The organism is Kitasatospora sp. NPDC001175 (assembly GCF_053598215.1).
The window spans coordinates 1-41,165 of record NZ_JBSFJU010000070.1 but is presented as its reverse complement, the minus strand read 5'-3'; the positions used below and the strand labels follow the sequence as shown (position 1 = coordinate 41,165).

Below are 41,165 nucleotides of genomic sequence, written 5' to 3'. Positions count from 1 at the left end.
GAGCGGTGGGGGACCAGGTACACGGCTCGCGGCAAGGTCATCTGGTCCGAACAACCACTGACCGCGCCCGAGTTCCAGTTCGAGGCGATGCTGCTTTGACCATCGCCTGCCCGGCCGGTTCCGCGCGTACCCCGCCGCCGGCCGCACGCCGACCGAGGTCTGGCCGGACGACTCGGGACCCGGCCCCCGACGAGGCGGACGGTCACGCCAATCGGCCGGGAGCCGGCCGAGCGTTGCCGTCGCTCGACTCGCCCCACCATCAGGTGCGCCATAGCATGGCCGCTGTGAAGGTCGCGATTCTCGGCGACTACCAGAGTGCCGCTCTCGAGTGCGCTGACTGGTGCCGTTCCTGTACGGCCGTGCCGGGCTGAACGAGCTACCACAATGCCGGAGCAGCGACCGAGGTGATCTGGTCCCGTCGTCGTTCGGATCACGGTGAAATCGAGCGTATCGCCGTTCACTCCGAGACCGCTCGGGAGACAGTCATGAATCCGATGCCGACCCGGTGGAATGCCCGTCATCAGCGCTGGGACACGGCGGCCAGGGGCCGGGCCGTGCTGGCCGATCCCCGGCTGAACAAGGGCACCGCCTTCACCCGGGACGAACGGCAGGCGCTCGACCTCGTCGGCCTCCTCCCGCCGCAGGTGCTCACGATCGAGCAACAGTCCTCCCGCGCCTACGCGCAATTCCGGGCACAGCCCGACGACTTGGCCAAGCACGTCAACCTGACCGCCTTACACGACCGCAACGAGGTGCTGTTCTACCGGCTGGTCAGCGAGCACCTGGACGAGATGCTGCCGATCGTCTACACCCCGACCGTCGGCACCGCGATCGAGCGCTACAGCTCCCAGTACCGGAAACCCCGCGGGGTCTACCTGTCGGTCGACGCGCCCGAGGACGCCGAACGCTCGCTGCGGGCCACCGGACTGGGACCGGACGAGGTCGACCTGATCGTCGCCACCGACGGCGAAGCGATCCTGGGCATCGGCGACTGGGGGGTGGGCGGCATCAACATCTCGGTGGGCAAGCTCGCCGTGTACACCGCCGCGGGCGGCATCGATCCGGCCCGCACCCTCCCCGTCGTGCTCGACGTGGGCACCAACCGCAAGGAACTGCTGGACGACCCGCTCTACCTCGGCAACCGCCACCCCAGGGTCGACCGGGAGACCTACGACGCCTTCGTCCAGACCTACGTGGACACCGCGACCCGGCTCTTCCCCAGCGCCCTGCTGCACTGGGAGGACTTCGGGCCGGACAACGCGCGGCGCATCCTGGCGCGCTACCGCGACAAGATGCTCACCTTCAACGACGACGTCCAGGGCACGGGCGCGGTGAACCTGGCGGCGGTGCTCTCCGGCGTGCGGGCGAGCGGCACGTCGCTGCGGGAGCACCGGGTGGTGATCTTCGGCGCGGGCACGGCGGGTGTCGGCATCGCCGACCAACTGCGCGACGCGCTCATCACCGACGGCCTGACCCCGGGCGAGGCCACCCGTCGGATCTGGTGCCTCGCCCGGCACGGCCTGCTCACCGACGACACGACTGGCATGCGGGACTTCCAGGCCCCCTACGCGCGCACCGCGGACGAGGTGGCCGACTGGGCGCGCGACCCGAAAGTCGGCGGCATCGCACTGGCGGAGGTCGTGCACCGGGTCGAACCGACCATTCTCATCGGCACCTCCGGCCAAGGCAGCGCCTTCACCGGTCCCGTCGTCCGCGAGATGGCCGCATCCGCCCGACGTCCGATCATCCTGCCCATGTCCAACCCCACACCGCTCGCCGAGGCAACGCCCGCCGATCTGCTCGCCTGGACCGACGGCCGCGCCCTGGTAGCCACCGGCAGTCCCTTCGCACCAGTGAGTCACGATGGCACCACCCACCAGATCGGACAGGCCAACAACGCGCTGATCTTCCCCGGTCTCAGCCTGGGCGCCATCGTGGCCCGAGCCACCCGCATCACCGACGGCATGCTCACCGCCGCGGCCCACGCGGTCGCCGCACAGGTCGACCCGACCGACCCCGGTGCGCCGCTCCTACCACCCACCCGGCAGCTGAGGGAGACCTCAGCCGCCGTGGCCACGGCAGTCGCCCGCAGCGCCGCCCACGACGGGGTAGCTCGCGCCACCATCGGCGACGAAATCGAGAATCAGGTCCGCGCAGCCATGTGGCAGCCGAACTACCGACCCGTACAGGCGATCTGACCGCGGAAACCGGCCTCCGTGCGGGGCGGCCACGCTGGGCGGCGCGTCGCCGCCGCCCAGCGTGGCCCGCCGTCAGGTGTGCAGCAGGCTGTTCTGTCCGTCGTGGCCGTCTGCGCCCTCGTCGTCGAACCAGTAGTCGCCGTGCGCGAGGTAGCGGAACGAGATGTGCTCATGACGCGGCAGGGTCACCGTGACGGCTCGTGTGCCGTCCGGGCGGGGCCGAAGCGGGTGCCTGCCGGGCGTCCACCGGTTGAAGTCGCCGACCACGCTGGTCTCGCCAGCGGGGTGGTGAGCAGGCAGGACGAACGTGACGTCGATGGTCTTTCCGGACTTGGTGCGTTCCAGCATCGTCTTGGGCTCCTTGAGAAATGGGATCGGCAGATACGCCTGCGCCGATCATCACCCCGCCGTCCGCCGGCCAGCACTTGGCGATACGCCACCCGCGCGGGGCATTACCCCGCCCGGCGCACAGCTCTGGCGATGTCGTGGTGCCCTGCCCTGCCAGGAGCAGCCGGTCGTAGCGCACGGCGTGCTGCCGGTCCTCGCTATTCGTCCAGCTGACCTGCTGCCAGCGTGTTCTCGCCGGCCAGGTTCGGTGAATTCCAGGCGAGGCCCGCTTGGTCCGCTCGTCGGTTCTTCAGCAACTTGCCAAGCACTGCCATGGGTTTCTCCTCGTCGGGATGGTGCCGGGGCGGGCCACAGCCGCCGGGTGTCCGCGGGTGCGAGCAGGGGCTCGGCGAAGCGGCAGGTGGTCTCGGCCGCTCCGACCTCCGATCTTGGAGGTGGTCGTGGGGCGTCGTCCGGGAGTGTTCCTCCGGCCGGTGAGCACCGACGGTTGTAGCGGGCCGGGGGAGCTCGCGCTGCAGTTGTTCGTGGGGCCATCAGACCCCTGCAGCTCACCACTGATGTGCCGTGAAATCGATTGTTTGCGGCTGCAGTCGACGTGTGCGAGCGGTCAGCGCACGCAGCTGCTCGGCCATCTCCTCGGGCGCCAGGTGCTTGCGGTCGCCGTGCCCCGGCAGCACCCACTCGAAGCGCAGCAGGGGCGCGGTGCTGGCCAGGGAGGCGGCCAACGCCTCGATGGAGTACCAGGTGACGTGCTCCGCGACGGCCAGCGCGGCCTTGGTGCGCGACCAGTAGATGCTGTCGCCGCTGAAGCAGTACCGCTCGTCGGCGACGTAGAGGACGCTGCCCTCGGTGTGGCCCGGGAGCGGGTAGGCGATCACGCCGTCGGCGATCTCGGCGGGCCCGGTGCCGCGCAGCACGCGGTCGGCGTCGGGCGCGGCGGCCAGGTCGCCCTCGTGGATCCACAGTCGGGCACCGAACCGGTCCGCGTACTGGCCCCCGTGCGCAGCATGGTCCCGGTGGGTGAGGAGAACGTCGGTCACCCGCCCCAACGCCTCATAACGGGAGGCGAGTTCGCCCGACCAGCGAGGCGTGTCGACCATCATCAGGGTGCCGAACGGCCGTCGGAGGAGATAGGAGTTGGCGGCGGCGGTGTGCCGGGAGTTGTGGCCGCAGAGCAGCACGTTCTCGTCGAGTGCCAGCGGGAACGGGTCCACCTCGCCGTTGAGCGGGCCGGAGCGCCGGCGGATCGAGCGGGTGTGACAGGCGAATGCGGCGGCGTTCAGTCGGGCGAGGTCGGCGGCGTCACGCGGCTGGCGCACCATCTCGGAACGCCCGTCGACCTCCTTGATCAGTCCGGGCGCGAGCTGCCGCGCCGCATCGCAGTTGGTGCATCGGTCGTTCACGTACCAGTCGTCGCCCATGGCGGTGCCCCCGGGATTTTGGAGTGGGTCGGTGACGGGCCCGATGGGCCTCGTACTCCAGAAGTAGCCCGAGCCAGGGGGAAAGTGGAAGGGGGTTTGGATCTTGTAGTTCGGCGGGAGTGCTGCTCTGGCCGGGGCTCGCGTTGAGCGGTCTGCGAATGACGGTCCACCGGAAGCCGCCAGAGAGCGCGTCGACCGGGTTCAGGATCCGAGGCGTTGGCCGAGATCGTTCTCGCGAAACAGCGCTGTGGACCGGGGTGATGGCATCGGCTTTGTCGGGTGGGCTATGTTGTGCGGCATGACTACCGGGACGGCATTGCGCCACACACGGATTGGTGACCCGGTGCTCCTCTGAGTGCCGTACGGGCCGGTGCGGGCCCGCTGTTCGATCGAGGATCCGGCGCTGCTGCGCGGGCCCCGCCTCCGTCGTGTTGATCACAGGCTCGACACGTCAACCACGACAGGAGAATTCATGCCCACCAAGACGCTGCCGATCCCCACCGCGGACGGCCGGGCCGACGCTTTCGCCGCCTTCCCCGACCGTGGCGAGCGGCACCCGGGGGTGCTGCTGTACACGGACGCCTTCGGCGTGCGGACCGAGCTGGAGGAAAGGGCCCGCGAACTGGCCGAGCACGGGTACTACGTGCTCGTCCCCAACCTCTACTACCGGCACGGCCCAGCGCCGGTGATCGAACTTCCCGAGCACATCGGAGAAGCGATCCGACCCGCGGTCATCGCCCGGTTGATGCCCTTGATCGAGGCGCACACCACCGAACGGGTCCTGCGCGATGCCGACGCCTACCTCAGGTTCCTCACCACCCAGCCCGAGGTCAGCGCCGGACCGGTCGCCGTGATCGGCTACTGCATAGGCGCCGCCTTGGCGATGCGCACCGCGGCGGCCCACCCCGACCAGGTGGCCGCCGTCGCCGGATTCCACCCAGGCTTCTTGGTCACCGACGCGCCCGACAGCCCACACCGCCTCGTCTCCACGCTCACCGCGCGAGTCCACCTCGGCCTCGCTGAAGGCGACATGTCGGCCAAATCCATCAGCGAGCTCAACAGGGCCCTGGACGCCGCAGGCGTCGGCTACACCACCGAGATCTACCCCGGCACCATCCACGGCTACACCATGTCCGACACCGACGCCTTCAACCCCTCCGCACTGCAGCGCCACTGGGACCGTCTGCTCCCCCTCCTCGACCGCACCCTGGCCAACAGCTGAGGCTCCGGCCCGGAAACCGAACCTGAGGTACACGGCTCCGGAGTCCCAGGGGTGGTTCGAAGTCGGTGAGGGCGCAGCCCGCCCTCACCGACTCGGGAGCCATCGGAGAGCCTCTTGTCGGCTCACCCGATCCAGCGACAGCACCGCACCTGTTGCACACGGTAATATCCGGCCGCACTGACGCTGAGCTGCACAAAGCCGTCCCGACTCGCCTCGCGCCACGCCTCTGCTCCAGAGAACCGCTGTTCCGCGCTGCAGCTGGTCTCAACGGCCCTCAGCGGCCGGGTTGTCCGCCTGGTGGCGGGTCAGCCGCCAGATCTGGTCCTCGCCGGATTCGGCCGGAGCGAGACGCTCGGCGGGGCGGCGCAGGCGTTCGCTGAAGCCGAGGCGGGCCGGGACGGCGCCGCTGGCACGGTTGGCCGGGTCATGGACGACCTCGACGTAGTCGACGTCAGGGAGGCGGAAGGCTTGCGCGATCAGAGCGCGCACGGCCCGGGTGGCCACTCCCCGGCCGGTGGCGGCGGGGTGAAGCCAGTAGCCGATCTCGCGGCCGTTGTCCGGGGTGTCGTCACGCCGGAAGAGCTGGCAGGCGCCGACGATCGCGCCGTTCAGCACGATCGCGTAGGTGAACTCCTCACCACTCGCCCAGCCCTCCGCGCGGCGGGCCAGGAAGTCGGCGGTCTTGGCCAGGCTGTGCTCACCGACCCATGCCATCCACGGGCGCAGGTGCTCCAACGACTCTTCGATGACCCGGAAGAGTTCCGGAAGGTCTGCCTCGCCGTTGAAGCGGCGCAGCGTCAGGTCGTCCAGCTCGATCACCTGCTGTGGAAGGTCCATGCCAGGAGGATCGTATGCGGCCGCTGCCGTCGGCAACGTGATTTCGAACTCCGCAGCCCCATCGGTAATGGCGCCCGTCTCGAGGGTCGGCTGAGTACAGGATGGCCCCGGTTCCGCGACGTACAGTTCCCTGGGTACGTGGTCGTGGACCGAACTGGGTACTTTCACTTCCACGCGAACGCCGGCACCAGGCGGCCGACCTCACCGGGAAGGGTGCTTCCAACGGGAAGACGGAGCGGAAGTTCGACATGGTCGACGGCAACGCCCATGAGCGGCTGGCGATCTTCGCTATCCGTAAGAACGGCCTCGCGAGCCGGAACCGGACCGCTCGTCTCACCTGAGCGTGTTCTTTGACCTCTCGACCTTGATGCTCTGCCCGGTGGGGCGGCGGGTCACCGGGTTTCTCCATGGCCCCGGCTCGGCGGGGCGGAGTCGGCCAGGTCGAGGCGCCAGTCATTGCTGTGCATCAGAGTGCCGCTACCCACCGGGTATTCGAAGTCGCAGGCGCCGAGGAGGGTGAAGCCGAGGCGATTGCAGAGAGCGTTCGAAGGGGCGTTCTCGACCGAAGGGAAGGCGTGCAGGTGGCGGGGCCTGTCGGGTTGGCCTGCGGCCTCACGCACGACGGCGATCAGGGCGGTACCGGCTGCGGCAGCTATACCGCGGCCCTGGTAGGGCGGTAGGACGTTCCAGCCGGTTTCGTAGATCCGCTCTTCCTGCCAGTCTCGCTGGTGGTAGGCGATGCTGCCGACCATCTCGTCGCCGAGCAGGACGGCGAACATGCAGCCGCGCCCGGTTTCCGGCATGGCGAGGTAGCGGCGGTGCCGGGCGAGTAGCTCCTCCTCCGACTCGGGACCGCCGACGTAGTGGCGCATCCGTGGGGTGTTGATCCGCCGTAGGAGGCCGAGAGCCGATTCCGACCAAGGCTCGAGATGAACGTCCATGCAACGCAGCTTGGCAGGCCTCCGCGTCGTCGGGCATCTCATTTCCGCTCGGTGCGGGTACAGGGCGGCTTCGGCCTCCGGCCAGTCCGTCGAAAGGTTCCAAGTGGCCCGCCACGAAGCCGACGAGCCTGAGGACGAACACCGCGAGCGCGATGAGGCCCGACGGTCCAGGTGATCTCACTGCAGGAGAACGGCCAGGAGTTCGGCGAGATTGGGGCCGGCGTCCGCCGGATGGCGTAGTTGCTGGGCGGCCAGGACGTGGTAGTGGTTGCTGCGGCCGTCGCGTTCATGAGTCAGGTAGCCGGCCTCTTCGAGGTCGACGATGATCCGTTGGACGGCCCGCTCGGTCAGCAGGCAGCGCGCCGCGATGTCACGCACCCTGATCCCGGGATCGCGGGCAATCTGCACCAGCACGCGGGCGTGGTTCGTCAAGAAGGTCCACCGCCGCGCCGTCGAGGAGCGTTCCTCCATGGCTCCAGCTTACGACCACCGATTCACGAAGGCGTAAGCACGAAAAACAATCCGCGTAACCGTTGACATGTATCGATTGTGGGCGAATGGTTGAAGGGCAAGCAGGATCGCCTCGCGAACCGTGATCCCTGGCCACCGCGCGAAGAGGTCACCGTGGACATCCTCACCCGCGACAACCTGAAAGTCCTCACTGCCTTCCTTTCGCTGGGATGACCAGCCGATCGCTGCTCCGGCACCACCTGACCGCAGTACAGGGTGAGGAAAGCCGTGACCACCCCGCAGTGCCCGCCACCCGGTGGGCCTCACGCCTGAACCACGCCCCCGGACGACGCCCCGCCGCAGCGACGCCGACCCTCCGCCGCAGGGCATCTCCCGTCGGGTCGACCGGAAGGCGCACACCATGCCCAGCCCGGACCTGAAGACGTCCACCACCCGCATCGACGACGCCCTGGTCTGCTCCCTCGCAGGCTACGTCCACATGGACAACGAAGAGCACCTGCGCCACGAGCTGAGCCAGGCCCTCGCCCAGCACCCCGCAGTCCTCGCGATCGACCTGCACGCCGTCGACCTGTTCACCACCAATGCCCTCAACGCGCTGCTCACCACCCGCAGCGCCGCACTCGCCCTGGGAGTGCCTCTCGTCCTTGCCGCACCCAGCCCGCAGGCGCAACGGGTGCTGAAGATCACCCAGACCGATGCCGTGTTCCAGGTGCGCCCGACCTTGACCGAGGCCCTGCGCCACCGCGCGCCTTCAACGTCGGGCGCTCCGCACCCGGCCGCCAGTTCCTCCGGGTAGGGTCGTCCCGGTCCGGATGGAGCGCGTCGGACGGGTTGGCCGACACCACGCCGAGCCTCGCGGCGTAGGTGTGGAACGACCAGCTGTGGAGAGTGCCCTGGGCGAGGCCGGCCGGGGACGGCGGCGTGCCGGGGCGTGCCTACCGACACATGCCGCCTCATGCTGGCCCGGCTGTTCAGCCAGCGTCTGCCCACACCGGGACCGCGATCACGCGTATCCCCTGCTCGTTGAGGTCCTCTCCGCTGTCCGAGCCGAGCGGGAGCCGGCCGTGCGACAGCAGCTGAACGGTGACCGCCAGCTGGGCCACCACCGTCGGGTGGTATCGCATGGTCGGACAGGTCATATACGGCATCAGAGGTATCTGCCTGGTCGCCTGGGCCGCCGCAACCAGAATTGCCCAGGCTTTGGGCGAGTGGCCCGGTAAATCCAGCCAGGGATTTATCAATTGGTTGACACGATGTACCAGGCGCCCCGACGCTGATGGCGGCCGAGTACCATCAGTACCATCGGCCGCCATCAGTCCGATTGTGAGTCTGCCGGATCCGGTCCTGCTGGTGTTGGCTAATGCTTCAGGGCGTCCTTCATCTTCTGGCCGGCCTGCTCTACATCGCCTTTGATTTGCTCACCCTTGCCCTTGGCGACGAGACTCTCGTTGCCCACCGACTTGCCAGCCGCTTCCTTGACTTTGCCCTTGGCCGTTTCGGCGGCGTGCTTGATCTTCTTTCCTGTGCTCATGTTGTCCTCCTTTGTGGAGCCAGTCTCTCGCTTGCCCGTTTTTCGTGTAGCTAACCTACTTATGGAAAAATCGTTTCTGAATAGCAGAAAGCGGCTGTCGGTCCTGATCGGTTGGCAGGGAGGCATCGAGCCTTAACCGAGTCGTGGCACCGCCAGGCTGGTCCCGCTGAGCCTTCGACGTCGATGAGGATCGGTTCTTCCGTGCGCGGCACGGGGATCCGCTCCGCCATCATGTGGGGCGCCACTGGCAGTGACGGGGAGAGCTCAGCCCACACGGTCCTCCTCGTCTTCGCCGGACTCGTCCTCGCCGCTCTCCTCTCCGTCGCCGTACTCGTCTTCCGGTTCTTCCTCGTCGTACCTGTCCTCGCCGCTCTCCTCTTCGTCGCCGTACTCGTCCTCGGGTTCTTCCTCGTCGTACCTGTCCTCGCCGCTCTCCTCTTCGTCGCCGTACTCGTCCTCGGGTTCTTCCTCGTCGTACTCGCCCGTAGGCCGGCTGTCCCAGGCTTCCTCTTCCATGGCTTCTTCGTGGGTACGAACGACCTCGCCGTCGCGGATCTCACCGCGCCAGCCCTCGGCCTCGTCGGTGGCGAGGGAGACGTGCCGTTGGAAATTCTTGAAATCAAGGCGCAGCCGACGGCCCTGGGCCCGCCAGATGTTGCCGGTCTTCTCGAAGAACCCTGAGGGGTAGTACTCCACCACGAGGACTACGCGGGTCAGGGTCGGCGTCAGTTCGTGGAAGCTCACGGCTCCGCGAGTGGTGCCTTTGGCGCCTTCAGAAGTCCAGACGATGCGTTCGTCCGGGACCTGTTCCTGAACCGTTGCTTTCCAGCCCCGGGTTGAGGGTCCGACCTTCACCTTCCAGTTGGTGGACACCTCGTCGACCGGGGAGACGCTGCGTACGCCCTTGGTGAAGCCGCTGAAGTCCTCGTACTGGGTCCAGTGGTTGTACGCGGCCCGTACAGGCACACCGATGTCGAGGGCCTCCACGATGTTCATGACCTTTTTGCCGGCCTTACGGCCGGCCTTGCCCCTACCGAACGTCTCCTTGACCTTGTCAATGACGCTGTCCTTGATGCTCTTCGCCTTTTCGCCGAGGAAAGCCTTGACCGGTGAGTCGCCCTGTAGGACGCGGAGGCCCACCTTGGGCAGCACGCCTCCGTTCGCGGCGATATCCGTGAGGTGATCGGTAACGTCGGCGATCTTGTCTCCCGCCTTGTCGACCAGGTGCTCCAGCTGGGCACCGAGGTAGTTGACGACTTCTTCGCCGAGCCGGTCGATGTTCGGGAGCGAGGGAGGAGGCTCCTGTTGCGTCCTGGGCATGATCTACCTCCGCCGGGTGGATTGCTTGGATGCCTTGGCGGCGGTGTCCCTGCCTGCGGCGGTCTTCTTGGCCGGGGCTTTCTCCCTGCCCGCGGCGGTCTTCTTGGCCGGGGCGTTCGTCGTCGATGCGGTTGCCTTCCTGCCTGCGGCCTTGGAAGCCGTGGTTCTGGACGGCGTGGAGCGGGTCGGCGACCTCTTGGCGGGTGTCGTCTTCGCTGGTGCTTTCTTCGCTGCCGGAGCCGTCTTTTTTGGGGCGGCGGCCTTCTTCGGGGGCTTACGCGCGGCTGGGGCCTTGGACGTAGCGCTGACGGCTGCCCGCGAGGCGCGCGGGCGCTCGCGTTCCTCGGCCACAGGGGCAGTGCGACGGCGGCGCACGGGACGCTCCCGGCGCGGTTCTTCGGGCTCCTCCTCCTCTTCTTCCTCTTCTTCGAGCTCTTCTTCAGGCTCTTCTTCTTCAGGCTCCTCCTCTTCCTCTTCCGGCTCCTCGGCCTCGAGCTCCTCCTCGTAGGCCTCTTCTTCCTCTTCCGGCTCCTTGGCCTCGAGCTCCTCCTCGTAGGCCTCTTCTTCCTCTTCCGGCTCCTCCTCGGACTTCGGCTTGCCCAGGTTGAGGGTGCGTTCCCGCAGGGAGTCCGCGAGATCCCCGATACGGCGGTTGGCCACGGAGGCCACCGCGTGCTTCCCGGCTTCCAGTAGTTCTCCCCGGACCTGTTCGTTCAGCTCCGCCACCTGCGGTACCTCGCCAAGTCGTCGCAGTCCCTCGGTGGCGAGCTGCCGCGGATCGAGTCCGAACCGTCGGCCTGCAAGGTACGTCGCGGCGGCGAGTGCGAGCCGCCCTTTCTTCGCCCGGCCCAGCACGTACCCGCCGATGACCGCAGCCGCGAGGGCGATTTTGGTGGTGCCATTCATGGGGGTCATCCTTTCCGGCATTCGCCCCTTCTCGATTGGACCGGCACAGCGCCAGGGACTCAGTAATGCCTCAGTCCCAGGGTGCCGAGCCCGGAGGGTCGGCAGCAGTTCTGCAGTCAACGGAAGGTTTCCGACCTTCAGTTGCACAACTGTCCACGCATCACGTTGCGGCAGCCCGCAGCTCCATGAGGCCAAGGCGGCTGCGGTGGTTCAAGGACGCCCTTGTCGGCCCCGGTGGTTGATGTCCGCGGCCTTGGACTTCGGCGGTCCGGCGCCCTCAGACCCGATGTCCGCACCAGCGCGCGCTCCGTACTTTGAGTCTGGCCAGCCAACCCGGCGTGTACACGTGGGGAGCCAACACTGGTAGGCGGCAGCCACAAGCCGGATGTCTCACGATGAGTCGCATCTCAAGGCGCAGAGGTCTGTGGCGAGTTGGATCCCCGAGGACGGGTAGACGGTGGAGAGCAAGACGGCGGTTCCGCACGCGGGTGCGCTGCAGGGCTGGCCAGAGGAGGATGGCCATGAAATGGGTTGCCCGCAAGTGCAAGCCAGCACGGCGCAGAACGGCGTCTCAATTCCCGGAGAAGGAAAATGGCCCCAGACAAGGAGGATGGCGCCAGACCACGAAGGCCTGCCCACGCAGACCCGCCCGCTGGCCGCGCCGGTTCCAGTGGAACCCGCCGCGAGGCGGGGGAGACGAGACGACCTCCTCGACGCCGGGTCTCGGCGCCGCAGGCAATGCGCTACGCCGCGCAGCAGCTCACGGAACTGCTTGGGCGCCCCCCGGAATCCGTCTCGGCGCTCAAACCCATCGAGGACGGCTGGCAGGCCGACGTGGAGGTCGTGGAACTGGAACGCATCCCCGAGACGACCAGCGTGATCGCCAGCTACCGGGTGACGTTGGACCAGGAAGGCGAACTCATGGCGTACGAGCGGATCCGCCGCTACACCCGCGGACAGATCGACCGACCTACCTGAGATTCCCGCACGGGAGCAGGTGAGAGCCTCCCGCTGCAGCGGCAGGCACGGAAGGGAGGCACCATGACTGTGGTGCCGCAAAGCGCAAGCAGTGTTTCCAGAGGTGGAGGTGGTGGAGGTACCGCAAGTCTCTACGACATCCTCGAACTGATCCTGGACCGTGGGCTCGTCATCGACGTCTTCATACGCGTGTCCCTGGTCGGCATCGAAATTCTCAAGATCGACGTTCGGATCGTCGTCGCCAGCGTCGACACCTACCTGCGCTTCGCCGAAGCGTGCAACCGCCTGGACCTGGAGGCCGGCCGCAAAGCACCGACCCAGCTCACCGACGTCGTCGGAAAGATCACCGAAGGCGGAGCCCGCGGCAAGACCAAGGGCGCACTCACCGGAGCCGTCGAGGCCATCACCGATTCCCTCCGCCAGGAGAGCGACCGCGATGACGAAGAGCCCGAGCTCAGACGCGCAAGGCCCGTTCGCCGGCCCGCCAGACGGCGTGAGGAGTGAACATGGCCGTCTACGTGTACTCCATCACCGCCGCCACCCACCCCCAACACCTGGACGGCCTCACCGGTGTGGGAGACCCTCCCGCTCCGCTGCGCACCGTGCGCGCCGGACCGCTGTCCGCGATCGTGAGCGATGCCTCCGAGGACCTGCGACCCAAACGCCGCGACCTCTTGGCCCACCAGACCGTCCAGCAACGGCTGATGGCCGACGGTACCGTCCTTCCTCTGAGGTTCGGCCTCACCGCCGACGACGACAACGCCGTGCGGGAGGCGCTCGAACAACGCTGCGACGAGTACACGCAGCGACTGACGGCGTTGGAAGGCTGTGCCGAGTACCACCTCAAGGCAGCCATCGACGAAGACGTACTGCTGCGCCAGGTCCTCACGGAGTCCTCTGAGGCCAGACGCCTCAACGACGACATCAAAGCCGGTGACACCAACCCGGACCTGCCCCTGGCCCTCGGCGAGCTCGTCGTCCAGGAGGTCCAGACCCGCCACCAGGCCCTGGCCGCCGGAATCGCCGAGGCGCTACGCCCCTACACCCGCCAGGAACGAACCTCCGAACCGACGGGGGACGACTTCCTGAACATCTCCTTTCTGGTGGACCAGGAGAACCAGGAGCGGTTCCTCGCCGCCGAGAAGGGCCTCACCGAGGAACTCGGTGAGGATTTCGACTTCCGGATGTACGGTCCGCTGCCTGCTTACAGCTTCGTCTAGGAAGGACTCCCATGGGCCTGATCACGCAGATCCTCACCCTTCCACTCGCCCCCGTGCGCGGCACCGTGTGGGTACTGGAACGCGTTCTCGAGGCCGCCGAAGACAAGTACTACGACCCCGTGCCCGTCGAACAGGAGCTCGCCGCACTCGAAAAGGCACTCCTGGCAGGCGACATCGACGAGGAAACCTTCGACCGGCGCGAGGACGAACTCCTCGACCGCCTGGACGAAATCAGAGCCCACAAGCAGTACAGCGATACGTGACCACACCGCACGTACCGTCGGGGAAATGAGGTGGAGAGGCCGTGACAGAACCCATCGCCAGCCGTCTCAGCTCGCTTCCCTCCCGGGCCGCTCCACCCTACGGTCAGTCCTCGACCAACCTTGCCGACATCCTGGAACGAGTCCTCGACAAGGGCGTCGTCATCGCCGGCGATATCCAGATCAACCTCCTCGACATCGAACTGCTCACCATCAAGCTGCGCCTGCTGATCGCTTCGGTGGACAAGGCCAGGGAGATGGGCATCGACTGGTGGGAGCACGATCCCTCGCTGTCCTCCCGCGCCGGCGGCGGCTCCGCACTGGAGGACGAGAACCGGCGTCTGCGCGCGCAGATCGAGGCTCTGCGCAACGGAGGCGCCGCTGCTCTGCCGCCGGCGGAGGACGTCGATGAGCGACCTACGGTTACCAGCCGTCCCACCCGCGTGAAGCGAACGGAGCCCCGCTCCCGGCCCGGCAGAGGAGATGAGTCATGACCGCCGGGTCGCTCGCCTACACCTACGCCGTCGCACGGAACGCCGACGCCTTGCGGCAGACCGTGGACGGCTTGATCGGCGTCGGCGGCGCGCCAGTCCACCTCGTGCACACCACTCAAGGCGGCGACGTGGTGGCCGCCGTGAGCCACGTGCCCGAGGAAGACTTCGACGAGGCCGCACTCAGCCGCCATCTAGAGGACCTTGAGTGGCTGGAGGCACTCGCCCGTGCCCACCACCGCGTCATCGAGGCGATCGCGGCGTGCACCACTGTCCTCCCGCTGCGCCTGGCGACGGTGTACCTCGACGACAACCGGGTGCGGACCGTGCTCGACGACCGGCGGGACGTGTTCCTCGGCCGACTCCGCCGCCTGGCCGGTCACGTGGAGTGGGGCGTCAAGCTCTACGTCGACGCCCCGCCCATCGCACCCACGCCGAGCCCGGACCTCAGCCCTGGACGCGCCTATCTGCGCCGGCGCCGGGCCGAGCAGGACTCGCGACAGGATGCCTTCCGGGCGGCCGAGCGGGCCGCAGAGCGGATCGAGGCCGTGGCCCGTGTCTATGCCGTCGACCGAGTCCGCCACCGGCTCCAGGAAGGAGAACTGGCAGTCGGACCGGGTGTGAACGTCAGCAACGACGCCTACCTCGTACCGCTGGACCAGGCGGATCCGTTCCGGGCCGACATCCTGCGCTCGACCGACAGCCTGGCCGGAGTCCGCGTCGACATCACGGGGCCGTGGGCGCCCTACTCCTTCGCCACTCTGCAGGAGGAGGGCGCACCATGACGACGACCGGCCCCCTGCCCGCCCGACCCGAGGCGGCGGCCGTGCCGCAACGCCAGGTCGCGCTCATCGACCTGCTGGACCGGCTGCTCAGCGGCGGCGTGGTCCTCACCGGAGACCTCGTCCTGTCCATCGCGGACATCGATCTCGTCCGCGTCTCGCTGCGCGCACTGATCGTGTCCGTCAGCGAACAGAATCCCGCCCCCCAGGTGCTCAGCGCCCCGTCGCGGAGACGACAGCCATGACCGGCGACGCCCGCCAGCCCCCCGGTCGTTTCGACGAGGTGGCCCGAGCGGCCGAGCGCGCCTTCCGTCTCCTGCCGGCCACACCGCAGAACTCCCCGTCCACAGGCTCCGGAGCACCACACCGGCGGCCGCGCAGGGTCACCACCAACCCGGAAACGGTCGAACGGGACCTGATGAAACTCGTCCTCACCATCGTCGAACTCCTGCGCCAGCTCATGGAGCGCCAAGCCCTCCACCGCGTCGAGACCGGCGACCTCAGCGAGGAACAGGAGGAGACGCTCGGAGCCACCCTCATGGCCCTCCACGACCGCATGGCTGACCTCTGTGCGCGATACGGCCTGACCATGCAGGACCTCAACCTGGACCTGGGCCCCCTCGGAACCCTGCTGCCACCTCCTGACCAACAGTGACGGGCCCGTGCAGCCGTCGTCCTGATCGACAACCCGCCTTCCCCTCCCAGTTGTTGACATCCGGCACGGTCGATGTGGCGGAGGATCAGTGAGGTGGCCCCGCTGTCGAATCGGTGGCAGCGAGCGGAGGCGTAGCAGGTGCGGCTGGTTCGTCGAGTGGCTGCCGGTCCGCCTCGGCGCTGAAAGTCACCTCGACCGTCTCCTCCGGTCGGCGTTCCTCCACCTTCGCGAGCAGGGTGAACGCGTCCTTGTCCTGCGGTGTGAAAGGGGGTTGGGTCATGGAACGCGGCCACAGCCGGTACCGCAGGACGACGTTGATCTCCGCCGCGAGCAGGGTCAGTCGAGCTCCGGTGAACACCCAGGTCAGCAGGCCGATCACGATCGCGAAGAAGCCGTACACGTCGGCGGCGTGATTGATGACGTGGCGGACGTAGACATTCCCCACCGTCTGCAGCACTTCCCAGAACGCGGTCGCGATCACCACTCCGATGAGCACGTCCCGCACCCGTACGGTGGCGGCGGTGAGCATCGTGAAGGCGGCGAGGAAGACGCCGAAGTTGACGAGCGTCGACGCGACCCAGGTCCACGCCCCAGCCAGTGGCCCGAACCGGGGTGCGTAGCCGATCAGGGCGCTCGACAGCAGAACGCCGAGGACGTGGGGGTGTGAGTTGCGGGCCGTGCCGGTTCTTCCAGGCTCGGGAGGTGGGCGAGTGGAGCGTGTCGGCGGTGGTCGCTGGGCATGAGGACGAGCCGTTCTTCGCGCATCCGGTCGCTCCGATCGCCTCAGGCGATCGATTCCGAGCGGTCCGCAACCGGATATCGTCGAAGTCGCCCGGCACTACGGCACGACCAGCCGCACTCGCGTGCCGGCGGACCCGGGGACCCGGAGTTCGACCGAACACCGTGCCCGCTGGCGTTTCCGTCGGGAAGGACCGGGAAGCCGCCAATCGACAGGATCGCTCACGACCAGGGGTATGTCATGTCTACACAAGACCCTGATCCCTACCTGACACCGGGACTTGACAGCCACCGGACTCTGCCCGTAGGTGAGACCCCACCCGTAGAGGGCAGCATCTCCGGCATCTCCCGTCCGGAACCGCCTGAGGTTCGCAGGGCATGGGGGGTCTGGCTTGCGGTACTCATCGTGCTACTCGCCGTAACCGTCTCAGTCATGCTTATCGGGATGGTCATCGCGCTCAGCAGTTGAGCCCCGATCCGAGCCGTGGAGCGGCAGAGTGCCGTCACCTCGCCCTACGAGGACCGCGGCACAGTTGCCTCGCAGTCTTCCGCGACGAGCTGGTCACGCTGTTCCCGACGACCTGGCCGCCGCTCGCCTGGCGCGGCGCAGCGTCCGCTCGGCGACCTGCTGGCCGAGCGAGGCTATCGTCCGCCGCCCCTGCACGCCCGGGACGAGCGACCCTGCGTGCCCTGCTGCCGCTGCTCGCGCGCAACGACACGCGCTGCTGCCGGAGTGACTGCGTAGTGAACGACACGCGCCGGTACCGGAGTGACTGCGTAGTGGTGTGGATGGCGCCCCGGGTGCCGGGGAGGTTGGAGCCGGCGGCGAGGGGCACATCCTGACTCATGCGTGAACGACATCGGGCCCTGGCCCGTGACGGCTGAATAGCTTGTCGTGCGCGGCATGCCCGCCTCCGCCACACCCGCCGAGCTAGACGTCGGCAGGGTTTCCATTCGGTCGTGCCGGCGTGATCACGGCCGCGAAGCGTTCTGTGGAGCGAGCAGGTCTTGCGCGGCCGCCGCTATCGAGTCGGCGTCGATGCCGGCAGCGTGGAGTGAAGAGCGTGCCGTCAACGAGAACGGGCTGCCTCGCGAAGAACCGCTGTGTCCGCCTAAGACAGGTGAAGGCGGCACGAGGCTCATGCCGGAGGCGACGCCGCGAGTCGGTGGCGGTTTGCTCTTACCCTCGCTTCATGACCGAGAACGAGATCAAGCTCAAGGCTATTGCGGCGCTCACCGCCCTGCGCAGTGGTGCCGGAGCGGACTATGTCTCGGACCTGCTCGGCGACGTGATTCCTGACTACTTCATCGTTCCGGCCGACGCGGATCCGGAGGAGGCCGGACTCGCCGTGCTGAGCCAGCTGTCCCGGCCTCTCAGCGCGCTGATCACCGGATTCGTCCTGGCTTTCCAGTCCGTCGCAGACGTCTATGAACGAACCGAGCCCGAGATGTCGACGGAAGAGATCCTCCAGGCGCTCGCACTCGAGATCGCCGGAAGCCCCGAGTGATCAGGCTTCACACGTGGCCGAGACCGCGCACGGGGCAGTGACGCGGGGTGAGCTGATCGGCTGAGCCGACCTCGCCGTGCACGGCCACGCGCGCGGGACCAAGCGCAGCCTGACCGATGGTGGGGGGACCACCCGGCAGACGGTCCGACGCTGGCGCGCCCGGGCCCAGCTGTAGGGGACGGTACCCAAGCCGGAAGTCAGTCCCCGGGTGGAAGTTCGACGTTCTCGATGCGCACGACGCGCACGACGTGCTGGGCGGCGATTTCGCCGACCGACAGGTTGAGGTCGTCGCGTCGGCCGCTGTTCCTCTTCGCTGCCGGGCGGTCGCCGACCGTTCCGCGAGGGGCCTCCCCGGCGTGGCTCCTGGCCTTCTTCGCCGCGTACCGGACCTTGTCCGCGCTGTTCATGGCTGTCTCCTCGTTCTGCAACAGTTGTCAGGCGGGCGTCTGCCCAGGGCAACGTTGGCCACACGGAGACCCCGTGTCTCAGTACCGGAGTTGTCGGGACCGCACGTCGTGTCCGGCGGTGTGGTTCGGGACGAGTGAGCAGCCGACTACCAGGGGCGGGCGGAGATCCGGCCGTTGCCGAGGGCCATTCGCCAGCCGCCGCGCCGGGCCTTGTGGGATGGCTTCCCCGGCAGGTCCCGTTCAGACGTACGATTCGAGCCCGCCGCGGCGCCGGATGTCGAGTGTCGCGCAGTGAAATGATCCGCCGAACGGTGCGTAATGCAACAGGTCGCACGGGATGGGCTCGAAGCCCCACTTCTCAAGCGCCCGCAGCGTGTTCGTGTGATGGCGTTCGACGATCACGCGTTTCTCGTCGATCATGAGCGTGTTCATGTTCAACCACTTGCCGCACATTGACGTGATGTTGAGCAAGCGCTCGTTGATAGGGTCGGGTTCGGGGGCGATCAGGATGTCCCACGAGTTCAGTACGTCGGGCAGGCGATCTACGTCGATGTATTCGGGATTGACCATTGCCTTGCCGGGTGCCAGTAGAACGAACGTCGTGTCGATGTGCATGGGCGTACGGCAGCGGCTCTCGATCTCATGGACTCGATATGCAGGCCCGAGATGCCGGCGAAGCCATTCGATGCCCATGCGGTTGGTGACGTTGCTTCGAGTGACGAACAGATCGCGTCCTGCGCGTACGAAATCCGCCGCGTCGAATACCGGCTCGTACTCGGTGAGGACGTACCGCATCGGCTCACCTGCGGTGGGGGTGCGGAAATCCGCCTCGAAGAGCTCGTCTGTGAGCTGTGGCCTCGGCGCTGCGGTCCAGCGTGCGCCTCGCCGGAAGTACTCCTTGAGCACCGGGCGGTAAGAATGAGTCTCGAAATACCGGCAAGGCCATGCCATCGGGGTTTCGATGATCTCGTCACCGACTACTAGAAGGCTGTCACGCGGACAGGTGTTGCAAAAGCCATGCGATGACCAGTCCGGCGTGCGGAAGCGCTGCCTGAAGTCGACCGCATCGGGGCGCCGGACCGTGATGCCGAGGGATTCGAGGAGGGCGATGAACTGATCGAGCTCCTGTTGTGCCTGCTCGATCAGGAAGCGCGGATATCTGAAGCCGGCGGCAAAGCCTTGTAGTCGCGCAGCCCACGGCGGGATATTGCATGCCACGACCGGATGGTGGGAGGGGATCGTCGCGCCCTCAAGGCGTCCGACGATGACCTCCTCCAGCGGATCCCACTCGTTGTGGGAACCGACCGGTGATGCGGAAATTTCCATGGCGTCCGTAGTCGGGGGCGACGGTTCCGGCATCACGCGCACCTCTTGGCTCGACGATGTTCATCGACGTCTGCTGCCGCCGGGATGGACGGCCCCTGCATTACTACCACGATCATCGAGCTACTCAGGGTAATGAGTGCGGCTCTCGCCGCTTATGCGAGGGCCAGAACGACCGAGTAATGGCCAGGTCGGCCGTGCCGGGCAGGCACGGCCTGTTATGCGTTACCGACCGTCCACCACCTGGGGCACCCAGACCCCGGCGTCCGGCAACGCCTGCCCGTCGGTCGCGCCCCAGGCACCGCGAGCCGGACGCCGGAGTCTGGGAACTGAACGACGACCGGTGGGCGCACAGTCGCCTGATCTGTGCGGCCGGCCTGCGTGCGATCGCCGCCGCGGCGCCCCGCGATCGCCCGCGCCTCCGACGTCGGAAAGCCGGCCTGGCTGGAGGACACCCTCACCCGGTTCGCGCAGGTGAGGGACTGAGGCTCACGCCTCGTCGCTCGCGCGCCGCGAACGGAACGCCGCTGCCTTGACCCGGTTCTGGCAGGCCGTCGAGCAGAACTGGCGGCCGGCGTTGCGGGAGCTGTCCACATAGACGCGGTCGCAGCGCGGCGCCGAGCAGACCCCGAGGCGTCCGGCGTAGTCGCCACCGAGGGCCATGGCGAGGCCGGTGGCGCAGCCGGCGCTCCAGCCGACGGCGTAGGAGTCGTCGGCGCCGTGGAAGTGGACCTGCCACGGCTCTCCGGGAGCCCGGTCGAGCTGGGGACGGGCGCCGGTCTCGCGCAGCAGCGCATTGAGGGCGGGGGCCGCGTCGTCGATGCGGTCAGCGGCCACGGCCTCGAACACGGTGCGCAGGGCGCGGGCGGTGTCGGCCAACCGGTCGGCCTCGTCGACTCCCAGGTCCGCCCCGGCGGAGAGCGCCGCGCGGACCGCGCCGACCCGCTCGGCGCCCTCGGGTGCGAGGTAGCGACGGCCGCGCGCCTCGCCGTCGGTCAGCGCGTTGACGAGTGCCACGGAGGCATCGAGCAGGGTGCGCATGTGACTGTCGAACAACACTTGACCAGTTACCTTTCGCCCGCCTACGGTGTCCGTCACCAACATTAGGCGATTCACCAGTGACGGGAGGCGCTGTGTCGCGCTCCGAAGCTCTGCCCCGCACCGTCCGCCTGCTGTTGCTCGCCCGGGTCGTCAACCGGCTCGGAGCCTTCTCGCTGCCCTTTCTCACCGCGCTGATCTGCGCCGACCACGGCGCGAGCCTGACCACCGCCGGGCTGGTCAGCGCCGCCTTCGGGCTCGCGACGATCCCCTCGCGGCTGGCCGGGGGACGACTGGCCGACCGGATCGGGCGGCGCACGACCATCGTGCTCGGGCTCTGCGGATGTGCCGTCGCACAACTGGCGATCGCAGCCTCCGCGTCCCTCGCCTGGGCGGTCGCCGGAGCGGTGCTGCTCGGACTGGCCTTCGAGCTCTACGAGCCCCCGAGTCAGGCGATCATCGGTGAGTCCGTGCCGGAGCGGCACCGGGTGCGCGCGTTCAGCCTGTTCAGCGCCGCGCTCGCGGCGGGCGGCACGGGCGCAGGGCTGCTCGCGGCCCTGCTCGGCCGCTGGGACCTGCGCTGGCTCTTCGTCACCGACGCCGCGACGTGCCTGGCCTGCGCGCTGCTGATCCGGCTGGCCCTCCCGTGCGACCGTCCCGAACCACCCGGAGCGGACCAGGACGACACCGCCGTGCGACCACTGCGCGACCGGGCCCTGCTGGGCATTCTGGCCACCGGAACCGTCTACGCCCTGATCAACCAGCAGACCGTGATGACCCTGCCGCTCGCGCTCGCGCGGCAGGGCCGGCCCGCCGCCGACGCCGGGCTGTTGTTCACCGCCGCCGCGGCCACCACCGTGCTCGCCCAGCCGCTGGTCCGGCTGCGCTGGACGACCCGGCTCACCACACCCGTCGCCCTCGCCCTCGCCCACCTCTTCCTGGCCGCGGGGCTGACCGGCTACGCCCTCGCCCGCACCCTGCCGGCGCTGCTCGCCTCGGCTGCTGTGAAGAGTCTCGGCGACCTGCTGGTCATGGGCCGCGCCTACGCGCTCGTAACCGACCTCGCGCCACCCGGCGGAAGCGGCCGCTACCTCGCCGTCTTCGGCACCAGCTGGGGCATCGCCGCGACGCTCGCACCCGTCCTGGGCACCCAGTTGCTCGCCCGCGCGGGTACGACCGCGCTGTGGTCCGCAATGGCCGCGCTCTGCCTGCTGCTCGCCGCGCTGCACCTCCGGGTGACACTGGAGTCGGCCCGGTCGCCGCGACGTGGGAACCTGCTGCCACACGCCGCCCGCGAGGCCGTCACCACGCCGAGCCAGGCCCTGGATGACGCCACGGCGGCCAGTTCGGCCGACGGTACATCAGGTCGCGAGGAGACCGCGTAGCGGCGGGCGCAGCCCCTGCCCGGGTACTGCGCCGTGGACGCTCCCCCGCGGCGGCCCGCCGCAGGCTCGCGAACCTCCGATCCCTGGTCGGAGCGCCGTGCGGGCGCGAGCCCGGTTGCAGCCGCGTGCGGGTCAGGGGCGGCAGGTGATGCGCAGGTGGGCCGCGGCCTCGTTGGCGTATCCCCGGGGGTTCCACACGGTTGCGGGGGATTCGGGCTGAACGGCCGCGGTGGAGTCCCAGGCGCGGGCGATGAGCTCGATCCCGCCCGGGGGCAGGGTGAGCGTGGTGCGCCAGTGCTGCCACGTCCAGGGATTCTCCGGTGGGTCCAGATCCGCGCGGGTCCAGGTGTTGCCGTGGTCGGCGGTGACATCCACGCGTGCCACGGTCCGGTTGTCTCCCGCGAGGGCGAAGCCGGTGATCTCGGTCGGCCCGGAGGGCAGTCGGGCGTCCTTGCCGGGCTGCAGGATGGCGCAGTGGATGGTGATCGGGCCAAGGGTGATGCCGTCCCCCGGCTTGGCCCGGTGGGGGTCGGCCTCGGGGGGCAGGACGCTGTACTCGCTCTGGAAGTAGTTGTCGGACGGTTCGGCCAGAGCGGTGACGCACTGGAGCCACTTGACACTGCGGGCGCCGATCCAGCCAGGGACGACCACGCGCAGTGGGGCGCCGTGCGCGGTGGGGAGTGGCTGACCGTTCATGGACCAGGCCAACAGCACTTCGCTGGAGGTCGCCTTCGCCACCGGTACCGAACCGCCGAACGGCTGCGGCGGCTCGGCTTGCTGGGACAGATCGGCACCGGTGAACGCGATGTGGGCCGCCTCGGGCCGCACTCGCGCCTCGGCCAGCACATCCGCCAGGCTCGCTCCGCTCCAGCACGCGGTGGAGACGGCTCCGGGGCCCCAGGGCACCTGGCCGGGTATGTCGCGGACCTCGATGAGGTCGGCACGGCGGTTGCCCGCGCACTGTAGTGTCGCCACCACGCTCCGCTCGCCGAAGCGGTGCCGCAGTTCCTCCAACGACAGCTCCAGCGGGCGATCGACCAGTCCCTCCACCCGGAGTCGCCAGCTCTCGGGGTCGATGCGGGGGATCGGCGCGTGATTGCGACCGTAGAAGGCGTCCAGGGGAGTGATCGAACCCACGAGGGCGCCAGGAGGAGATTCGGCGTTGTACGGCTCGGCCTGATGCACGAGCATATCGTCCCGTTTGCTCCATATGCCCATGTAGCTACTGTTCACCACGCCTGGCGATGACGCCACGCGGCCGTGCGGGAGCGCAGGGCGGCGGCGAACGGACAGTACGGGCCTCGCCGACATCGAACGGCAGAAGTCCGCGGCGTTTCCCGGCTCGGAGAAGAGGCCGACGCGGGTACGTCCCCGACCGGGAGAGGACCGTGCGGGCCTGCGTCCGGCAAGCCGAGATCCTGCCGCGGCGGTGTACACCGCAGTACGTCGACGAGTTCCCCGGCGGATCTCCGCCCGTTTCGCGGCCGCGTTCGCTCCACGATCGGCAACTGCCGGCCACCATGCGGAAGTTCTACGGCTTTCCGGCCGCTACCGGGCCGTGGTGATGGCCGCGGCCACGTCGTCGTTCCCGTGTCCGAGGGAGATCGCCTCGTTCCAGCGCTTCGACAGCGCCTCGGTGAGCGGTAGTTCGATCCCGTGGCGGTCGGCGGCATCGAGTGCGAGGGCGGCGTCCTTGCAAGCGTGGTGCAGCGGGAAGCCAGGGGTGAAGTCGCGCTTGACCATGGCGCGGCCCTTGGCCGTCGCGTAGGCGGAACCCAGCTGGCTCTCGGCGAGCGTGTCGAGGAGGAGGCCGGGGTCCAGGCCCAGGGACGTGGCGAGACCGATCGTCTCGGCCATTCCCTCCGCCAGGACGGCCAGCCAGTTGTTGAGTACGAGCTTGAGCCGGCTACCGTCGCCGGGGCGGTCCAGCCACAGGGTCCGGTGGCCGAGGGCGTCGAGCAGCGGTCGCAGGCGCGGTCGCAGGGCCGGGTTCCCAGAGGCGAGGATGAGCAGTTCCCCTCGCTCGGCGGGTTCCGAACTGCCGGAGACGGGAGCGTCCACGAAGCCGACGCGCTTGTCGGCGAGCTCGGCCAGGCGCTGCGTCGCTGCGACGCCGACCGTGCTCATCTGGATCCACACCGCGTCCGGGGACAAGGCGGCCAGGGCGCCTTCGGGGCCCGTCATCGCGGCTTCCACCGCGGCGCCGTCGGTGAGCATGGTGATCAGGAACTCGACGTCCGAAGCCGCCTCGCTCGGAGCGGACGCGACGCTCGCACCCTGGGCGGCGAGTGCTTCGGCCTTCTCCTTTGTCCGGTTCCACACCGTCACGTCGAAGCCGGCGTGCAGCAGGTTCCGCGCGATGGGGGCTCCCATGACGCCGATGTCGAGGACGGCGACTCCTGTCCTTCCGGTCTTGGCTTGATCGGTCATCACACGCTCTCCGGGGTCGGGCCGGTGACCTGCGTGGCCGCGGCCGTGATGGAGTCGATGTCCTTCAGGTCGGCCTCGTCGAGCGTGATGTCCGCCGCCGCGAGGCTGTCGTCGACGTGGTGGGCGCGCCGGGCGCCGACGATGGCCGCGTGCACTCCGGGACGGGCCAGGGCCCAGGCGATGGCAAGCTGACTGATCGTCATCTCGTGCGAGGTGGCGAACTCCTGGAGCTCACGGACGACCGCGAGGTTGCGACGGAAGCTCTCGCCGTGGAAGACGCCGCTCCTGGCACGCCAGTCGTCGGCGGGGAAGACGGTGTCCTCGCCGAGGGTGCCGGTGAGCAGGCCGTGCGCGAGCGGGCCGTAGACCAGCACACCGATGTCGTGCTGCCGGGTGTAGGGCAGGACCGAGTCCTCGATCTCGCGGCGGAAGAGTGGTACGGCGGTTGCAGCGTCTCCACCGGCAGGGTCCGGGAGAACTCGGCCATCTGCTCGGCGTCGTAGTTGGACACCCCGACGTGGCGGATCTTGCCGGCCTCGATCAGTTCCTTCAGTGCGCCGGCGGTCTCGGCGAACGGCACCTTCGGGTCGGGCCAGTGGACCTGGTAGATGTCGATGTGGTCGACGCCGAGCGCGGTCAGGCTGGCGTCCACGCCCTCGCGCAGCGCCCGGGGGCCGGCGTCACGGGCGACACCGGTGTCGGTCCTGCGCAGGCCGCCCTTGGTGGCGATCACCAACTCGTCGCGGCGGCTGCGTAGTTCGCCGCGCAGGAACTCGCCCAGGAGGCGCTCCGACGCGCCGAAACCGTAGGCCTGGGCGGTGTCGAAGAAGTTGACCCCGAGGTCGAGTGCCCGGCGGACGGCGGCCTTGGCCTCGTCCTCGGCGAAGCCGCCCCAGTCGCCGCCCAACTGCCAGGTGCCGAAGGCGATGCGGGAGACCTCAAGTCCGGTCATTCCCAGTGTGGTGGTACGCATGGTCATTCTCCGCACGGAATTGTTCGTTTCCTGCTTTCCGGGTGGGCGAGGAGATCCGGGCGACTCCTCCCTCGTGAGGGAAGTGCTGGACGAACCCGCTCACGGGCCCCTGTTCCGATTGTGTGTCCGATGCCGAAGACGGCAGCGGCGCCACCCGCGGCATGCCGAGGCCGCGGCGGCGCGTGAGCACGCCGACGGCGGCGAGCAGGGCCAGCACAAGGGTGGTGAACCACGTCGTCGCGGTCGTCACGGTCATGGAGCGGCTGGCGACGCCGAGGCCGACGGGCAGCAGGGCCAGGCCGAGGTAGGAGGCGAGGAACAGGCCGGCGAGAGCTGCGCCGCGCCGGGCCGGGGCAGCCGTGGCGGCCACGTGGCCGACGGCGGACTTGAACAGCACTCCGGCACCCGCACCGGCGGTGACTCCGGCGAGCAGGAACACCGGCAGGCTGGCGGTGCGCATGCCGGCCGCGACGGCGGCCATACCGGCGGCCAGCACGAGCAGCCCGGCCGTCCACCGCGCCCCGTCGCCGAGGCGACCGGTGAGCACCTGGGCCGCCGCGGCCGCGCCGAACACGGCGAACACGACCAGCCCGGCCAGCGCACGGGACGGGTGATGCAACGTCCCGCCGACGAACCCGGGAACCAACGAGGTGAACAGTCCGAACACGGCCATGGATGTGAAGCCGGCCGCGGCCGCGGCGAGATATCCGCGGTCGCCGAACCCGGTGCCGACCCGCTGGGGACGGTACACCGGCCGGACCGCCGGCATCCGGACGGTCTCGGGCGTCACGGCGACGGCGGCGATGCCGGTGAGCAGCAGCACCCCGAAGACCGCGTACGGCAGGCGCAGCGGCGCGTCCACGCACTGGGCGAGCACTCCGGCGGCGAGCGGGCCGAGGCCCAGTCCGCCGATGTTGGCAGCGGTCGACACGATCTCGAACCGTCGCGCGGAGGTGCCGGGCCGGTGGGCGCGGTGCAGTTCCTGCAGATACGCGGTGGCGGTCGCCGTCAGCATGCCGACGCCGAGACCGGTGATCAACCGGGCGACGATCAGCACCGGCAGCGACGGCACTGCCAGGAACAGCGCGGCAGCGAGCACTTCCAGCGCCAGTGCGGCGGTCATGGCCTTCTTGCGGCCGAGCCAGTCGGAGACGTGCCCGGCGAGCAGCAGGCTCGTGAGCACGCCCACGGCGTAGACGGCGAACACGACGGTGACGGTGAACGTGGAGAAGCCGACGACTGCACGAGCCTGCTCGGCCGCCCTGCGGGCAGCATCGGTGTGATGCAGAGCCTGCACGCCGGTCTCGGCCAGGCACTGGCCGACTTCCACCGCGAGCACCCCGGGGTGACGGTCCGACTGCGCCAGGCACCGGGTGGTGACGTACCGCAGACCCTGCGCGACGGCATCCTGGACCTGGCCGTCGTCGCACTCGACACCCCGCACCTGCGGGGACTGACCACCCGGCTCCTGACGAAGGAGGAGATGGTCCTGGTGACCGCGCCGACGACGGGTTCCCCGCCGTCCGGGCAGCCGGTGACCCTCGCCGAGACCGCCCGCCTGCCGCTGGTGGACTTCCCCCGGGGCTGGGCGATCCGGCACGAGGTCGACAAGGCCTTCCGCTCAGCCTCCCTGGAACGCGCCACCACCTTCGAGGTGAACGACGTGCTGACGGCCGTCGACCTGGTCCGGCACGGCTTGGGCGTGTGCATCATGCCGCAGTCGCTCGCGGCACGGTTCCCCGAACTGCCGGTACGCCCCTTCACCGCGCACGCACCCGCGTGGACGGTCAGAGTCGTCCACCCGCGCGGAGACCTGCCCCCGGCGGTCGCCGCGCTCCTGCGGCGCATCAGGGTCAACGATCCGGCCAGACGGCGTGAACCCGCACCACGGCGTTCGTAGCGTCACAGCCGTCTTGAGCTCCCGTGTCCGAACCCGGCGCCGGCCGGGGCTTCGCAGACAAGCCCCCGACGCTTGCCGGATCCTGTCACCGACATGCGGATCGAAGTCGTGGGCTACGGGCGAACGGCGATAAAATTACCCGAATCGGTGGCCTGGCTTCCGGGCCCAGGCTGCCGCCCGACCTGTGTGACGCGGGAGAGCGACACGGTGGCGAGGTCTCCTGAGGAACGCGGAGTCCCGCACAGTGCTGGTGTGCGGGCCAAGTTGCTGCCCGTGCTGCCTGCTCTGCTGCTGTTCATCGGCCTGCTCATCGGCCTCTTCACACCCCGCGATGTCAGGCCGGATGCCTTCCTCGCCACGGCCATGATCGCCGCCGCCGCGCTGCTGCCCCTGTGGGGGACGGTGCTCACCGGAGTGGGCGCGTGCGCCATCTTCGTCGGCCTGATGGTGGACTTCGACGCGCTGCGGGATGCGACCGCCTACTCTGAGCTGGCCACCCTCGCGGCGATCGCGGCATTCGCCGTCTTCCTCAACCGCCTGCTGGGCCGACGCGCCCATCAGCTGGTTCAGGTCCGCTCGGTGGCCGAGGCCGCCCAGCTGGCGGTGCTGCACCCGGTACCACGCCACCTCGGGCACGTCACGCTCGAGAGCCTCTACCTGGCCGCCGCGGCGGAGGCCCGGATCGGCGGCGACCTGTACGAGGCGATACGCACCCCGCACGGCGTCCGGCTGCTCATCGGCGACGTACGCGGCAAGGGCCTGCTCGCGGTGCAGACGGCCGCGGCGCTACTCAGCGCCTTCCGCGAGGCCGCCCACGACGCGCCCGACCTGCCCCACCTCGCGCGCCGCCTGGAGACGAGCATGAGCCGCCACGCCTCCCAGTACCCGGGGGTCCCGGGCTCGGAGATCGCCGAACGTTTCATCACCGTGCTCCTCGCCGAGATCCCGGACGACGAACCGGTCGTCCGGACCGTCACCTGTGGCCACCCGCCCCCGCTGCTGCTGCACCGCGGCGGGGTCCGGAAGCTGCAGCCCGCCGCTCCCTCGCCGCCGCTCAACCTGGGCATGCTGGTGAGCGACGGGTACCACGTCGACCTCGCCCCCTTCCACCCCGGAGACCAGCTCCTCCTGTACACCGACGGGGTCACCGAGACCCGCGACCGCTCCGGCGCCTTCTACCCCCTCGCCGAGCGCATCCGCTCGTGGAGCGGTGATGCGCCCCACCAGCTCCTCGAGCACCTCCACCGCGACCTGGTCGCCTACAGCGGCGGCGAGCTCGACGACGACATCGCCGCCCTCGTCGCCCGGCGGCGCCCGAGCCGCTGAGCCTGACGGTGTCCGCCTGACGGTGTCCGACCGCAGGGTGGAACCTCATCCACGGCCGAGAAGTCGAAGCGGGCCGACACCGCGGTCACGGACCCACTGCGACGCCGTAGGGGCTGGTGCCGACCGCTACGGTTGCGGCAACCCTGAGGTTCTTGGGATCGATGACCGCAAGGGTGCCCGCTCCCTGGTTCGTGACGTAGACCGCGCCCGAGGTGACCGCCAGGTTGAACGGGTCGGTGCCCGGAGGGCCCACGGCAACGGTCGCCGAGACGCGGTGGCTACGGGTGTCGATCACGGATACGTTGCCCGGGCCGAGTTCGGCGACATAGGCCCTTGAACCATCAGGTGCCAGCGCCACGTCGAAGGGGCCTTCGCCGACCGGGACCGTGACGGCGACCGTCCGCGTGCGGATTCCCACGGCGGAGACGGTCGCCGCCGTCTCGTTGGCCACGTAGGCCGATTCGCCGTCCGGGGTGACGGCGACGCTCACCGGAGAGCGGCCGGCGGGCAGGCTCCCGACGACGCGCCGGGTACGGGTATCGAGGACTGACACACTGTGCGACCCGGCGTTGGCGACGTAGGCCGTGGCACCGTCGCGACTGACGGCGACGCTCACCGGGGAGACGTCGACCGGGACCGTCGCGGTCACCCGGTTGGTTCGGGTGTCGAGCACCGAGATATTGTTTGAACCGCCGTTGGCGACATAGAGGCAGGTGCCGTCGGGGCTCAGCCGGACGCCGGTGGGGCCGTGCCCGACCGGCACGGTGGTGGTGATCTTGTTGGTGCGGGTGTCGAGCACCGAGACCATGGCCGATCCGTTGTCTGCGATGTACGCGTACCTGCCGTCGGGGGTGATCGCAATGCCTTCAGGCGCGTTGCCGGCCGGGACGGTCGCGACGACCTTGTTGGTACCGGCGTCGATCACCGAGACCGTGTTGTCGAGCTGATTGGTGACGTACACGTGGCCTGTGACACCCGCGAGTGGAGCGGCGGAGGGCGACGGGGACGACGCCGGGATGAGGCGCGCGGCGAGGAGGCCACCGGCCAGCAGGAGCCCGATGGCGGCCGCCGGCTCCGGCCGGACCGCTATCCCGCCCAAGCCGCGGCCGGTGTGGATTCGGAAACGCATCTCGCCTCCTGGGCACTTCGTGGAACTTCGGTTTGCGACCCGGACCGTCTCCCGCACAGCCGGTCCGGAAGCAGCGGTCAGGTCAACAGCCCACGGGCGAAGTAGTCCTGGTTGTCGCGCACTCCCGGAAGAGCGAAGAAGTAACCTCCGCCGCGCGGACTGATGTACGGCACGAGCGCCTCGGCTTCCAGCCGGGTCTGCATGGCGATATAGGTGTTGAGTTCGCGCTGGAAGCAGCAGAACAGGTGCCCGAGGTCCGGACGGCCCTCCACGCTGGGACTGCGCTCGTAGTCGTAGCTGCGACGCAGGATGGAGCTGGTCGACGCGGTCTGAGGAGTCTGCGGGTTGGCGAGCCGGACATGGCAGTTCAGCGGGGTGATCAGTCCCTGCGGGTCGTTGGTGTAGATGGGATCGAACGTGTCCGGCGCGTCGTCCGAGAGGGCGTACAGCGGAGCGCCGCTGATCTTCCGACGGCCGAAGATCCGTTCCTGTTGGGCGACCGGCACCTTCTGCCATGCCTCTAGGAAGAAGTGGACGGTGCGCAGTACCTGGTACGTCCCGCCCGCCGTCCAGGCTGGCTCGTCGGTGTTGGGCTGCACCCAGACCACCTTGTCCATCTGGGATGTACTGGTGGTGTCGGGGTTGGTGATGCCGTCCTTGAACCCGAACCAGTCACGCGGAATCCCGGTCGGGCGAGGCGGATTGCGCTGGCAGTGGAAGCTCCACCGCTGCTTCAGCACGCCCTTGGTGTGGCTCAGGATGTCGAGCATCGTGTGCACGGTGCTGTCACGGTGACCGGAACACACCTGTAGCAACAGGTCGCCGTGGCACAGTTCGGGGTCCAGGTCGTCGTGGAGGAACGGCACCATCGTCTTGAGCTGGACGGGCTTGCGTGCGTGCAGTCCGTAGCGCGTGTCGAACAGGCTCGCGCCGACGGCAACGGTGATGGTGAGATCGTCCCGCACGACTCCGGGACCCAGGATCCCGTTGTCCGCGGGCGGAGCGTCCGCGGACGCATTCGGATCCGTGCGCCCCGAGGTCAGCAATCGGGCCCGGGAGGTCAACGCGCGGAAGAGCTCGATGAGTTCTGCACGGTTCGCGGCTGTCACGTCGAAGGACGCGAACGCTCCAACGGTCTGGGGCGGGGTGGCGATGCCTGCCTGGTGGTAGCCGTGAAACGGAATCAGGGTCCCGGTCGTCCGGTCGCCGTCTTCTCCCCGGGCGAGGGCTTCCCGGTCGCCCAGCAGGCTCCCGCCGGCCACCCCGACCAGGCCGGCGGCCGCGCCCTGAAGCATCGACCGTCGCGCGAGGAGACCCGCCGGGCACCCTCCGCCATGCCACCAGTCCGCCGGGGCTGAGCCTCTCCCGTCACCCATTTCTCCCTCTCGGATCGAGCACGGTGGTGTGCGTCTGCGGCCTGGGCGGATACCCCGCCTGACCGACCTGGCTGTGATGACCGGTGGGGGTCGCCCTCGTCGGTACTCGGACGGTGACCGGCCGCATTCCGGATGTCCGGAGTGCCGGGGACTCGTCCGGAGCACGGGTTCCACCGACAGTGGCATGCGACCACGGTCAGCGCTCACCCGCATCCCGGGCGTGCCATTCGGTCGCGGCGGCCGTCTACCCGTCCGAGGAGCCCGGGGCGGCCTGACACCGGTCCGGATTTCACTCGGACAGACGCCCTGGACGGCGACCACCCGTCGGGACGACCAGACTCCTTGCGGGCTCTGTCGTCGGCTGTCCACCAGTCCGAGACCGGTCGATGGTGACGCAGGACCGGCGCGATGACAGGTTGGGGATTCCGCCCGGGCCCGCAAGACGGCCACGGTTGGCGGGTTGTCCGAGGAGCCGCGCCGTCGTCCGCGGGCCCAGCGATCTTCCACCCCGGTTCAGGAGGGCACATTGCGTGCGAGACACAGCTTGGTCCTGATATTCGTGGCCGCGAGTGTCCTGACGTCGACCATCGGCAGCTCGCCAACCTCGACGCAAGAGGCGGAAGCGGGGCTGGTACAGGGGTCGGGCCCCCACGTCGGTACGGTCCCCGGCTCCTCGCCGACGCAGAAGGCGGTTCCCTCCGCCGAGCCGGCGCGAGGCACGTTGCTCCAGGCCCCGGCACTGCCCGGAGCACAGCCGATCTCGGGCAACGACCGGGTGTACACCGCCGATCAGAGCTCCAACACGGTCAGCGTCATCAATCCCGCGACGAACACGGTGCTGGGCACCATCGCCTTCGGCAAGCCGCGGATGGACCCCAGCGCGGACGTGCTGGGAGCGATGTACGACGGCGAGATCGACGTGCACGGCCTGGGCTTCTCCCGGGACGGCAAGTGGCTCGACGTCATCGACGTCACCACCAACGCCGTGCACGTCATCGACACCGCCACCAACCAGGTAGTGCGCACCGTCTACCTGGGTCGCGCGCCGCACGAGGGATTCTTCTCGCCCGACGGCACCCGGCTGTGGGTGGCCGTGCGCGGCCAGGACTACATCTCGGTGGTCGACTGGCAGGCCGGCAAGGAAGTCGACCGGATCCACACCGAGGACGCGCCGTCGAAGGTGGTCTTCAGCCCGGACGGCAGACTCGCCTACGTCAACCACCTGCGCGTCCAAGTGCTCGACGTGATCGACGTGGCCTCCCACCGGATCGTCAGGCGCGTACCGATCCCCGCGGAGGCCGGGGGCTCCTCCGACGAGGCGATCTCCCCCGATGGCAGGGAGATCTGGCTGGGCATGCCCACCAACGGCCGGACCACCGCCGTACTCAACGCCGGCACCTACCGGGTGGAGGCCGTGCTGCGCACCGGGCCGCGCACCAACCACCCCAACTTCGTCACGGTCGGCGGGGCCGACTACGCGCTCCAGACCGTGGGCGGGCTGAACGAGACCCTGGTCTACCGCCGGTCGCACGACGGGACGCCGCCGACACTGGTGAAGACCATCCACAACAACGGCCACGGACCCCATGGCATCTGGCCGAGCCCCGACAACACCAGGGTCTACGTCGCCCTGCAGAACTCCGACGCGGTCGACGTCATCGACACCAGAACCATGTCCGTCACCACGACCATGCCCATCGGCCAGTCGCCGATGGCCCTGGTGTACGTGGCACGCAACGCTCCGGCCACCACGACGCAGAACCTGGGCCGGCAGGGCCTGGGCATGCGTACGCAGAACCTGCCCCTGCAGGTCCCCGGCACCTCTGCCAAGGGAACGGCACTGATCCGGGCGCTACCCGGCATCGACGAAGTCGACATCAGGGCGACGGGGCTGGCGCCCAACCAGCTGTTCACCGCCTACGCCGGCAACGGCACCAGCACGACGGCGCTGATGTCCATGACGAGCAACCAGTTCGGCGACATCGACGAAGGGCTGTCCTACTCGTACTTCTTCGCCAACCACTACGGCTCCGTCGTCCTCAAGCCGGGCGCTCCGCGTTGAGAGTGTGCCTGCAGGATCGTGCGAGGGGCGGTCGCGCTGGGCCTCGCTGACTCGCCACCGCCAGTCGATCGAGGTGACCGGGCCGTTGCGCGGAGGGCTTGACTCGGTCCACCCGGAGGTGGATCCTCGGCGATTCACCATCGCATCGTGGCTAGCAGGGGGTGGGAGACAGCCAGCAGTAGCAGTCCCAGGGAGGCGGCGGAGAAGGGGACGATACGGCGGGGGGCTGATCGCGGTGAATGCCGGCGCACCACGGTTGCGGCTCCGCCGGGTCCATGGCGGCCGGTGTCCGCCGTGGTGTCGACCAGGACCACGTCGTTCTCGGTGAGAGCCTTAGCAATTTGTAGCCTTTTCATTCGGGTGGCGAAGAGGTGGAAGGCTCCGTACTGTCGGAATGGCGGGGAATATTCAGGCCCCGCGAGGCTGATGTTTCATTCCGCTGCCTCAGGCGCGCAATGGCCTGCCTGAGGGCCCTCAAGTAACCCGTGGAGTGCCTGTGCGCGCTGTGGTGCGACTCTTATCGGCGGCAGTTTCCTCCGTGTTGTTCCTCCTGTTTTCTCCGCTGCCTGCAGTGGCAGTGGGGCCAGATGCCATCCAGGTCTCGCTTGCGCCGTCGAGGGCCTCCGCATCAGTGCCGGCAGCTGCGACTCTGACCGTGCGCGCCAGGCGGTGTTCGACGGTCATGTCGCTCGGCGTCGCAGTCCGCGACGAGCGGGGGACCAACTTGGACTTCCCGGGGGCGGCGCACCAGGTGCGCATCTGCCCATCCGGGCTGACGGTCACCACTGGAAAGCGCGCATTCGAAGCGGGAAGCTATATCGAGTTCGGGTACTACCAAGACCGGACGGGCTATCATGAGCTCGGCGCCCGAATGCTGACGATTACACCGCCAACGCAAGAGGTTGGCCATTCCCCGGCCGCCGGGAAAAACCTCGTGTTCAACGAGGATTTCGGCTCGGCCATTGCATGGGGAGATCGCTGGCAGGGCAGGCGGACGAGTGCCTACCGGTATGGCAGTCACAATCCGGATGACGCCAAGCTTGATTGGCTTGCCTCCTCGGCCGTGACCGTGTCCGGTGGCACCGCGACGTTCACCGCCCGCCGCAGCCAGCGTGACCTGGAAAACGGACGGCGCGCCTGGGACACGGGCATGCTCACCACCGAGGGAACCGCGCAGGGCTTCCAGGCGAGGACCGGCGACTACATGGAGACCCGCGTGAAGCTCCCCACGCAGCAGGGAGCGTGGCCCGCGCTGTGGACCTGGAAGGACGGCAACGGCGAGGTCGACACCTTCGAATATCACCCGGACCACGCCAGTCTGCTGGAGCTGACCAACCACGTTCGTCCGGCCGGCTACTACTACACCAACGCACATGCGATCGCCCCTGGCAGGTGGGTGACGATCGGAGTGCACTACGGTGCCACCTGCAACGACTGGTACGTCAACGGGGCCAAGGTGTTCTCCGACCACACCGGCGTGGGCGACGACTGGTCCGCCTACTTGATCCTCAACCTGTCGGTCGACGCCGGCGAGTACCATGCCGCCCCGCGTGACCGGGAGCCGATCGCGTTCTCGGCAGCGTATGTGCGCGTGTGGCGCTGATGGCGTGGTAGCCGGTTCGCGCCCACGGCCTGACTGGCGCTGGACGACAGATCCAGCCCTCCGGCAACGAGCCGGTCGAGTTGATGCGAACCGTCACCGCGCTCGTCCGTGAACCAGCAGGCCGGACGATCGACTTCGTGATGGCATCGGCACCGGTGTCCGACTGCCCAACTGCCCAACCATGGACGATCAGCTTTCTCCCTGGTCGGCGGGGCGCCGACCACAGCGGTCGGCGCCCCGCCGCGCTTCACCCAGAGCTCACTTCGACGGAGAGGTTTGAGAAACAGGCGTTCAGCTATCGGCCCGACCTGCGGTCTGGCGATCCGTCAGTGGTGATCCGTCAGTTCTGCCAGGGCCGGGGGAGTGTCCATCCAGACTTTGAGTCGCGCCTGCTTGTTGTTGTCCGGTACGCCGGCAGCGGCGGCGGCCTCCCGCAGGTCCACCGCGCACAGTGCCTCGGTGGCGGCGGTTCGCAGGTCTCGGATGTACTCGCGGTTCGTCTGCACGTCCTCGGGAGTGCCGAACAGGGCCATGTGACCGGATACGACGGTCTCGAAGTCGTATTCCAGCATCTGGTCCATGGCGGCGAAGTACGCGGGCACACGGGCGGAGAAGAGCAGCCGGAAGAACGGCGCGTTCTTGACCGTGAAGCTGTCGATCGCCGTCAGGACCTTCTGTTCCGGGAGGTGGATGAAGAGATTGCCCGGCTGATGCCAGTCGCCCGTGTACTCGAGGACGAACCGCTCGCCGTCGATGCTCAGTTCGCTTCTCGTCCCCGTGAAGGTTTCGTTGGGCAGTGGACGATCGTCGTCGTGCGCCTCCTTGATGAACCGGGCGGTGAGCTCATGCGAGATGATCTTCAGGTCGTCGCGCGCCAGCAGGTGGGCGGAGCCGATGTGGTCGGCGTGCGCGTGGCTGTAGATGAGGTGGGTGATCGGCTTCGGGGCCACCTCCCCGATGCCCGCCAGCAGCGCTTCACCCAGGTCCGGAGGGGCATCCACCACGACGACGCCCTTCTTGGTCACCAGGAATACGGTGTTGACCATCCCGCTGGTGATTCCGTAGGCGCCGCCGCCCAACTCCGTGACGTGATAGCCGGATTCGGGGATCTCCGGGCCCAGGGCGAAATCGGGTACGGGTGCGAACTCTGCCATTGACGTCTCCTTTGTCGTCCGGTCGGTCGCTGGTCGCCGGTCGCCGTCGCGGAGACCAGGCCCGGCTGCCGTCCTGTGGGGGCGACCAATGCCGTTGCTTGAGCTTCTAAATCAATTTGGGGAGGAGCTTGACGATCTTGGGTGGGATGCGTCTGGTCGGTTGACGTTTCCAGCCCTTGGGCGGGTCGGCGTACTTGAGTTTCAGGCGTTTGACGAGGCGGTCTGCCTCGCGGTCGCGGCGCGGACCGATGTCGAGTCGCCATGAGCCCGACACGCTTGACGGGCGTTACCGGGCGCAGGAACACGTATCCAATATGGGGTATTTGATACGTTCTGATCCATGCTGACGATGGCGGACGTGATGGCGAGACTCGCCGTTGGATTCTCAGGCACCGCCCGGACGGGTGCTGAGCGATGTGTGGGGGGAAGCCTTGGGCCGGTCGATGCTCCGGCATGCCGTTCTGACGCGCCCCGGGTGTTGGGTCCCGGCCGTCCGGTCGCGAGCGGACACATCTTCACCCGCGGACGGCTCCGCCTGCCACGCGCGGTCTGTGCTGCGGTCGTTGCCCTCGCGTTCGCGTTGGCCTGGGTCGTGACCGGTCCGTCCGACGCCGCCCGGGCCGCGACCGCGTGTACGGCGAGCCTGTGCGTCCTCAACCCGAGTGCTGCGGACGCCCTCTACGTCCACCCCGGCAGCGTCCAGGTCACCGGCAGCATCCTGGTCAACTCGACGAACAGTCAGGCCGCGCTCGTAAGTGGGAGCACCTCGGTCATCGCGAACGGGGGTACCATCGGCGGCCCGGCGGCACCGGCCGGCTTCGCCACGTCGAGCGGCGGCGCGTACAGCCCGGCCCCGACCAACCAGCCCGCCGGCACCGACCCCTACGCCTCCTTGGCCCAGTGCCCGGCCGCGTCGGCTTGTCCTTCGACGCCGACCCCGCCGTATCCCTCGGTCAACCACGTCACGGGGAACCAGACGATCAATCCGGGGGTGTACTCCAGCATTTCGTCCGTGACCGGCACGCTCACACTCAATCCCGGCACGTACGTCATCACCGGCACCACCGGCATGACGATTTCCGGTGGGAAGGTGAACGGCACCGGGGTGACGATCTACCTCGCCTGTCCTTCCTATCCGACGGCGTGCGCGGCGGGCACCAGTGGTGCGGCCTTCACCGACCAGAGTGGTGGCAAGACCACTCTCAGCGCACCGACCACGGGGGCCTTCGCCGGTTTCTCGGTCATCGCCGACCGCAACAACACCGCGGGGGTCGCGGTCACGGGAAACGGCACCTCGATCACCGGCGGCGGCACGATCTACACCGCCTCGGGGAAACTGACGGCCGCATCCGGGGGCAAGGCCAGCTTCACCCGCGCGGTCGTGGACAGCGTCGAGACCAATGACAGCAACAGCTCCCAGATCACCGTCATCCCGACCACGGGAACGCTGTCGATCAGCGTGCCGGCCACCGCGGGCCTGGGCACCGCGGCGCCCGGCGGCACCCTCAGCGCGGCCCTCGGCACGGTGACCGTCTCGGACCAGCGAGGACTGGCTACCAGCACCTGGACGGCGACGGTGTCCGCCACCAACTTCACCACCGGCGGCGCCACGCCCGCCGAGACGATCACCACCTCGAACGCCTCCTACTGGTCCGGACCCGCGACGAACACGAACGGAATTGTGACGGCCACACCGGGTCAGAGCAGCGCCTCGGCCGCACAGGCGCTCAGCAGCCCGAGAACCGCCTTCACCGCCAGCGGCAACGGGAACAACTCCACGAGCTGGAGCCCCACCGTGGTGATCACGATCCCCGCCCCCGCGGTTCACGGCGCCTACACGGGCACCGTGACCCACTCCGTCGCCTGAGGTCGCGGTCCCCTGCCGGTGAACGCATCCGGATGCGGGTGGGTTTCAGCTCACCCGCCTGCGGCGAACCATCCCGTAGCCACTGACGACCAGGAGGACGACGGCTGACACGCCCACGGTGAGGCCCGGCACCATCGAAGCGGAGTCCGCCACGGTCGGTTTGACCGGCGCGGCGGCTTGGGGGCCGCCGGGGAAGGTCATGGTGGCCGTGACGGTGTGCTGGATGAGACCGCTGGCCAGTGTGAGGCGGACCTTCCAGGGGCCGTTGGGAAGCCGCCCGTCCAGGGGGACGGTGACAGGCTCGGCCTCGCCGACGCCGAGCGTGGTGCCGAGGTTCGCCGTGAAGGGACCTGCGCTGAGAGATCCCGGCCCGTCGGTCATCGACATGGTTCCGGTCAGGTCGAGGGCACGCTTGCCGGTGTTGTGGACCTTGGCCACCACCCTCGGGGTGCCGTCGGAAGCACGCGCGGGAGTCAGCTCCTCGATCTGGAAGTCGGACGGCGGGTCACCACCGGGACCGACATCGAGGTAGATCCGGACTCCCACGCGGTTGACCAAGCGGATGTTCGCAGCCGGGCCGGCAGCGCCCGCGATCTGCGCCCAGAGGACTGCGTACCGTTCGCCGGCGGACGCCTTCGGTGGCACCCGGACGCTGACCCGGACCACGGCCGTGCCGTGCGCCGGGACGTCGCGGACGGCGGCGGACGGCGGCGTGGACGACCGGGTGGCCCCTTCCGTCCGGGGTGTGCCGCAGTCCGTCGCCCTGCTGGACACATCCGAGTCCGAGATGCAGTCGTCCACCGAAACCCAAGTCGTGAGCTCGTTCGGGGTGCGGTCCGCATCCATGGTGAAGGTACCGCCGTTGACCACGGCGGAGCCCGCGTAGAGGTCGACGCGCTGGTCGACGTCGGAGGTGTTCGTCACCTGCAGCCGGCGGTGGATGACGTCGCCGGGCGCGAGGTGGTCCACGATGTACATGTGTGCGCGCGGGTCGGGTTCACGGTCCCGGGGCGCGTCGAGGAGCTTGAGGCCGATGCTGCCCTCGGAGGGCGGCGTCTCGCCCTGAGCGCCGACCGGGGCGGTGCTTGCGCCGTAGGCCAATGCGAGCACCGCCGCTGCCGTGCACAACCGGCGGGCCCGGCTATGCGATCGAATGTGTCACCGTCCCGGTGTAGGTGCCGTTCACCGCGCTGGCGGGGATAGCGATGACGAGCGTGGGGTTCCAGGTCGCGGAGTTGTCGCCGGTGCCCCCGCTGAGGCTGTAGGCGACGCGGCTGGTGTCGAGGGTCTGGGCTTGGCCCGCCGTGGCCTGGCCGGGCGTGAAGGTACCCAGGCCGGTCGTGGCGCTCGCGGTTCCCGACCAGTAGGAGACCGCGCTGGTCGGGACCGTCTCCGCGGTCGTGCCACCGCCGGTCTTGAAGCTGGTGGAGGTCACGGACGCGGTCCAGGCGGCCGTGAGCAGAGCTCGGGCGTCGGTGACAGTGACATTGCCCAGCTGTCCGCTGATGCTGTTTCCGGGCGCCCCACCTCCCAGGCTTGCCGAGCCCGGGACGGAGATCGCCAACGAGCCACCCGAGACAGAGAACGTGACCGTCGTGTCACCGGGCGCGGCGCTGGCCACTCCGGCGACGGCGACAACGGTCGCGGCTCCGGCGACCAGGGAATATCGGATACGCATGGGCTCTCCTACGTCGTCAAAGCATGGAACGGCACGATTCGGTGCCAGTCCGATGTGGGCTCATATTCGTATATGGCGATTAACGCCACTCTCCCCGCGATGGAGCGCGAAAACGGAGCCCCAGGGATTGAAGCGGGAATCGAGCGCATGATCAGATGTCCAGAGGATTTACAGAATACAATCATAGGAAAGACGTGATGCTGGATCCCGAGGAAGCAAGTCCAACATTCCGCTCCAATTGGCGTTTCTGACGTCAACTCAGTGGGGATTGTAGGTGTGCAGCGCGATCGCGAAGGCGCTATCGGCATGAGTCGCGTGTCGCGGTATCGGGCGGCTGCGCCATCTCTCCCACCTATAAGCCCGACACCGGTGATGCGTGCCATACCGGTGGTCCGGCTCCCGGGGTGTCCTTCCGAAAGGTGTCTCATGTCCCACCGTCCTGGCCGTCTCAGGCGGCTCTACCGTGCGCTCGTCGTCTTGGCCCTGACGGCCGCTGTCGGCGCGACCGGCACCGTCGCCTTCGGCGCCTGCCCGCACCGTCCCGGATCCCTGCGCCCGTGGGTGAAGTCCTGCCTCCGGCACCGGGGGCCGACGGGGCTCGTCGGATGCCTCGCCGGGGGGAAACACCTCCGAGCGAGGGCGCCACAGCCCCGCCAGACCCCCACCATCAGCGAACTGGCGACACCCACCGCCAACTCGGCCCCGGTCGGCATCACCCCGGGGCCGGACAGCGCCCTGTGGTTCACCGAGAACGCCGCCAACGCGATCGGGCGCGTCACCACGACCGGCACCTTCACCGAGTACTCGGTGCCCACCACCAACGCCGGGCCGGCTGAGATCGTCACCGGGCCGGACGGCGCCCTGTGGTTCACCGAGTCGAACGTCGACAAGATCGGCCGGATCACCACCGGTGGCACGTTCACCGAGTACGCGCTCCCGACCTCCGGCGCCTACCCGTGGGGCATCACCGTCGGATCGGACGGCAACCTCTGGTTCGCGGAGGCGGGTGGCAACAACATCGGCCAGATCACCACCGGCGGCACGGTCACCGAGTTCGCGCTCCCGACCTCCGGCGCCTACCCGCTGAGCATCACCGCAGGGCCGGACGGCAACCTGTGGTTCACCGAACTACTGACCGGAAGCATCGGCCAGATCACCACCGGCGGCACGATCACCGAGTTCGCGGTCCCCTCGCTGAACTCGCTGCCCGTCGGCATCACCGCCGGGCCCGACGGCAACCTGTGGTTCACCGACGCCGGAGCAACGCAGATCGGACAGGTCACCACGGCGGGTTCGTTCACCGCCTACAACCTCACGGACGCCGTCTTCCCGTTCCCGTGGGGCATCACCACCGGACCGAACGGCAACCTGTGGTTCACCGAGAACGCCAGCAACGACATCGGCCAGATCACGACGTCGGGGACGATCTCCGAGGTGGCGATCCCGACCTCCGGCGCGAGCCCGTTGGAGATCACCACCGGATCCGACGGCAATCTCTGGTTCACCGAGAACTCCGCGAGCCAGATCGGAACGGTAACCCCCTGACAGGGCCGGCGGCGTGAACCCGCACCATGCCGGGTCGGTCCCCGCTCCCGCCAGTCTTGGCGTTTTCGATGGGCGTCACGTCCGCGGCGTGTGATCCGCGCGGCGTCCGGCATTTGGGACCGGGCACCGGCACCGTTAACCC

42 protein-coding genes and 2 pseudogenes are annotated in these 41,165 nt (G+C 68.7%); 22 read left to right on the top strand and 22 right to left on the bottom strand.

Features of this window, described 5'->3' with window-relative positions:
• Nucleotides 1–383: 383 nt before the first annotated feature.
• Together ACWDAK_RS33705 and ACWDAK_RS33700 are read left to right on the top strand one after the other, a co-directional pair.
• Nucleotides 384–467, top strand: a pseudogene (locus tag ACWDAK_RS33705) (DUF6841 family protein); the annotation flags it as partial.
• A 27-nt stretch (nt 468–494) separates the two neighbouring features.
• Nucleotides 495–2,198: an NAD-dependent malic enzyme gene (locus tag ACWDAK_RS33700; RefSeq protein WP_344640791.1), complete on the top strand. Its 1,704-nt coding sequence runs from the start codon at nt 495–497 to the stop codon at nt 2,196–2,198.
• Nucleotides 2,199–2,270: 72 nt separating this feature from the next.
• On the opposite strand, the gene ACWDAK_RS33695 is transcribed toward ACWDAK_RS33700, so the two are convergent.
• Together ACWDAK_RS33695 and ACWDAK_RS33690 are read right to left on the bottom strand one after the other, a co-directional pair.
• Nucleotides 2,271–2,546: an isoamylase early set domain-containing protein gene (locus ACWDAK_RS33695; protein WP_344640789.1), complete on the bottom strand. Its 276-nt coding sequence runs from the start codon at nt 2,544–2,546 to the stop codon at nt 2,271–2,273.
• A gap of 548 nt (nt 2,547–3,094) precedes the next feature.
• Nucleotides 3,095–3,967: an MBL fold metallo-hydrolase gene (locus tag ACWDAK_RS33690; protein ID WP_344640788.1), complete on the bottom strand. Its 873-nt coding sequence runs from the start codon at nt 3,965–3,967 to the stop codon at nt 3,095–3,097.
• 472 nt (nt 3,968–4,439) lie between these two features.
• Here ACWDAK_RS33690 and ACWDAK_RS33685 point away from each other — a divergent pair, with 472 nt between their 5' ends.
• Nucleotides 4,440–5,189, top strand: coding sequence for a dienelactone hydrolase family protein (locus ACWDAK_RS33685; RefSeq protein WP_344640787.1), 750 nt, complete (start codon nt 4,440–4,442; stop codon nt 5,187–5,189).
• A 264-nt stretch (nt 5,190–5,453) separates the two neighbouring features.
• On the opposite strand, the gene ACWDAK_RS33680 is transcribed toward ACWDAK_RS33685, so the two are convergent.
• The 3 genes from ACWDAK_RS33680 to ACWDAK_RS33670 form a co-directional block, all read right to left on the bottom strand.
• On the bottom strand, nt 5,454–6,026 hold the full coding sequence (locus ACWDAK_RS33680) for a GNAT family N-acetyltransferase (RefSeq protein ID WP_344640786.1): 573 nt from the start codon (nt 6,024–6,026) through the stop codon (nt 5,454–5,456).
• A 392-nt stretch (nt 6,027–6,418) separates the two neighbouring features.
• Complete coding sequence (locus tag ACWDAK_RS33675; RefSeq protein WP_427395623.1) at nt 6,419–6,967, bottom strand: GNAT family N-acetyltransferase; 549 nt, start codon at nt 6,965–6,967, stop codon at nt 6,419–6,421.
• 177 nt (nt 6,968–7,144) lie between these two features.
• Nucleotides 7,145–7,438: a helix-turn-helix transcriptional regulator gene (locus ACWDAK_RS33670; protein ID WP_344640784.1), complete on the bottom strand. Its 294-nt coding sequence runs from the start codon at nt 7,436–7,438 to the stop codon at nt 7,145–7,147.
• Between the two features lie 90 nt (nt 7,439–7,528).
• On the opposite strand from ACWDAK_RS33670, the gene ACWDAK_RS33665 reads away from it, so the two are divergent.
• A complete protein-coding gene (locus tag ACWDAK_RS33665) occupies nt 7,529–7,651 on the top strand; it encodes a hypothetical protein (protein ID WP_344640783.1) in 123 nt (40 codons plus the stop codon).
• A gap of 187 nt (nt 7,652–7,838) precedes the next feature.
• Complete coding sequence (locus tag ACWDAK_RS33660) at nt 7,839–8,234, top strand: STAS domain-containing protein (RefSeq protein ID WP_344640782.1); 396 nt, start codon at nt 7,839–7,841, stop codon at nt 8,232–8,234.
• A 175-nt stretch (nt 8,235–8,409) separates the two neighbouring features.
• Here ACWDAK_RS33660 and ACWDAK_RS33655 read toward each other — a convergent pair whose 3' ends face one another.
• The 4 genes from ACWDAK_RS33655 to ACWDAK_RS33640 all read right to left on the bottom strand — a co-directional run bounded on the left by ACWDAK_RS33655 (nt 8,410) and on the right by ACWDAK_RS33640 (nt 11,195).
• Nucleotides 8,410–8,751: an LLM class flavin-dependent oxidoreductase gene (locus tag ACWDAK_RS33655; protein ID WP_427395624.1), complete on the bottom strand. Its 342-nt coding sequence runs from the start codon at nt 8,749–8,751 to the stop codon at nt 8,410–8,412.
• A 44-nt stretch (nt 8,752–8,795) separates the two neighbouring features.
• Nucleotides 8,796–8,969 (bottom strand): CsbD family protein, encoded by a 174-nt coding sequence (locus ACWDAK_RS33650; protein WP_344640781.1) that lies wholly within the window; start codon nt 8,967–8,969, stop codon nt 8,796–8,798.
• A 264-nt stretch (nt 8,970–9,233) separates the two neighbouring features.
• Nucleotides 9,234–10,289 (bottom strand): SRPBCC family protein, encoded by a 1,056-nt coding sequence (locus ACWDAK_RS33645; RefSeq protein WP_427395625.1) that lies wholly within the window; start codon nt 10,287–10,289, stop codon nt 9,234–9,236.
• A 3-nt stretch (nt 10,290–10,292) separates the two neighbouring features.
• Nucleotides 10,293–11,195 carry a histone protein gene (locus ACWDAK_RS33640; protein ID WP_427395626.1) on the bottom strand — a complete coding sequence of 301 codons (903 nt, stop codon included), beginning with the start codon at nt 11,193–11,195 and terminating at the stop codon, nt 10,293–10,295.
• Between the two features lie 591 nt (nt 11,196–11,786).
• Here ACWDAK_RS33640 and ACWDAK_RS33635 point away from each other — a divergent pair.
• The 8 genes from ACWDAK_RS33635 to ACWDAK_RS33600 all read left to right on the top strand — a co-directional run bounded on the left by ACWDAK_RS33635 (nt 11,787) and on the right by ACWDAK_RS33600 (nt 15,581).
• Nucleotides 11,787–12,173, top strand: coding sequence for a gas vesicle protein GvpO (locus tag ACWDAK_RS33635; protein ID WP_344640778.1), 387 nt, complete (start codon nt 11,787–11,789; stop codon nt 12,171–12,173).
• A gap of 63 nt (nt 12,174–12,236) precedes the next feature.
• Nucleotides 12,237–12,677 carry a gas vesicle structural protein GvpA gene (locus ACWDAK_RS33630; protein ID WP_344640777.1) on the top strand — a complete coding sequence of 147 codons (441 nt, stop codon included), beginning with the start codon at nt 12,237–12,239 and terminating at the stop codon, nt 12,675–12,677.
• Nucleotides 12,678–12,679: 2 nt separating this feature from the next.
• Nucleotides 12,680–13,393, top strand: a complete 714-nt coding sequence (locus tag ACWDAK_RS33625; protein ID WP_344640776.1) for a GvpL/GvpF family gas vesicle protein — start codon at nt 12,680–12,682, stop codon at nt 13,391–13,393.
• Nucleotides 13,394–13,404: 11 nt separating this feature from the next.
• The gene (locus ACWDAK_RS33620) at nt 13,405–13,656 is read left to right on the top strand and encodes a gas vesicle protein GvpG (RefSeq protein WP_344640775.1); all 252 of its coding nucleotides are present in this window, start codon (nt 13,405–13,407) and stop codon (nt 13,654–13,656) included.
• Between the two features lie 41 nt (nt 13,657–13,697).
• On the top strand, nt 13,698–14,147 hold the full coding sequence (locus ACWDAK_RS33615; RefSeq protein WP_344640774.1) for a gas vesicle protein: 450 nt from the start codon (nt 13,698–13,700) through the stop codon (nt 14,145–14,147).
• Complete coding sequence (locus ACWDAK_RS33610; protein WP_427395627.1) at nt 14,144–14,929, top strand: GvpL/GvpF family gas vesicle protein; 786 nt, start codon at nt 14,144–14,146, stop codon at nt 14,927–14,929. The genes ACWDAK_RS33615 and ACWDAK_RS33610 overlap by 4 nt, the downstream gene beginning before the upstream one ends.
• Complete coding sequence (locus tag ACWDAK_RS33605; RefSeq protein ID WP_344640772.1) at nt 14,926–15,171, top strand: gas vesicle protein; 246 nt, start codon at nt 14,926–14,928, stop codon at nt 15,169–15,171. The genes ACWDAK_RS33610 and ACWDAK_RS33605 overlap by 4 nt, the downstream gene beginning before the upstream one ends.
• The gene (locus tag ACWDAK_RS33600; protein ID WP_344640771.1) at nt 15,168–15,581 is read left to right on the top strand and encodes a gas vesicle protein K; all 414 of its coding nucleotides are present in this window, start codon (nt 15,168–15,170) and stop codon (nt 15,579–15,581) included. Before ACWDAK_RS33605 ends, ACWDAK_RS33600 begins: the two co-directional genes overlap by 4 nt.
• A gap of 85 nt (nt 15,582–15,666) precedes the next feature.
• On the opposite strand, the gene ACWDAK_RS33595 is transcribed toward ACWDAK_RS33600, so the two are convergent.
• The gene (locus ACWDAK_RS33595) at nt 15,667–16,206 is read right to left on the bottom strand and encodes a YihY/virulence factor BrkB family protein (RefSeq protein WP_344640790.1); all 540 of its coding nucleotides are present in this window, start codon (nt 16,204–16,206) and stop codon (nt 15,667–15,669) included.
• Nucleotides 16,207–16,560: 354 nt separating this feature from the next.
• On the opposite strand from ACWDAK_RS33595, the gene ACWDAK_RS33590 reads away from it, so the two are divergent.
• Both ACWDAK_RS33590 and ACWDAK_RS33585 read left to right on the top strand, forming a co-directional pair.
• A complete protein-coding gene (locus tag ACWDAK_RS33590) occupies nt 16,561–16,788 on the top strand; it encodes a DUF6480 family protein (RefSeq protein WP_425557849.1) in 228 nt (75 codons plus the stop codon).
• A gap of 724 nt (nt 16,789–17,512) precedes the next feature.
• Entirely contained in the window at nt 17,513–17,827 is a 315-nt protein-coding gene (locus ACWDAK_RS33585) for a hypothetical protein (protein WP_344640770.1), read from the top strand.
• Between the two features lie 197 nt (nt 17,828–18,024).
• On the opposite strand, the gene ACWDAK_RS33580 is transcribed toward ACWDAK_RS33585, so the two are convergent.
• From ACWDAK_RS33580 to ACWDAK_RS33570, 3 genes are all read right to left on the bottom strand, one after another.
• Nucleotides 18,025–18,234, bottom strand: a complete 210-nt coding sequence (locus tag ACWDAK_RS33580) for a hypothetical protein (protein WP_344640769.1) — start codon at nt 18,232–18,234, stop codon at nt 18,025–18,027.
• A 240-nt stretch (nt 18,235–18,474) separates the two neighbouring features.
• On the bottom strand, nt 18,475–19,560 hold the full coding sequence (locus ACWDAK_RS33575) for an amidinotransferase (RefSeq protein ID WP_344640768.1): 1,086 nt from the start codon (nt 19,558–19,560) through the stop codon (nt 18,475–18,477).
• A 486-nt stretch (nt 19,561–20,046) separates the two neighbouring features.
• Nucleotides 20,047–20,616 (bottom strand): CGNR zinc finger domain-containing protein, encoded by a 570-nt coding sequence (locus tag ACWDAK_RS33570; RefSeq protein WP_344640767.1) that lies wholly within the window; start codon nt 20,614–20,616, stop codon nt 20,047–20,049.
• A 74-nt stretch (nt 20,617–20,690) separates the two neighbouring features.
• On the opposite strand from ACWDAK_RS33570, the gene ACWDAK_RS33565 reads away from it, so the two are divergent.
• Nucleotides 20,691–21,980 (top strand): MFS transporter, encoded by a 1,290-nt coding sequence (locus ACWDAK_RS33565; RefSeq protein WP_427395628.1) that lies wholly within the window; start codon nt 20,691–20,693, stop codon nt 21,978–21,980.
• A 132-nt stretch (nt 21,981–22,112) separates the two neighbouring features.
• On the opposite strand, the gene ACWDAK_RS33560 is transcribed toward ACWDAK_RS33565, so the two are convergent.
• The 4 genes and pseudogenes from ACWDAK_RS33560 to ACWDAK_RS33545 form a co-directional block, all read right to left on the bottom strand.
• Nucleotides 22,113–23,171: a sulfite oxidase gene (locus ACWDAK_RS33560; RefSeq protein ID WP_427395629.1), complete on the bottom strand. Its 1,059-nt coding sequence runs from the start codon at nt 23,169–23,171 to the stop codon at nt 22,113–22,115.
• A gap of 357 nt (nt 23,172–23,528) precedes the next feature.
• Nucleotides 23,529–24,410, bottom strand: coding sequence for an NAD(P)-dependent oxidoreductase (locus ACWDAK_RS33555; protein WP_427395630.1), 882 nt, complete (start codon nt 24,408–24,410; stop codon nt 23,529–23,531).
• Nucleotides 24,410–25,362, bottom strand: a pseudogene (locus ACWDAK_RS33550) (aldo/keto reductase). The gene ACWDAK_RS33555 and the pseudogene ACWDAK_RS33550 overlap by 1 nt, the downstream one beginning before the upstream one ends.
• Nucleotides 25,349–26,680, bottom strand: coding sequence for an MFS transporter (locus ACWDAK_RS33545; protein ID WP_344640762.1), 1,332 nt, complete (start codon nt 26,678–26,680; stop codon nt 25,349–25,351). Before ACWDAK_RS33545 ends, ACWDAK_RS33550 begins: the two are co-directional and overlap by 14 nt.
• Here ACWDAK_RS33545 and ACWDAK_RS33540 point away from each other — a divergent pair.
• Both ACWDAK_RS33540 and ACWDAK_RS33535 read left to right on the top strand, forming a co-directional pair.
• Nucleotides 26,666–27,283 carry a LysR substrate-binding domain-containing protein gene (locus tag ACWDAK_RS33540; RefSeq protein ID WP_427395631.1) on the top strand — a complete coding sequence of 206 codons (618 nt, stop codon included), beginning with the start codon at nt 26,666–26,668 and terminating at the stop codon, nt 27,281–27,283. The two genes, ACWDAK_RS33545 and ACWDAK_RS33540, sit on opposite strands and share 15 nt — an antisense overlap.
• A gap of 252 nt (nt 27,284–27,535) precedes the next feature.
• Nucleotides 27,536–28,609, top strand: coding sequence for a PP2C family protein-serine/threonine phosphatase (locus ACWDAK_RS33535; RefSeq protein ID WP_344640760.1), 1,074 nt, complete (start codon nt 27,536–27,538; stop codon nt 28,607–28,609).
• A gap of 85 nt (nt 28,610–28,694) precedes the next feature.
• On the opposite strand, the gene ACWDAK_RS33530 is transcribed toward ACWDAK_RS33535, so the two are convergent.
• Together ACWDAK_RS33530 and ACWDAK_RS33525 are read right to left on the bottom strand one after the other, a co-directional pair.
• Nucleotides 28,695–29,738 (bottom strand): YVTN family beta-propeller repeat protein, encoded by a 1,044-nt coding sequence (locus tag ACWDAK_RS33530; RefSeq protein WP_427395632.1) that lies wholly within the window; start codon nt 29,736–29,738, stop codon nt 28,695–28,697.
• Nucleotides 29,739–29,815: 77 nt separating this feature from the next.
• Nucleotides 29,816–31,033: a Dyp-type peroxidase gene (locus tag ACWDAK_RS33525; protein WP_344640758.1), complete on the bottom strand. Its 1,218-nt coding sequence runs from the start codon at nt 31,031–31,033 to the stop codon at nt 29,816–29,818.
• A gap of 802 nt (nt 31,034–31,835) precedes the next feature.
• On the opposite strand from ACWDAK_RS33525, the gene ACWDAK_RS33520 reads away from it, so the two are divergent.
• On the top strand, nt 31,836–33,176 hold the full coding sequence (locus tag ACWDAK_RS33520) for a hypothetical protein (protein ID WP_344640757.1): 1,341 nt from the start codon (nt 31,836–31,838) through the stop codon (nt 33,174–33,176).
• 682 nt (nt 33,177–33,858) lie between these two features.
• Complete coding sequence (locus ACWDAK_RS33515) at nt 33,859–34,779, top strand: glycoside hydrolase family 16 protein (RefSeq protein WP_427395633.1); 921 nt, start codon at nt 33,859–33,861, stop codon at nt 34,777–34,779.
• 326 nt (nt 34,780–35,105) lie between these two features.
• Here the strand turns inward: ACWDAK_RS33515 and ACWDAK_RS33510 are convergent, their stop codons facing one another.
• Nucleotides 35,106–35,933: an MBL fold metallo-hydrolase gene (locus ACWDAK_RS33510; RefSeq protein WP_427395634.1), complete on the bottom strand. Its 828-nt coding sequence runs from the start codon at nt 35,931–35,933 to the stop codon at nt 35,106–35,108.
• Between the two features lie 592 nt (nt 35,934–36,525).
• Here ACWDAK_RS33510 and ACWDAK_RS33505 point away from each other — a divergent pair.
• On the top strand, nt 36,526–37,800 hold the full coding sequence (locus tag ACWDAK_RS33505) for a hypothetical protein (protein WP_427395635.1): 1,275 nt from the start codon (nt 36,526–36,528) through the stop codon (nt 37,798–37,800).
• A gap of 45 nt (nt 37,801–37,845) precedes the next feature.
• Here the strand turns inward: ACWDAK_RS33505 and ACWDAK_RS33500 are convergent, their stop codons facing one another.
• Both ACWDAK_RS33500 and ACWDAK_RS33495 read right to left on the bottom strand, forming a co-directional pair.
• Nucleotides 37,846–38,910 (bottom strand): peptidase, encoded by a 1,065-nt coding sequence (locus ACWDAK_RS33500; protein ID WP_427395636.1) that lies wholly within the window; start codon nt 38,908–38,910, stop codon nt 37,846–37,848.
• 31 nt (nt 38,911–38,941) lie between these two features.
• The gene (locus tag ACWDAK_RS33495; protein ID WP_344640752.1) at nt 38,942–39,478 is read right to left on the bottom strand and encodes a hypothetical protein; all 537 of its coding nucleotides are present in this window, start codon (nt 39,476–39,478) and stop codon (nt 38,942–38,944) included.
• A 426-nt stretch (nt 39,479–39,904) separates the two neighbouring features.
• Here ACWDAK_RS33495 and ACWDAK_RS33490 point away from each other — a divergent pair, with 426 nt between their 5' ends.
• Entirely contained in the window at nt 39,905–41,023 is a 1,119-nt protein-coding gene (locus ACWDAK_RS33490) for a Vgb family protein (RefSeq protein WP_344640751.1), read from the top strand.
• Nucleotides 41,024–41,165: the final 142 nt, after the last annotated feature.

Excerpts from the sequence above, each read along its gene's own strand:
- ACWDAK_RS33700 (WP_344640791.1), top strand. The coding sequence starts at position 495 with ATGCCGACCCGGTGGAATGCCCGTCATCAGCGCTGGGACACGGCGGCC.
- ACWDAK_RS33695 (WP_344640789.1), bottom strand. The coding sequence starts at position 2,546 with ATGCTGGAACGCACCAAGTCCGGAAAGACCATCGACGTCACGTTCGTC.
- ACWDAK_RS33690 (WP_344640788.1), bottom strand. The coding sequence starts at position 3,967 with ATGGGCGACGACTGGTACGTGAACGACCGATGCACCAACTGCGATGCG.
- ACWDAK_RS33685 (WP_344640787.1), top strand. The coding sequence starts at position 4,440 with ATGCCCACCAAGACGCTGCCGATCCCCACCGCGGACGGCCGGGCCGAC.
- ACWDAK_RS33680 (WP_344640786.1), bottom strand. The coding sequence starts at position 6,026 with ATGGACCTTCCACAGCAGGTGATCGAGCTGGACGACCTGACGCTGCGC.
- ACWDAK_RS33675 (WP_427395623.1), bottom strand. The coding sequence starts at position 6,967 with ATGGACGTTCATCTCGAGCCTTGGTCGGAATCGGCTCTCGGCCTCCTA.
- ACWDAK_RS33670 (WP_344640784.1), bottom strand. The coding sequence starts at position 7,438 with ATGGAGGAACGCTCCTCGACGGCGCGGCGGTGGACCTTCTTGACGAAC.
- ACWDAK_RS33660 (WP_344640782.1), top strand. The coding sequence starts at position 7,839 with ATGCCCAGCCCGGACCTGAAGACGTCCACCACCCGCATCGACGACGCC.
- ACWDAK_RS33655 (WP_427395624.1), bottom strand. The coding sequence starts at position 8,751 with ATGGCGGCCGATGGTACTGATGGTACTCGGCCGCCATCAGCGTCGGGG.
- ACWDAK_RS33650 (WP_344640781.1), bottom strand. The coding sequence starts at position 8,969 with ATGAGCACAGGAAAGAAGATCAAGCACGCCGCCGAAACGGCCAAGGGC.
- ACWDAK_RS33645 (WP_427395625.1), bottom strand. The coding sequence starts at position 10,289 with ATGCCCAGGACGCAACAGGAGCCTCCTCCCTCGCTCCCGAACATCGAC.
- ACWDAK_RS33640 (WP_427395626.1), bottom strand. The coding sequence starts at position 11,195 with ATGAATGGCACCACCAAAATCGCCCTCGCGGCTGCGGTCATCGGCGGG.
- ACWDAK_RS33635 (WP_344640778.1), top strand. The coding sequence starts at position 11,787 with ATGGCCCCAGACAAGGAGGATGGCGCCAGACCACGAAGGCCTGCCCAC.
- ACWDAK_RS33630 (WP_344640777.1), top strand. The coding sequence starts at position 12,237 with ATGACTGTGGTGCCGCAAAGCGCAAGCAGTGTTTCCAGAGGTGGAGGT.
- ACWDAK_RS33625 (WP_344640776.1), top strand. The coding sequence starts at position 12,680 with ATGGCCGTCTACGTGTACTCCATCACCGCCGCCACCCACCCCCAACAC.
- ACWDAK_RS33620 (WP_344640775.1), top strand. The coding sequence starts at position 13,405 with ATGGGCCTGATCACGCAGATCCTCACCCTTCCACTCGCCCCCGTGCGC.
- ACWDAK_RS33610 (WP_427395627.1), top strand. The coding sequence starts at position 14,144 with ATGACCGCCGGGTCGCTCGCCTACACCTACGCCGTCGCACGGAACGCC.
- ACWDAK_RS33605 (WP_344640772.1), top strand. The coding sequence starts at position 14,926 with ATGACGACGACCGGCCCCCTGCCCGCCCGACCCGAGGCGGCGGCCGTG.
- ACWDAK_RS33600 (WP_344640771.1), top strand. The coding sequence starts at position 15,168 with ATGACCGGCGACGCCCGCCAGCCCCCCGGTCGTTTCGACGAGGTGGCC.
- ACWDAK_RS33590 (WP_425557849.1), top strand. The coding sequence starts at position 16,561 with ATGTCTACACAAGACCCTGATCCCTACCTGACACCGGGACTTGACAGC.
- ACWDAK_RS33585 (WP_344640770.1), top strand. The coding sequence starts at position 17,513 with ATGACCGAGAACGAGATCAAGCTCAAGGCTATTGCGGCGCTCACCGCC.
- ACWDAK_RS33580 (WP_344640769.1), bottom strand. The coding sequence starts at position 18,234 with ATGAACAGCGCGGACAAGGTCCGGTACGCGGCGAAGAAGGCCAGGAGC.
- ACWDAK_RS33575 (WP_344640768.1), bottom strand. The coding sequence starts at position 19,560 with ATGGAAATTTCCGCATCACCGGTCGGTTCCCACAACGAGTGGGATCCG.
- ACWDAK_RS33560 (WP_427395629.1), bottom strand. The coding sequence starts at position 23,171 with ATGCTCGTGCATCAGGCCGAGCCGTACAACGCCGAATCTCCTCCTGGC.
- ACWDAK_RS33555 (WP_427395630.1), bottom strand. The coding sequence starts at position 24,410 with ATGACCGATCAAGCCAAGACCGGAAGGACAGGAGTCGCCGTCCTCGAC.
- ACWDAK_RS33540 (WP_427395631.1), top strand. The coding sequence starts at position 26,666 with ATGCAGAGCCTGCACGCCGGTCTCGGCCAGGCACTGGCCGACTTCCAC.
- ACWDAK_RS33530 (WP_427395632.1), bottom strand. The coding sequence starts at position 29,738 with ATGCGTTTCCGAATCCACACCGGCCGCGGCTTGGGCGGGATAGCGGTC.
- ACWDAK_RS33525 (WP_344640758.1), bottom strand. The coding sequence starts at position 31,033 with ATGCTTCAGGGCGCGGCCGCCGGCCTGGTCGGGGTGGCCGGCGGGAGC.
- ACWDAK_RS33515 (WP_427395633.1), top strand. The coding sequence starts at position 33,859 with ATGTCGCTCGGCGTCGCAGTCCGCGACGAGCGGGGGACCAACTTGGAC.
- ACWDAK_RS33510 (WP_427395634.1), bottom strand. The coding sequence starts at position 35,933 with ATGGCAGAGTTCGCACCCGTACCCGATTTCGCCCTGGGCCCGGAGATC.
- ACWDAK_RS33495 (WP_344640752.1), bottom strand. The coding sequence starts at position 39,478 with ATGCGTATCCGATATTCCCTGGTCGCCGGAGCCGCGACCGTTGTCGCC.
- ACWDAK_RS33490 (WP_344640751.1), top strand. The coding sequence starts at position 39,905 with ATGTCCCACCGTCCTGGCCGTCTCAGGCGGCTCTACCGTGCGCTCGTC.